52 protein-coding genes, 2 pseudogenes and 1 riboswitch (1 of these 55 running past the window's edge) are annotated in these 57,671 nt (G+C 62.3%); of the genes and pseudogenes, 23 read left to right on the top strand and 31 right to left on the bottom strand.

Features of this window, described 5'->3' with window-relative positions; translation table 11 throughout:
* Positions 1–857, bottom strand: the 5' portion of a protein-coding gene (locus GR702_RS17195) for a thiolase family protein (RefSeq protein ID WP_066861522.1). 280 nt of this gene lie to the left of the window's left edge; only the first 857 of its 1,137 coding nucleotides appear in the window; its start codon is at positions 855–857; its stop codon lies beyond the left edge, outside the window.
* Positions 858–1,139: 282 nt separating this feature from the next.
* Between GR702_RS17195 and GR702_RS17190 the strand changes: the two genes are divergently transcribed.
* From GR702_RS17190 to GR702_RS17170, 5 genes are all read left to right on the top strand, one after another.
* Positions 1,140–1,784, top strand: a complete 645-nt coding sequence (locus GR702_RS17190) for a DUF3422 family protein (protein ID WP_026109760.1) — start codon at positions 1,140–1,142, stop codon at positions 1,782–1,784.
* A 211-nt stretch (positions 1,785–1,995) separates the two neighbouring features.
* Positions 1,996–2,400, top strand: a complete 405-nt coding sequence (locus GR702_RS17185; protein ID WP_026109759.1) for a DUF2147 domain-containing protein — start codon at positions 1,996–1,998, stop codon at positions 2,398–2,400.
* A gap of 32 nt (positions 2,401–2,432) precedes the next feature.
* A complete protein-coding gene (locus GR702_RS17180; RefSeq protein WP_036526777.1) occupies positions 2,433–3,740 on the top strand; it encodes an OmpP1/FadL family transporter in 1,308 nt (435 codons plus the stop codon).
* Between the two features lie 14 nt (positions 3,741–3,754).
* Positions 3,755–5,416 carry a long-chain-fatty-acid--CoA ligase gene (locus tag GR702_RS17175; RefSeq protein WP_051035833.1) on the top strand — a complete coding sequence of 554 codons (1,662 nt, stop codon included), beginning with the start codon at positions 3,755–3,757 and terminating at the stop codon, positions 5,414–5,416.
* Positions 5,417–5,497: 81 nt separating this feature from the next.
* Positions 5,498–5,968: a MerR family transcriptional regulator gene (locus tag GR702_RS17170; RefSeq protein ID WP_017503287.1), complete on the top strand. Its 471-nt coding sequence runs from the start codon at positions 5,498–5,500 to the stop codon at positions 5,966–5,968.
* Between the two features lie 59 nt (positions 5,969–6,027).
* Here the strand turns inward: GR702_RS17170 and GR702_RS17165 are convergent, their stop codons facing one another.
* Both GR702_RS17165 and GR702_RS17160 read right to left on the bottom strand, forming a co-directional pair.
* Positions 6,028–6,234: a hypothetical protein gene (locus GR702_RS17165; protein ID WP_004206962.1), complete on the bottom strand. Its 207-nt coding sequence runs from the start codon at positions 6,232–6,234 to the stop codon at positions 6,028–6,030.
* Between the two features lie 62 nt (positions 6,235–6,296).
* Complete coding sequence (locus GR702_RS17160; protein WP_004206961.1) at positions 6,297–7,049, bottom strand: DUF6796 family protein; 753 nt, start codon at positions 7,047–7,049, stop codon at positions 6,297–6,299.
* An 86-nt stretch (positions 7,050–7,135) separates the two neighbouring features.
* Here GR702_RS17160 and GR702_RS22400 point away from each other — a divergent pair.
* A pseudogene (locus GR702_RS22400) lies at positions 7,136–7,264 on the top strand (IS110 family transposase); the annotation flags it as partial.
* A 404-nt stretch (positions 7,265–7,668) separates the two neighbouring features.
* Here the strand turns inward: GR702_RS22400 and hmpA are convergent.
* The 4 genes from hmpA to GR702_RS17135 form a co-directional block, all read right to left on the bottom strand.
* Complete coding sequence (gene hmpA, locus GR702_RS17150; RefSeq protein WP_004206960.1) at positions 7,669–8,880, bottom strand: NO-inducible flavohemoprotein; 1,212 nt, start codon at positions 8,878–8,880, stop codon at positions 7,669–7,671.
* Between the two features lie 39 nt (positions 8,881–8,919).
* On the bottom strand, positions 8,920–9,195 hold the full coding sequence (locus GR702_RS17145; protein WP_004206958.1) for a TehB family protein: 276 nt from the start codon (positions 9,193–9,195) through the stop codon (positions 8,920–8,922).
* The gene (locus GR702_RS17140) at positions 9,188–9,667 is read right to left on the bottom strand and encodes a group III truncated hemoglobin (protein ID WP_017503290.1); all 480 of its coding nucleotides are present in this window, start codon (positions 9,665–9,667) and stop codon (positions 9,188–9,190) included. Before GR702_RS17140 ends, GR702_RS17145 begins: the two co-directional genes overlap by 8 nt.
* A gap of 319 nt (positions 9,668–9,986) precedes the next feature.
* Complete coding sequence (locus GR702_RS17135; RefSeq protein ID WP_036526778.1) at positions 9,987–11,189, bottom strand: tyrosine-type recombinase/integrase; 1,203 nt, start codon at positions 11,187–11,189, stop codon at positions 9,987–9,989.
* A gap of 294 nt (positions 11,190–11,483) precedes the next feature.
* Here GR702_RS17135 and GR702_RS17130 point away from each other — a divergent pair, with 294 nt between their 5' ends.
* Positions 11,484–12,680 (top strand): hypothetical protein, encoded by a 1,197-nt coding sequence (locus tag GR702_RS17130; RefSeq protein ID WP_160986989.1) that lies wholly within the window; start codon positions 11,484–11,486, stop codon positions 12,678–12,680.
* A gap of 2,167 nt (positions 12,681–14,847) precedes the next feature.
* Here GR702_RS17130 and GR702_RS17125 read toward each other — a convergent pair.
* The 6 genes from GR702_RS17125 to GR702_RS17100 all read right to left on the bottom strand — a co-directional run bounded on the left by GR702_RS17125 (position 14,848) and on the right by GR702_RS17100 (position 21,280).
* Positions 14,848–16,155 carry a replication initiator protein A gene (locus tag GR702_RS17125; protein ID WP_021235282.1) on the bottom strand — a complete coding sequence of 436 codons (1,308 nt, stop codon included), beginning with the start codon at positions 16,153–16,155 and terminating at the stop codon, positions 14,848–14,850.
* Between the two features lie 168 nt (positions 16,156–16,323).
* Entirely contained in the window at positions 16,324–17,337 is a 1,014-nt protein-coding gene (locus tag GR702_RS17120) for a ParB/RepB/Spo0J family partition protein (protein ID WP_021235281.1), read from the bottom strand.
* A complete protein-coding gene (locus GR702_RS17115) occupies positions 17,334–18,476 on the bottom strand; it encodes an AAA family ATPase (protein ID WP_021235280.1) in 1,143 nt (380 codons plus the stop codon). Before GR702_RS17115 ends, GR702_RS17120 begins: the two co-directional genes overlap by 4 nt.
* A gap of 204 nt (positions 18,477–18,680) precedes the next feature.
* Positions 18,681–19,559 (bottom strand): 3'-5' exonuclease, encoded by an 879-nt coding sequence (locus GR702_RS17110; protein WP_160986988.1) that lies wholly within the window; start codon positions 19,557–19,559, stop codon positions 18,681–18,683.
* A gap of 183 nt (positions 19,560–19,742) precedes the next feature.
* Positions 19,743–21,059 (bottom strand): type II toxin-antitoxin system HipA family toxin, encoded by a 1,317-nt coding sequence (locus tag GR702_RS17105; RefSeq protein ID WP_160986987.1) that lies wholly within the window; start codon positions 21,057–21,059, stop codon positions 19,743–19,745.
* Positions 21,060–21,067: 8 nt separating this feature from the next.
* On the bottom strand, positions 21,068–21,280 hold the full coding sequence (locus tag GR702_RS17100; protein ID WP_160986986.1) for a helix-turn-helix domain-containing protein: 213 nt from the start codon (positions 21,278–21,280) through the stop codon (positions 21,068–21,070).
* 547 nt (positions 21,281–21,827) lie between these two features.
* Between GR702_RS17100 and rpoD the strand changes: the two genes are divergently transcribed.
* The 7 genes from rpoD (at position 21,828) to GR702_RS17070 (ending at position 27,888) form a co-directional block, all read left to right on the top strand.
* The gene (rpoD, locus tag GR702_RS17095) at positions 21,828–23,879 is read left to right on the top strand and encodes an RNA polymerase sigma factor RpoD (protein ID WP_419880309.1); all 2,052 of its coding nucleotides are present in this window, start codon (positions 21,828–21,830) and stop codon (positions 23,877–23,879) included.
* A gap of 34 nt (positions 23,880–23,913) precedes the next feature.
* Positions 23,914–24,558 carry a hypothetical protein gene (locus GR702_RS17090; protein WP_160986984.1) on the top strand — a complete coding sequence of 215 codons (645 nt, stop codon included), beginning with the start codon at positions 23,914–23,916 and terminating at the stop codon, positions 24,556–24,558.
* Positions 24,559–24,589: 31 nt separating this feature from the next.
* Positions 24,590–26,041, top strand: coding sequence for a DUF6880 family protein (locus GR702_RS17085; protein WP_160986983.1), 1,452 nt, complete (start codon positions 24,590–24,592; stop codon positions 26,039–26,041).
* A gap of 338 nt (positions 26,042–26,379) precedes the next feature.
* On the top strand, positions 26,380–26,619 hold the full coding sequence (locus GR702_RS17080; protein WP_160986982.1) for a hypothetical protein: 240 nt from the start codon (positions 26,380–26,382) through the stop codon (positions 26,617–26,619).
* Between the two features lie 156 nt (positions 26,620–26,775).
* A complete protein-coding gene (locus GR702_RS22395) occupies positions 26,776–27,069 on the top strand; it encodes a DinB/UmuC family translesion DNA polymerase (protein ID WP_237449778.1) in 294 nt (97 codons plus the stop codon).
* Positions 27,002–27,193 carry a DUF4113 domain-containing protein gene (locus tag GR702_RS22390; RefSeq protein ID WP_337192637.1) on the top strand — a complete coding sequence of 64 codons (192 nt, stop codon included), beginning with the start codon at positions 27,002–27,004 and terminating at the stop codon, positions 27,191–27,193. Before GR702_RS22395 ends, GR702_RS22390 begins: the two co-directional genes overlap by 68 nt.
* Positions 27,194–27,243: 50 nt before the next feature.
* Positions 27,244–27,888, top strand: coding sequence for an SOS response-associated peptidase family protein (locus GR702_RS17070; protein WP_160986981.1), 645 nt, complete (start codon positions 27,244–27,246; stop codon positions 27,886–27,888).
* A gap of 40 nt (positions 27,889–27,928) precedes the next feature.
* Here GR702_RS17070 and GR702_RS17065 read toward each other — a convergent pair whose 3' ends face one another.
* Positions 27,929–28,585 carry a hypothetical protein gene (locus GR702_RS17065; RefSeq protein ID WP_419880308.1) on the bottom strand — a complete coding sequence of 219 codons (657 nt, stop codon included), beginning with the start codon at positions 28,583–28,585 and terminating at the stop codon, positions 27,929–27,931.
* A 934-nt stretch (positions 28,586–29,519) separates the two neighbouring features.
* On the opposite strand from GR702_RS17065, the gene GR702_RS17060 reads away from it, so the two are divergent.
* A complete protein-coding gene (locus GR702_RS17060) occupies positions 29,520–30,437 on the top strand; it encodes a recombinase family protein (RefSeq protein ID WP_133085124.1) in 918 nt (305 codons plus the stop codon).
* A gap of 449 nt (positions 30,438–30,886) precedes the next feature.
* Here the strand turns inward: GR702_RS17060 and GR702_RS22125 are convergent, their stop codons facing one another.
* The 9 genes from GR702_RS22125 to GR702_RS17020 all read right to left on the bottom strand — a co-directional run bounded on the left by GR702_RS22125 (position 30,887) and on the right by GR702_RS17020 (position 40,952).
* Entirely contained in the window at positions 30,887–31,231 is a 345-nt protein-coding gene (locus GR702_RS22125; RefSeq protein ID WP_133085125.1) for a hypothetical protein, read from the bottom strand.
* 37 nt (positions 31,232–31,268) lie between these two features.
* Positions 31,269–32,630: a TolC family outer membrane protein gene (locus GR702_RS17055; RefSeq protein ID WP_133085126.1), complete on the bottom strand. Its 1,362-nt coding sequence runs from the start codon at positions 32,628–32,630 to the stop codon at positions 31,269–31,271.
* Entirely contained in the window at positions 32,627–35,740 is a 3,114-nt protein-coding gene (locus GR702_RS17050; RefSeq protein WP_133085127.1) for an efflux RND transporter permease subunit, read from the bottom strand. Before GR702_RS17050 ends, GR702_RS17055 begins: the two co-directional genes overlap by 4 nt.
* Complete coding sequence (locus GR702_RS17045; RefSeq protein WP_159832413.1) at positions 35,737–36,828, bottom strand: efflux RND transporter periplasmic adaptor subunit; 1,092 nt, start codon at positions 36,826–36,828, stop codon at positions 35,737–35,739. Before GR702_RS17045 ends, GR702_RS17050 begins: the two co-directional genes overlap by 4 nt.
* A gap of 121 nt (positions 36,829–36,949) precedes the next feature.
* Complete coding sequence (locus GR702_RS17040) at positions 36,950–37,723, bottom strand: hypothetical protein (RefSeq protein WP_133085129.1); 774 nt, start codon at positions 37,721–37,723, stop codon at positions 36,950–36,952.
* A gap of 124 nt (positions 37,724–37,847) precedes the next feature.
* Complete coding sequence (locus GR702_RS17035; RefSeq protein WP_133085130.1) at positions 37,848–38,399, bottom strand: RcnB family protein; 552 nt, start codon at positions 38,397–38,399, stop codon at positions 37,848–37,850.
* 104 nt (positions 38,400–38,503) lie between these two features.
* The gene (locus GR702_RS17030; protein WP_133085131.1) at positions 38,504–39,850 is read right to left on the bottom strand and encodes a HAMP domain-containing sensor histidine kinase; all 1,347 of its coding nucleotides are present in this window, start codon (positions 39,848–39,850) and stop codon (positions 38,504–38,506) included.
* Positions 39,851–39,852: 2 nt separating this feature from the next.
* Positions 39,853–40,575, bottom strand: a complete 723-nt coding sequence (locus GR702_RS17025; protein ID WP_133085132.1) for a response regulator — start codon at positions 40,573–40,575, stop codon at positions 39,853–39,855.
* A gap of 119 nt (positions 40,576–40,694) precedes the next feature.
* Positions 40,695–40,952 carry an EF-hand domain-containing protein gene (locus GR702_RS17020; protein ID WP_133085133.1) on the bottom strand — a complete coding sequence of 86 codons (258 nt, stop codon included), beginning with the start codon at positions 40,950–40,952 and terminating at the stop codon, positions 40,695–40,697.
* A gap of 797 nt (positions 40,953–41,749) precedes the next feature.
* Between GR702_RS17020 and GR702_RS17015 the strand changes: the two are divergent.
* Both GR702_RS17015 and GR702_RS17010 read left to right on the top strand, forming a co-directional pair.
* Positions 41,750–41,905, top strand: a pseudogene (locus tag GR702_RS17015) (Tn3 family transposase); the annotation flags it as partial.
* Between the two features lie 707 nt (positions 41,906–42,612).
* Complete coding sequence (locus GR702_RS17010; protein ID WP_160986979.1) at positions 42,613–43,797, top strand: serine hydrolase; 1,185 nt, start codon at positions 42,613–42,615, stop codon at positions 43,795–43,797.
* A 93-nt stretch (positions 43,798–43,890) separates the two neighbouring features.
* Here the strand turns inward: GR702_RS17010 and GR702_RS17005 are convergent, their stop codons facing one another.
* The 5 genes from GR702_RS17005 to GR702_RS16985 all read right to left on the bottom strand — a co-directional run bounded on the left by GR702_RS17005 (position 43,891) and on the right by GR702_RS16985 (position 49,557).
* Positions 43,891–44,250 (bottom strand): response regulator, encoded by a 360-nt coding sequence (locus GR702_RS17005; RefSeq protein ID WP_133085136.1) that lies wholly within the window; start codon positions 44,248–44,250, stop codon positions 43,891–43,893.
* A gap of 35 nt (positions 44,251–44,285) precedes the next feature.
* On the bottom strand, positions 44,286–45,719 hold the full coding sequence (locus GR702_RS17000) for an RAD55 family ATPase (RefSeq protein WP_133085137.1): 1,434 nt from the start codon (positions 45,717–45,719) through the stop codon (positions 44,286–44,288).
* 193 nt (positions 45,720–45,912) lie between these two features.
* A complete protein-coding gene (locus tag GR702_RS16995) occupies positions 45,913–46,197 on the bottom strand; it encodes a hypothetical protein (RefSeq protein WP_133085138.1) in 285 nt (94 codons plus the stop codon).
* A gap of 560 nt (positions 46,198–46,757) precedes the next feature.
* A complete protein-coding gene (locus GR702_RS16990; RefSeq protein ID WP_133085175.1) occupies positions 46,758–48,512 on the bottom strand; it encodes a chloride channel protein in 1,755 nt (584 codons plus the stop codon).
* A 154-nt stretch (positions 48,513–48,666) separates the two neighbouring features.
* The gene (locus GR702_RS16985; RefSeq protein ID WP_133085139.1) at positions 48,667–49,557 is read right to left on the bottom strand and encodes a hypothetical protein; all 891 of its coding nucleotides are present in this window, start codon (positions 49,555–49,557) and stop codon (positions 48,667–48,669) included.
* A gap of 108 nt (positions 49,558–49,665) precedes the next feature.
* Between GR702_RS16985 and GR702_RS16980 the strand changes: the two genes are divergently transcribed.
* The 6 genes from GR702_RS16980 to GR702_RS16955 all read left to right on the top strand — a co-directional run bounded on the left by GR702_RS16980 (position 49,666) and on the right by GR702_RS16955 (position 55,400).
* On the top strand, positions 49,666–50,979 hold the full coding sequence (locus tag GR702_RS16980) for an SLC13 family permease (protein WP_133085140.1): 1,314 nt from the start codon (positions 49,666–49,668) through the stop codon (positions 50,977–50,979).
* A gap of 95 nt (positions 50,980–51,074) precedes the next feature.
* Positions 51,075–51,248, top strand: coding sequence for a DUF1328 domain-containing protein (locus tag GR702_RS16975; protein WP_133085176.1), 174 nt, complete (start codon positions 51,075–51,077; stop codon positions 51,246–51,248).
* A gap of 11 nt (positions 51,249–51,259) precedes the next feature.
* Entirely contained in the window at positions 51,260–52,330 is a 1,071-nt protein-coding gene (locus GR702_RS16970; protein WP_133085141.1) for an AI-2E family transporter, read from the top strand.
* Positions 52,331–52,739: 409 nt separating this feature from the next.
* A riboswitch (Fluoride riboswitch) is annotated at positions 52,740–52,815 on the top strand.
* Positions 52,816–52,838: 23 nt separating this feature from the next.
* On the top strand, positions 52,839–54,236 hold the full coding sequence (locus GR702_RS16965) for a voltage-gated chloride channel family protein (protein WP_133085143.1): 1,398 nt from the start codon (positions 52,839–52,841) through the stop codon (positions 54,234–54,236).
* Positions 54,236–54,619, top strand: coding sequence for a DUF190 domain-containing protein (locus GR702_RS16960; protein ID WP_133085144.1), 384 nt, complete (start codon positions 54,236–54,238; stop codon positions 54,617–54,619). Before GR702_RS16965 ends, GR702_RS16960 begins: the two co-directional genes overlap by 1 nt.
* Positions 54,620–54,839: 220 nt before the next feature.
* On the top strand, positions 54,840–55,400 hold the full coding sequence (locus tag GR702_RS16955; RefSeq protein WP_160986978.1) for a DUF2141 domain-containing protein: 561 nt from the start codon (positions 54,840–54,842) through the stop codon (positions 55,398–55,400).
* Between the two features lie 35 nt (positions 55,401–55,435).
* On the opposite strand, the gene GR702_RS16950 is transcribed toward GR702_RS16955, so the two are convergent.
* From GR702_RS16950 to GR702_RS16940, 3 genes are all read right to left on the bottom strand, one after another.
* Positions 55,436–55,540 carry a DUF2474 family protein gene (locus tag GR702_RS16950; protein WP_133085146.1) on the bottom strand — a complete coding sequence of 35 codons (105 nt, stop codon included), beginning with the start codon at positions 55,538–55,540 and terminating at the stop codon, positions 55,436–55,438.
* The gene (gene cydB / locus GR702_RS16945) at positions 55,540–56,538 is read right to left on the bottom strand and encodes a cytochrome d ubiquinol oxidase subunit II (protein WP_133085147.1); all 999 of its coding nucleotides are present in this window, start codon (positions 56,536–56,538) and stop codon (positions 55,540–55,542) included. Before cydB ends, GR702_RS16950 begins: the two co-directional genes overlap by 1 nt.
* A 2-nt stretch (positions 56,539–56,540) precedes the next feature.
* On the bottom strand, positions 56,541–57,671 hold a 1,131-nt coding region (locus GR702_RS16940), incomplete at its 5' end, for a cytochrome ubiquinol oxidase subunit I (RefSeq protein ID WP_160986977.1).

The following is a 57,671-nucleotide window of genomic DNA, read 5'->3' as shown; positions in this document are numbered from 1 at the left end:
TGCAGCGCCTTGCGCGAGGCCTCGACCGGTCCGATGCCCATGATCTCCGGCTGGCAGCCAGAGACAGCAACCGACTTGATGCGGGCAAGGATCGGCAGTCCATGCGCGCGCGCATAATCCTCGCTCGTGACCAGGATTGCGCTTGCGCCATCGGTCAGCGGCGAGGACGTTCCCGCCGTTACCGTGCCGTCCTGGCTGAAGGCCGGCTTCAGCCCGGCGAGGGTTTCCGTCGTCGTGCCGGCACGCGGCGTGCCATCCTTGTCGACCACGCCCGCCTTGGTCGTGATCGGCACGATCTCGGCCTCGAGCTTGCCGGCCGCGATAGCCGCGGCCGCCTTGTCCTGACTGGCGACCGCAAAGGCTTCCTGCTGGGCACGGGTGATCTGATATTTGGTCGCGATATTCTCCGCCGTGTCGCCCATGCCCATATAGGCGGCGCTCTTCTTCGCGAGCTCGGGGTTCGGCAGCGGATTGAACCCCATCATCGGCACGCGGCTCATCGACTCCACGCCCGCGCAGATGAAGGCCTCGCCGGCGCCAAGCTGAATCTGGCCCGCAGCGATGTGGACCGAGCTCATCGACGATCCGCAGAAGCGATTAACGGTCATGCCGCCGACAGAGAGCGGCAGGTCGGCGAGAAGACCGATAAGGCGCGCGATGTTGAAGCCCTGCTCGCCTTCAGGAAAAGCGCAGCCCAGCACGATATCCTCGATATCTTCGGCCTTCACGCCGGTCTGCTGAATCAGTCCGCGAATGACCTGAGCGGCCAGATCGTCAGGGCGGACGCGCGCCAGCGCGCCCTTGCCTGCCAGGTGAAAGGGGGACCGGGCATAGCCCGCAACAACCACATTACGCATCGATGATAGCCTCTCCAGGGAATCGGACATCTGATTACCTAATGGTGCGTGAAATGACGTTTACGTCAACTAAAATCTTTGGCACTCTTCTCACGCCGTCGAGGGAATCGTCATGCACCGGTTCCCGGGAGGCTTGATATCGGAGGTCTTGGCCGAGGAACGTACGGATGCTCGCCAGTGAAAAACCGCGCACTCTCATCCCGGCGATGATGCTCGCGCCCGTCTTATCGACGGCTGCGCCTCTCCCCAAGCGCCACTGCACCTGTTTTCGAAGGCGCACACATGCGATTTTCTGAGCATCCCCTCCGGCGTCAGATCGTCGGCGAAATGCATCTGCGCCGTTTTCCTGCACTCGAATTGCCCGCCATGGCATTTCAGACGGTTCGCCTGGTCGATGAGAATGACCGGGAGAAGGAATGGCTGATCCTGCAGCAGCGATGTGCCTCTGGACTCGATCGCAACCTGCGCCACCTGGAAACGGAGTGGTCCGCCAACGGGCGGCTGGCCTGGGAAAGGCACAGTGAAGCGGTCACCACGACGCTAACGTCAACCTCGGTCAGCGCGGACGCGCAGTTCTGGTCTGCTCCCGACGTCGGCCCCTTCAGTGATACCTTGCAGTGGATGGAAACGCTGCCGGGCCTGGTCATCCGCGCAACCCACATCGTCGTTGTGGCGAACGATAGCTACGCCGAGCCGGTTGTCGATCGGGCCGACTTCCATCCGGGCCATCTCGTCTCCTGCATCATCGGGGATAGCGTCCGGATCTGGAGCGACTTTCGCATTCACGCCGGCGGCTACGGGCGCCTGGTCGTTGCCGCGAACGGGGCGGCTGACGGCGAAGTGTCGCGTTCCATCCAGCGCATTCAGGAACTGGGCAATTATCGCAATCTTTCCTTGCTTGAAGGCACGCACAGATCAATAGCTTGACGGCGTCACACACGAACACGCCCGAACCCTGACGACGGGGCCAGCAGCGCCTGACCCCTCCAATTCGCACACAACCTAATAGGCATTTTGATGACGCATTGAGCTATTGACTTACCTATACGTCATTGAGATGGTTATGGGACGCTGATTTGCCGCATATTGGCTCCAGACGTGAAACAGACGGTCGCCTGAAGGCGCGCGGAGAGGAACAATGTCGATCATTCTGACACTACTGGCTTCGAGCACTGCATTGCCCGCCGACACCGTTGTCGGTCGCTGGCAAACCGAGAGCCGTCATGGCGTCGTGGAAATCACCCGCTGCGGGCAATCGATCTGCGGTGCCTTGATCAGTTCCGACGGGATCAAAGCCAACCCCGAACTACGTGACGAAAAGAACAAGACCGCTGCGTTGCGCGGTCGTCCGCTTCGTGGATTGCAGATTCTGCAGGGTTTTACGTGGAAGTCGGGCAGTTGGTCGGGTGGTTCCATCTACAACGCTGAGGATGGCGGTACATACAGCGCGACGGTCACGTTAGCCGATCGGGATCATTTGCGCCTCAAGGGCTGCATCGTCTGGCCCCTGTGCAAGACGCAGACATGGACGCGCCTCCGATAAGCACGAGGAATTTGACAATCACGAAAGGGGAGATGGGCGTGGCAGGCAAAAATTGGAAAGTTGGGATCGCAACATCGGCCGTGGCGGCTGGATTGCTCGCGCCGCAAGCCGCGAGCGCGCAGGCCTTTTACCTTCAGGAACAATCGTCCAGAGGTGCCGGACGAGCCTTTTCGGGCGAGGTCGCCGACCAGGGCGTACAGTCCCTCTGGTGGAATCCGGCTGCGATCGCAGGCATGGAAGGAGTCGATGCCCACCAGGCCGTAAGCGTAATCCTTCCCAAAGGGTCGGTTGACAATGTCAACACGCTCATTGTCCGTCCCGGGCAGTCGGCTGCGGCTGTAGGCGGGAGCCAACGCTCTCGTGATCCGATCAATAATGGCGTACTACCCTCCGGCGCGATAGCCGTCGGCCTGACATCACGGCTCGCTTTGGGGCTGACCGTCGCCTCCCCTTATAGCTTCACAACCAATTATGATGCCGACAGCTGGGCACGGTATAGCGCCGACAAGACCAAGCTGCGAACATACGACATCCAGCCATCGATCGCCTACCTCGTTACGCCAAATCTCAGCATCGGCGCCGCGCTTAATATCGAATATGCCGACGCATCATTGTCCAACTATCTGCCGAACCTATCGCCTCTTCTCGCCGACGGCCACCAGGAGCTGAAAGGCAATGGTTGGGATCTTGGCTGGTCGGCCGGGCTGCAATATCGCGCCGGCCCCATGCAACTGGGCGCCAGCTACAAGTCGAGCGTGAAGCATAATCTCGACGGTTCGGTGACGACGACCGGTCTTCTTGGTCCGCTCGCCGGGCAAAACAGCGTAGTGAATGCAAACGCCACGTTCGAGACCCCCTGGCAGGCGATCTTCGGAGCGCGCGTGGCGGTGTCGCCCAAGGTCACCCTCAACGGTCAGGTGACCCGCATGGGTTGGTCGAAATTCGACGCTATCCGGCTCGGCGCGCCGCTCAACGTTTCAATCCCGGAAAATTACCGGGACACTTGGAGCTTCGCAGGCGGCATCGATTACGCGGTCACACCAGCCTGGACCGTTCGTGCCGGCGTTCAACACGCCCAGACCCCGACGCGCAACGGCAATCGGGACGCTCGAGTGCCTGACAGCAACCGTTGGAATTTCGCTGCCGGCACAAGCTATGCCGTGTCTTCCCGGTTCACGCTCGATGCGGGCGCAGCGTATATTACGTTCAAGGATACGACTATTGATCGCACGACAGCGGCCTATGCCGGCACGGCCGTGCAGACGCCGATCCTGATGGACGGCAAGCTCGAGGACGCGCACGCCGTCGTGCTGTCACTCGGCGGACGTTTCCACTTCTGATGCTGGAGATCGCCATGCCCCAGCCCGCCATCAGCGCCTTCCCGTCGATACCGGAACCGGCAATTCCGCCACGGCTCCTGACCGACCTCCTCGACAATGCGTTGAACCTCTATCCCGAACGCGTCGCCATCGACTTTCTCGGGCGAACCTGGACTTATGCGCAGGTGGGGCAACTCGTTCGCCGTGCAGCACGTGGATTGCAGGATCAGGGGCTGCGCAAGGGCGATCGGTTCGGCCTGTGCCTGCCGAACTGCCCCTATTTCGCGATATTGTACTTCGCGGCGCTGCGCGTGGGTGCGATCGTGGTCAACTTCAACCCGCTCTACACGGAGCGCGAACTGGAGCATCAGATCCGGGACTCGGGAACGCGCATGATGGCGGTACCGGACGTCCGGATAATCCACGAGAAAGTGCAAGCCGTCGCGCCACGTGCCGGGCTGGACAAGATCGTGTTGTGCGGCATGAGGGATATGCTGCCCTGGCTGCAAGGCCTGGGCTTTGCGCTATTCAAGCGAAAAGACCACGCGCGGATACTCGACGAAGGCCTTCATGTCCGGCTCAAGGCGCTTCTCGCCCATGATGCCGAACCTGACGCGGTAGAACGTCACCCTGATGATGTCGCGGTCCTTCAATATACCGGAGGCACAACCGGCGTGCCCAAGGGCGCAATGCTGACCCACGCCAACCTCACGGCGAACAGCGCCCAGATGGTGGTGCATGTGGGAGGACTTCGCCCGCAGCAGGAGAGAACTCTCGGCGTCCTGCCCATGTTTCACGTCTTCGCACTCACGACGGTGCTCAACTTCTCAGTCGAAATCGGCGCCGAAATCGTCCTGCTGCCACGGTTTGAGATGAAGCAGGTTCTCAACACGATGAAGCGCAAGCCGCCGACACAGTTCTTCGGCGTGCCTACGATCTATGTTGCCCTGAACGCGCTTCCGGACGACGAGATACCCGATCTCTCGGCCGTGCGCGCCTGTATATCCGGCGGCGCACCGCTCCCGCTCGAGGTACGCGAGGAGTTCGAGGCACGCACGCGTGCCAGGGTCGTGGAAGGATATGGGCTCTCCGAAACCGCCCCGATCATCGCCTGCAACCCGTTGTTTGGGACGGTGAAGGACAATAGCTGCGGCCCAAGTTTCCCCGGCACCATCATCGAGATCCGAGATCCGGAGAATCCCTCGCGGGTTCTTCCCCAGGGAGAACGCGGAGAAGTGTGCGCCCGCGGCCCTCAGGTGATGAAGGGCTATTGGCAGCGCCCTGCAGAAACCAGTGCTGTCTTCGTCGATGGCGCGCTACGAACCGGCGATATCGGCTATTTTGATGAGGATGGCTATCTCTTCCTCGTCGACCGCATCAAGGACATCATCTTCTGTGGCGGATATAATGTATATCCCCGGATCATCGAGGATGCGGCCTACCAGCACCCGGCGGTAAAGGAGGCGATCGCAATCGCGATTCCTGACGCCTACAGAGGTCAATCTCCCAAGTTGTTCATCGCGCTGCACGAGGGATCGAACCTGACCGTCGATGAACTCAAGGTCTTTTTGCAGGATCGCCTCAGCAAGATCGAGATGCCCAAGGCCTTCGCATTCCGGGACAGCCTGCCCAAGACGTTGATCGGCAAACTTTCGAAGAAGGATTTGATCGAGGAGGAGAACAAAAAGCTCGCCTGAGCCTCTATCCCCTGTCAAGCTACGAGGCTTATGCGCTTGAGTGGTAGGGTAGCCGTGATTGGAGGACAGGGAGTGGATGGCATGGGGAACTCGCTCCACCTCGCCGAGGACGATGAAACGCTTAAGGACGCGGATCGCGACAACCCCACGCACAAGGGGAGAACCCGCGCAAAGGATGCGGATTTACAAGTGTACGGCATCCAGGATGTCGCTCAGGAACTCGGACTGACACTTCGCACGCTACGCTTCTACGAAAAGGAGGGGCTTATCGCCCCTCAACGGGTAGGCAGTACCCGGGCATATTCCAGGCGTGAGATCGGACGCATACAGCTGATTTTGCGCGGCAAACGCCTTGGCTTCTCCATCAAGGAAATCAAGGAGTTTCTCGATCTCTACGATGCCGATCCCGAGCATAAGGAGCAAATGGAGCGATTGATTGCCCGCATCCGGGAAAGGTTGGTCGACTTGAAGACGCAGCGCTCTGCGCTCGACCTGACAATCGACGAGCTTACAACCATCGAAGTGGAAGCGATGGCAAAGTTGCAGCGATAATTTGGTCATCCCATTCTCTAACCGAGCGGTAACGCTTGATCGCGGCGCCCCCGATCCAATCAAGCCGTCAAGCGACGAGCGCCGCGCCGATCGCTAAGGCCGCCCCAGAACCGCGCCATGATCATCCAGGCGATGCCCGACGCGGTCATCGCCCCGCCGACCTGCCATGGCTCGAGGCCAAGCACGCGCGCGATGGGGCCCGCGAGCGCCACGAACGACATCATCGCCATCGAGCAGACGAAGGTCTCGAACATCAGTGGCTTCATGCTGAAAGCGCCTGATGCTTCCTCCCCCACTTGTTCGTCGCCTGTCGCTGTCGCAGCTTCGGTCATGCTGCTTCGTCCCGTGATGCGACCGGCGAACGGCCACCATTCCAGAGCAGCGCCGTCGAGACGGCATAGACAACGAGCCAGCCGAGGTTGAACGCGGCGCCGTCAAGCCAGGTGTGCGCCGGCTCGGGCAGGATGCGCGCGATCAGCATGCCGATCGCGACCAGCGAGACGGGATTGGCCAGCGCTGCGAACCAGCGTGGCCAGGCGGTGCGGCCCAGCGCGATGACGATCCCGAGGAGCAGCAGCGCCAGGCCCAGCGTCACGATCGGCATCAACCAGGCGATGAGCAGGACATGGTAGAAGTGCTGGCCGAGATCGAGCAGCGCGCCATGGGCCGCGGCCGGCGTTTCGAGGATCGTCTTGTAGGCCATGCCGACATAGTAGAAGCCCGCATGGCCGAGCGGAGACCAGGCGTTGCCGGCGACCAGCAGGACGAAGGTCAGCCAGCGCCACCAGCCCATCGCCGGACGCAGCCCTTCGAGCAGATGCCAGCAGCCCGCGAGATAGAAGACGATGCCGGCATCGGCCACCAGCGCGCCCGCGGCGAGCCGCGCCTCGGAGGATGGAAGCATCAGCGCGACACCGTCGAACTGGATGCGATCGGCATAGGTCTTCAGGATCAGCGGATAGTCGTCGGGACTTGCCCTAGCCCCGATGATCAGCGCGTCGCCAAGCGTCCAGAGGATCGCGCCGATCACGCCCGCGATACCGCAGAGACGAAGAAGCGGGAGCCGCTGGATATCCGTCATAGGCTTGTCCTTGCTTCGGCGCGGGATCGATCGACGAGACGCATGATCTCCTGGGCGATCAGCTCGGGCTCGCTGAACGGAACCATTGCCAGCGCTACCGTCGCCTGGCGGCCACGGGCAAGCCTCAGCCCAAGGTGACCACCGCGATCGCGCGTGAACTGTTCGGCTATGCCTGGGACATCGCCCGTCGGGTGTCGCCGGCGATAGCCGGCTGATCCACCCACGACATTAACGAGAGGAGGCGCCAGCGCACCAACTGCATAGCCTTGGCCGACGTGCCGCGGGCACCCGACTGTGATGGGCAATCCACGGTGTACGGTGGGGCAGGTTCGTCCGACGCCCGAACTTATACGGAGGATAGGCCCAGCGACGGATACGGATAGTGCGGTAATCAACCCGCGGATGAGAGCATGATCAATCGTCGTCGATCAGGCGCCCGCAGCACACCCGCCAAGGTCAATGCGACCGCTGGTCTCGAGGCCAGCGAAGGAGTAAACTCGGCCAGCGTCTCGGATGGCAGTCATGAGAGCGTATATCTGTGCCCGTTTTATGTGACGCCCCCGACATGGCGGTTTGAGTAGACGCGGAGAAGGGCGATGTCGCCCTTCTCCGCGCTCAGTCAGGCGGCGAGCAATTCGTCCGCCGGACCGAAGAATTCGTAATGAATGCGGTCGGATGGGACGCCAGCCAGCGACAAGGTCGAGACGGCGTGCCGCAGAAACGGGCGTGGTCCGCAGATATAGTAATCGGCCTCACCTACAGGCGTGTTGGCGACCAGCCATTCATCGGTAATGATGCCGGCGACGTCATAATCCCGTCCTGCGACTTCATCTTCGAGCGGGGTCTGATGAAAATCGGTGACGGTGATTGACTTGCCCCGCCCAGCGACAGCGCGAACATGATCACGCATTGCGTGGGTATCGCGGTCATGAGTTCCGTGGACATAGTGCACGGGGACTCCCGCCTCGCCCTCAGCAAGCGTTTCGAGCATGGCCACCATCGGGGTCAGCCCCACGCCGCCCGACAGGAGGATCACCGGGCGTTCGACATGCGCTGCCAGGAAGAATTCGCCTGCAGGCGCGGCAACTTTGAGCACCGTGCCCGGCTTGGCTTCATCATGAAGCCAGCCTGACGCAAGACCAAGCGGCTCACGCTTGACCGAAATGCGATAGGTTTCGCCGTTGGGGGCTGCTGAAATCGAATAGTTGCGCTTGACTGGCGGATGTCCCGGAATTTCAAGCCAGAAGGTCAGATATTGCCCGGGCTTGTGCCGCATGACGGCCCCGCCATCAACGGGGCGCAGAACGAAGGAATTGATGACGCTGCTCTCACGCACGACGTCCTCGACGCGAAAATCGCGCCAGCCATTCCATCCGCCGGTCGCATCCTTCTGTTCTGAGTAGACTCGCTGCTCGCGGGCGATCAGGATGTTGGCCAGGAACCAGTAGGCTTCGCCCCAGGCAGCGAGAATCTCATCGGTGGCCGCATCCCCCAGCACCGCCTTGATCGCCCCCAGGAGCGCCTCGGCAACGTGCGGATAATGTTCGGGCAGAATTTGCAGGCCAACATGCTTCTGCGCGATCCGCTCGACCGCCGGGGCAAGCGCACCGAGATTTTCGATGTTGCTCGCATAGGCGAGAATGGCGCCGGTCAGCGCCCGCGGCTGCGAACCGGCATCACCATGGTGCGATTGGTTGAAAAGGTCGCGAATGTTCGGGTTCTGGAACATCCGGGAATACATCTCGTTCACGATGTCGAGGCCATGCGCTTCGAGCGCGGGGACGGTCGCCTTGACGAGCGCAATGGTCTGATCGCTGAGGGGCTGCGTCATCAACTTCTCCTTTTTGAATGCGTTGAAAATCCCGGAATGTCAGAGCTTGGGAATGTGATCGTAAAAATCCACCTGCATCTTCATCGGCCCTGTCGGCGTTACGAAATGCGGTTGCTGAGGGAGAATCAAGCCAGGCTGGTCAGGCGTCAGGACGATCTCCGAAGGTGGCTCGAGGTAGGTTAGCCGGAGTTCGCCCTCCAAAACCCGGATCACGCCCCAAACACCAGCCTTCGTGTCATGTCGCGCGCGCAAGGCAGCCGGCAGAGTGTCCTGGTTGAACACCGGCGTGGAACGGTAAGGCAAGATTTCAGCCATGGGTTTGCCCTGGTCGCTCGATGGCATCCTTACGTTCCGCGTTGGCGACCGATGCAGCACTCCGTTCCTCCAGTTGGAAGAACATCGCCAGTTGCAGGCTCTCGGCGATGCGCCGCGCCTTCGCTTGTAGCGCCGCTGCCGCTTCGGGCGTCATCCTGTCATTGGTCGTTTGAACCCAGAGTGCGAGCCAGCGCTCGAACAGCGCGGGCGTTATCCTGGCCTTATGCTTCAAATGGGCCGGCACCGGTTGCCCCTTGTATCGGCCACTGGTGAGCATGACGGAGGACCAGAACGCAGTCAGCTTCCCAAGATGCTCCGGCCAGTCATCGATCGCATCGTTGAAAATCGGCCCAAGCGCGGGATCGGCGCGGACCCGCGCGTAAAATTCCTCCACCAAAGGAGTCAGCTCTTCTTCTCTGATTTTCGAGACACCGTCCACGACTCGCGCTCCAATCATGTATATATAATACATCGATCATGATTGCGCAAAAACGCAATGCTAGCGCATATTTCCAGGTCGTCGGTCGCGGCGATGTACACAGCCTGAGAAACTGCTCAGCCCCGCTAGTTTAGCCTTGAATCCGAAACACGAAGGCATAGCATCAGCCAGCGACCCGAAGGAGTCTCGGTAAGACGTAGACACCTTTCCTTGCCCGCCCGTCAAAAGACGGGCGGGTTTTCTTTTCCGATTCCGTAGGACATTCGCTGGAACGCTAATCCGCGTGATCTGGCGCACTCGGAATTTTCAAACACCGTCACAAATACCTAATTGTGCGCAGCTCAAGATCTAATCACCCGATTTTCGCGATCAAGCGGCCGGCGGCACCCTGCTCTGCCGCCAGATTGCGATTATAGGCGAGCGGCATCCGGGGACTCTTCCAGCGTAGCGCATCCATGATCCCCGCCAGATCCTCGCCGCTCGCAAACAGATCCTGGTTCAAGCCCACCCGCGTCGAATGCGCGCTCACGCCCTTGAGCAACTGCGCCAGATCATCGGCGGTGAGGTCGCTCAGCGCGCCCTTGTCGAAGGCGCGCCGGATCATTGCCCGCCAGATCGGCCCGATCGAACCCGGGTGCAACGCCCCCTCTCCCACATCATATTCGGTGCGCGCCGGCACCACCGACTTCGGCAATGTCTTGCGCAGATCCCAGCTTTCGCGGCCAGAAATCGTCTCGATCCGCCGCCCCTTGACCGCGGCCCGCGCCTTGTAGCGGCGCACCTGCACCCGGCGAAACAGCGGTCCCTCCTCGATGTCGGCAGCCGCAGTCCAGGCGGCGATCGCCCGCACCGAGCGCGGGCTGAGGAACGCGGTCGCGCCCTTTCCCTCCTGATCGCCCTTGCTGCGCGAAATCGTCAGCAGCCGCGCCTCGGGATCGATGGCGTCCACAATGTGCTCGACCTCGACCGCGACCAGCTCGGAGGCGCGCAAGCCCGTGTCGTAGGCGACCGACAGCAAAGCCCGATCCCTGAGCCCCGGCAAATCATCCGCGCAGGCCTCAAGCAGCCCCCGCACATTAAGCCCCCGGGGTGCGTCCCGCTCGACATTGCGCACCGGCCCCTTGAACCGCAGCGGCCGCGCCTGGGCTTGCGTGCTGCCCTTCTCCCGGCGGATCGCGCGGAGCCGCAGCTTGACCAGCTCGGCCTGGGTGGGATCCTTGATGTCGAGCAGCTGGTGGATCTTGGCGATCGACGCCTTGTAGCGACCGAGCGAGGCGGGTTTCGCCCCCTGCCCTGCCCGGGCATCGAGATAGTCGGCGACCGTCTCGGGAGTCGCCGGCGAGGTCACGCGCCCGTTTCGGCGGCACCAATGGTCGAACGCCTCGATGTCGCTGGCAAGCGCGCGCAGGGAATGCGGCGAGGATGCCGCCTGATAGGCGGCGATCAGCTCGGCGTTGATCGTGATTGGCGATCGACAGTTCAGCTTGGTCACCTCCCAGGCGAGGTCGACGGCCTGTCGGCCTCGCCGGCTGCTGATGGGCGCTGGGAGGCTCATCTGGACAGCGCGACAATCTGGTCGAAGCTGTGCGGTTCGACCCCATAGATAGCCTCACGCGTCACGCGCCCATCAAAATCGCTCTGCCATGACCAGAATATCGTCTTTTCAGTGTCCAAATGCCCTGCCCTCCGCCGGGATGCACATACCCACCTTATAGAAAGGCGTCAAATCCGCTTATATGATAACTGCAATTATCGTATGTCGGTTTACAATCACTACCACTAAGTGAATACCTATGATAGATTAGGTTTCATTTGCATAATAACCCATTGTTTAAAGACAGGATTTCAGATGCCTCTGGGTGGCCTCTCCCGCCTGCTGCACCATTCCAGGCAATCCACGCCAAGATCCGGTCTCGCAGAGATCAGCGCGGCACTCGCACTGGGCCGGCTTGACGGACGGGTCGCGAGTATGGGCCATCGCGTAGAACGCATCTTTGCCGCGCGCATTGTCAGGATGGTCCTCGTCGACGCGCTGCGAAGCGAAGGTCATGCATTTACCGATGCTCGCTTTCATAGCTGGTTTGCCGGCCTCAGCACACTGAGCGATGAGCCGTCTAGAAGCGCGCGCCCGCCTCGCACGATGTGCCTCGCGATCCTCACCGAACTAAACCACAGCGGTTGGGCACCGATGGCCGAGTTGGCGCGCGCTATGTTGCCGGCCCTGCTTGCGCCCGCCGATCATTTCGAGACGGCAACCTCGAGCGAAGATGCCCATCAGGAAGTCCACGCTGTCCTCGCGGTCGCCCGATCTCTTCTGACCAGCATTGGCGTTCGGCAAGAGCCTGACCCCAGCGCGGAACTTTGCGAACTTCACGACGCGATCGGAGCCGATGTGACCTTCACACATCAGGAACCAATCTTCTCTTCCCTGCCTCGCGGACCAATCGGAGCGAAACCGCGACACTTGGTCTCGCGTCCACCGAGACCTCCATTTTGGGCGCTCGACCTGCTCTGGGGTGAGCGCCTGTTCGCACAGGGGTTGATGTCGGTGCCCCTGCCCTTCCCCGGCCTCGTCAAGCCCATGACCGAAAACGTGGACGATTTGGATCAGCCCGATCCGGTCTCAGAGGTTGCAGCAGCGTTACGCCACAGCGCTGAGCGCCTGATCGCCGCATTGAAGGATGCCGACGTGGCCGTTCGGACCATAGTCGATGGACAGCTATGTCATCGCAACACGTCCAGAGCACCGATGATCTTTGGCATTCTTGCCGGGTTTGGACAACTGCGCGGGGCTCAGCTCGAAGCGATCATCGGCGCCTCACGGCTCGGAACCCGAAAGATGCTTTCCACGCTTGAGAAGAGTGGTTTGCTACATCAGACCAGAACGGCCGGCGCAGATCTTTTCTCCGTCCGCCTCAAAGCGGAGGCTCGCTCTGTCGTTGATCGAGGCAAGGACACCCCTGCCCTTTCTCGGGAGGCGCTCGACGATTATGATACTTCCATGGCCGCCATCGACGCCTTGCTCGCTCGCACTGGCGCTCATTGAGCATGCTCACAAACGAAGTGAACGCGCTCCAAGTGACGGGCTTCCAGAGCCTGAACCTATCCGTTATCAGGCCAAGCCGGCGACAAGCCGCAAAATATCGATCGCCGGAAAGGCCCCCTACAGCGCGCCGACGACGTCCGCCCTACCCATGGGGTGGTCCGCATGCAGGATGGTGCTCCTGAGCGCTTACAGGGCAAATCTCTCGCGATCCGAGGTCCGTTCCCGTTGGTGATGCTGAAATTCGCTGCGAACTGCGCACCCCTGCACACGAAACGAACGAGTTTCGAACTGCCGAAAAGAAACGCTGTGAAATTTGCAATGCACCGCGGCTGAGCGAGAAAGCCTGGTTGCTTCAAAACCCGGGACAATCTCGGTGAGCCATCGTCCGGCCCTCCTGATTGATGTACTCCACCATGGCGTCTTGAGTGGCACGATGGATCAGTGGAAATATTCGGCCGGGTCGCGTGCGTGAAGCCGTACTCGTTCGAGCTCCTTAGCGATGAGGTTTAAAGCCGGTCGTCCAAAAGTCGGCAACAGAGATCCTTGGTGGGTCGGTCTGCGCGCGCAGTGAGAATAAAAGCTCGGCCTCTAGCACAGCCTTCAGCTAGAATGACCTGAGCGGTTGATCTGACGATCGCTCGCCTGTCCCCTCCCCTTCTTCTTCTTCTTCTTCTCCCAATAAAATCAATCGATATCCGCCGCAGGCGTAAGAGTTAATGGGATTAGATTCTAAAGTTAAAGAAGTTAGTGCCTGTGCAAAATCGCTTAGAGCGAGAGATGAGGGCGAGTCGCGGCCTGTGGATAAAATCTGATAACACGCGAATCTGCATCTGATACCACGCACCCTTGATTCTAAAAACACGATGATCGCGATCCGATAGTACGTATCGCTTCGCATATGCCCTGTGGATAAGATTGCCGTCCACCACCATGGCTTCATCTGCAAGGCTTGGTTTTCTGCCTCTTTCTCCGGATCGAATCTTCGAAAACGCTGCCGCTAGCTGAGGCGCTAGCCCCTGGCGAACTTGGCGAATGGACGCTTCTCGAACGTGCTTTCAGTAATGTTGGCGCAGGCCGTGTCGTGTTATCGGGAAGCGCGGATGCACGGCGGGCCGAATTCATTTGTCAGCGGTGGACAGCCGTTACCCCGCGATCTCAGCCGTTCCAGCGGTAGATGGCTACTCTGTCTGACAGTCGCATGCGGTGCGAAAGTACTGGCGACCGCGATCACCGCTCAGTCTACTCCCCTGCCCCTGCCCCTGCCCCTGCCCCTGCCCCTGCCCCTGCCCCTGCCCCTTTCCCTAGCGTTGGTTGCAGGAGCGTAGGGATGCGTTGCTGAAGAACTTCGGCGCTGAGGGTTTACATCATCCTGCCCGGCACCGACCGGGATTACCGTGAGACAATGACCTCATTCGGACTGAGAAATGAGGGGGTTCCTCTGCGGAGACAGCCCAGCTGCCCAGTTCGGTGATCAGTCGGATCGACGTGCTTTTAGAATCACCGGGTCCGAGGGATTGCTACGGCGCGCTGGCTGACTTCTCTGCGAAGTTAGCGGGGTCTAGGGCCGCGCCAGCAGCTTAAAGCCGGATTTCCGAAAACACGTCGTACACGCCGTCTCGGCTCAATCAGCCTGAAAGCCGTTGTGAGGTTCGTTCATGACAATTGGCATCCAAGTCGCCACGCGATCTTACGGGCTGTCGAATTTCGGGCTCAGAGCTTTCTGATCGAATGGCGAACCCTGTTGCCGGCCTCGCGATCGAGCCGACAGGTTCACTCAGCGCAGATCTCACTCGATCGCCGAAAGCGATCACGCTGGCTGCACCAGCGGGTATTGGCCCGGTTATCGGTTGTAGATGGCGTGAAGGGCATCCTTATCGCCGCACCAGCGAGAACCAGAGTCTGGTGATAGGCTTGTCATGCATCCGAGCGGTCGATCGGCTTACCCTGGAGGCGCGCCCTTCGCGGTGGAGGTGAGCCACTGCCGGCGCGATGGCATGGTTCTGTTCAATTGCGCGGGCCGGGGGGCTACTTAAACCAGATGGGGCGGGGAAGGGGGCGCCTCGCGGTGGGGGCGCGCCCTTGCAGAAATCGGATAGGGCAGGGGTGTTGGTGCGAGCTTCGCGCCGACATGCGTCTGCTTAGCGCCCTGGTACGCAAGCCCTTGCGGTCAAAGGCCGCGCAGCTGGTACTTGTTGCGCTCGTGGTGCTTTTTCATGAAACCGTAGAAGCGCTTGGAATAGTTGCGTGGAATTTCGTTCGGGTTTCGATTGAGAAACGCATCAAAGGTTTTCATCAGGACATCGAGATCCCATCCGGGACATTCGCGCATGATGGTGGCGTACGTCTCCGGGTCGAGCACGTCGGCTGCCCGATCCCCACGGCGAGGTCTCGGCGCCTCTTCAGCGGCTCGCGCGAACTGGACATCATGCGGATCTGTATGTGGCAAACCAGCATCGGCGCCGTGGTCATACTTGAAGCGGGCGGCTGTCCGGGCAACCAGGCTGAGGGCGAGGCTGGGATCAACTAGGTCTGGCTGAGCCTGTTGCGAGCGAGTGGCGTCGCGATCGTGAGAATGCCCCGATGCCGGGGAGGGCAGGGGGGACGCTACTGGAGAGGGCTCATTTCGCTGCCCGATGCGCTTCTTAGTCGACGGCGCCGAGGTGCGATCGTCGAGAAACTTGCGCATGACCATCTTGAGCTTCGGTCGCGGGCTTTCCGCGTCGATCGCCTCGAGGTGAATTTCCGGCAGGTTGTTGGCCCGAGCGAGTTCAAGGATCTTGTTCTTGAACGAGGGGAGGGAGCTTTCGCTTCCGCTCTTTTGATGGAGCGTCTCAAAGCCGATAGTGAAGCCTTCGGCGCCGTTTCCGCCTGCGTGCTTGCGGCTTGCACGGTAGAGCCATTTCCCGAGCCCGCTTGTGATCTCGAAATAGAGCGGTGAGATCGCAAGGACGTTTCTCTTATCCATGACCCCATCGAAGAACCACCGCGATAGAGTTATCTCCATTCCAAGCGATCGCTGGGTCTTTTCGTCGACGAGATGCGTGTAACTGTCGATCCAGGAGAACGTCGTCTCGCGGGTCTTGGAGTTCGCGCGGATGTTGGTCTTGATCGTGGTTGCCTGCAGACGATCGAGGGCAGCTATGAGGCGTTCGTATGCGCGGCCGCTGACACCCCAGCATATCCGGCGAAGCAGGTCGCCGGGCTGTAGCCTAATGGTCGGTGAAAGATCATTGTCGCCGCGCTCTCGCAGCTCGTTGAGGTGCGAGGCCAGGTAGATCATGATGTCGGCATCCCAGATCGTGGCCATTCCGTACTCGGGATTGGCTGATACGTGAACACGCACGCTTTTGTCCGGGCTCGTATATTCGATTGGTTTGAGGCGCTTCTTCTTTGCGAGGCTGAAGAACGGGCGCTGCATGGTTTCCTGATAATCGCGCAGGGAGATGTCGCTGAAATCGGGCAGCGTGAAAAACATCTCAAATTGTACCTTGCGACCATTAGTGGTCGTCTGCGGCGTATCAGAGGCCACGCTTCTCACCCAACTCCGTTGCTGTGTCCCACGCGTGGGACTGTACGATTAAGATATTGATATAATTCGATAAAAGAGGTTTTTAAAGTTTGCAAAAACCTATCCGATGCTAGGTCACCGGGCCCGTCCCTTCAGAATCTTGGCGTTCTCGATCAGCGGCCGCAGAGCTTCGAGAATATCGTCGGCGGACAGGTCGGTAGGGGTGAGGGTGAAGGTCAATCCTCTGCCCTGATCACGATCGATCTGTCCTATGGTTGAGCCATTCGCCTCGATGACCAGCTTGCGAGCCCGTCCGCGCCGGGGAGAGCTGGCGGCCTTGACGAGGCGGGCGACAACCTCCGCGCCGCTGATCGGCTCTTCGTCGCCCGATTGGCGGAAACTTTGCTCGCTGGCTATATGCGCGGCTGCCTCTTCGATCTGCGGCCGGGTCGCAGCGTTGCGGATGAGGGGCAGCAGCTTGTCGCCATGGCGGACCTGAAGGTCCATCGGCGAATGAAATGCGCTGACGACTGACTTCGGGATTTCGGTAAGGCCGATATAGCGAGCGAGAGTTGAGGTCGAGAGTTTGACACGCTCCGCCATCCGGGCCTGGATGCCGTCATAGTAGGCTGCGACAGCCGCCCGGTAATTTTCGCCACGCTCGAGATCCGAAATGTCCTCCCGCTCGCGATTTTCGATATCAGCAAGACGGAAAGCGGCTTCATCGTCGATATCCTCGATGATCGCCACAAGTTCGATATCGGGGTAATGGTTGGCGTTTAGCCAGCTCACTGCCCAATGTCGGCGCGTACCAATGAGAAGTTCGTAACGCTTTTCGGCGTCTGGCGTGCGCCGAACTACGACAGGAATCCTGTTGCCGTTCTCTGCCTGAATGGAGTCGATGAGGCTGCGCAGCCGCTGCTCATTGAGCAGTTCATAGTCGCGCGCATTGCCCGACCAGATCGAGCACTCGGAAGGCTTGAGCCGGATGGAGGGCTTCTTCACCATCCGCGCCGACTCCCCGAATGCATCGAGGCGCTTCGTCGTGAACGTCGTGCGCGGTTTTGCGACAGCGACATCCTCAACGGCGATGACTGGCTCGGCCGGGGTGGAGGCTAGGGCCTCCGAAATCAGTGACCGCCGGCTCATGCTGCAGCACTCGCAGGTGCATCATGCCCAACGATGCTGGCTGATGGCCATTGCTGTCGCATCTGCTGGACGACCTCGCCGAAGACGAGATCGAGATTCTCGCGGCACCGGTTATACGTCGCGTGCGAGGCCGAGGGCTTGCTCTCGTAGACCGAGCGGAATGCTTGCGTGGCATTCTTGATTTCCTCTGAAGCCAGGATGGGCTGGCTCAGCAGGAAGTTGGCGTACGTTGCTTGCATCATCTTCCACATATCGTGCTCGCCAGGCTTGCTTGGCGTGTAGGCCGAACAGACGACGCGGATGAACCCATAGTCGACAGGCGTGCCGTTGGCTTCGAGCACTTCGATGTTCTCTGCGATCGTGTCCATGAAGTGAATCGTGGAGAGATAGTCCAACTGGCGGGCAGGTACCGGGATTAGCAGGCCGGTGGCCGACGCCATGACGTTGAGGCCGAGAAAGCCCATGGCTGGCGGAGGATCGAGTAGGATGACATCGAAGTCTTTGATGATCGTTGAAATCCCGATGCGCAGGCGCTGCAGACCTTCGCGCACCGCTTGGCCTCCCTCCCTGAGGGTGGATGTCAAATCCCACTCCGCATCCTGCAGGCCCAAACTGGACGGAATTATCTTGATCGTCGGCCAGGCGGTGTCGTGGATTGCCGCAGCGAAGTCGTCGAATGTGCTACGCGGAGACAGGAAATGCCCGAGCGTCTGCTCGTCATCAATCAGCGTTTCGGGCTGGATGTCGAACATCGTTGTGGTGGATGCCTGCGGATCGCAGTCGATCACCAGGACCTTGTAGCCGTGAAGAGCGAGATAATCCGCAAAGTGCTTGGTGATGGTCGACTTGCCAACGCCGCCCTTGAAGTTCTGAACGGCGATAACGACCGCATCTTCATCTTCGGCCTTGCCCGGGTGGATGCCGAGGGCGTCACGGATGCGGGTCAGATCTTCCAGATCGTAATACCGGCGACCATTAGCCTGCTGCTTGGGTGGTTCGAGCCGCCCGTCTTTCTCCGCCTTCGCCAACGCTTCGGGCGTCCGGCCAACCAGTTCCGCCGCTACGCCCGGGCCGAAGGTCAAGTCCAGAACCTTACGATCCTCCGGCTTGAACACGATTGATTTGACCCGGTCACGCATTTCCCCGCACGACCGCGTTATGGCTCGAAGGGTATTTACGGTATACGACATCTCTCGCCGGGCCCTTAGCTATGTCAGCGGAATCGGAGTTGGTTCGTGATTTATGAGCAGAATCGGCGCTAAAAGTCAAACCAGCCGGTTCGGCGTTGTCCGATTGCTAATGGCTACCTCGCCTATGTAACCAATTGCCAACTCGACAAGATGTCAGCGGCTGAAGCGCTCGCAGGCTGATTGGAGGTGGAATGCGGGTTCTGCGTGGCCTGTATAGATTTCCTGAAGCAACCAGTTCCGTTCGCTTTCCATGTCATCGGCAGCAATGGTCTTTGACCAGTAGCGCATGGCGGCATCCCATCGATAGCCGCGCGCCTTAAGCGCATCTTTGCCGTCGAACGGTGCATCCACGGCATTGACTTTGTAGCTTATGCGATCAGAGGCGGCGATGAGCTTTGCCAGTATCGTCTCGCCATCTGCGGCGGCGTGTCCAAGCAGATAGATGAGTGCCAGGATGTCGTTCTGGGCCCGGTGGCCTTCGAAGAACCAACCGCACTGGACGACGAGGTAGCCAAGCGCCCGGCCGTCGAAGCCTAGCTCAAGCCAATCGATTTCGGCCATCGAACATGCCCAGGGCCTGCCAGCGACGGCGGGCAGACGCCGATCGACGAATGGTCGGTCGAAGGCAGCGTTGTGGGCGACGATGATGTCGGCCGAGGACAGAAGCCCGATCGCCGCCTCGACGTCGATCGTCTGACCGCCAAGAATGTCATCGGTCAGCCCCGTCAATCGGGTGATCTGGGGGTCGAGCGGCACCCCGGGGTCTTCGCGCCATACGCGCGGTGTGCCGATCTGCACGATCCGCCCGAGCGCATCGAAGCGGAACCTCTGGATGGCCAGCTCGATGATCTTGTCGGCACTGTGATCAAGTCCGGTCGTTTCGACATCGATGGCGACGCCGACCCGCAGTGGAGGCTGCGGCTCGCCGAAGTACAATCGCTCCGCCGGCACCAGGCGGCGCAGCACCCTGAAGTCGGGATGGGCGCTAAGGAGGTCTGCCGCCTCGTGGCAAGCGGTTTGGGAGGCCGTCATGCAGCCCCCGATGAAAGGCCTGCGCGCTACAGGCAAGGCGCCCCGGGCGAGAAGCCGGGGACAGTCCTTCTCCAGAAGGCGCGTAGAACTGCTGTCGAACATCGGCAGGGCTGCGATTGCGTCCGAGGGGCAGAGGCACCGCGCACGCCGGATTCTGGGGGAGGCATTGCCGTAAGTTTGAGGCTAGCCGTGATAGGCAGTTGCATCGATCTGCTCGGCGACGTCATCGCCCGGAGCGCCGTACCCGTCATCGCCCGCCTCCTGCGCATGAGCGCGCACTTCCTCGATGCGCCGGGCAATCTCGCGCTCAAAGACCTTGAGCATAAGGCCAGAGCCCGCAGGCATGGCGGCGACCTCTTCACTGGCCCCCGGCAGTTCGCGCTGCAAACGGGCAGTCATGGCCTCCACGCGCCGGACTGTGGCCCTAGGAGAAAGGCCTGAGGCTTCGGCCATGCGCTGCCAGTGCTTTGCGTAGATGTGCCGCCCCCGACGCTGCCCGCCGATGGCCTGGGCATGGTTCTGGGTGATGTTCGCCCAGCCAAGTCCCGACATGAGATCGTAGAGCGGAGCAAAGCGGGGAGCGTGATGCGTGAGCAGGACCGAATAGTTCTTTGCGTGGGAATCTACATTGCCGATGGCGATATTGAAAATCACGGCGTCGAGCAGCTGCGTGATTTCCCGTGCAGTCATATGCGCGCGCACGGTCGCGAAAAAATCCGCGATCGAAGGGCCGCGCGTGCCCGTGCCGTTGTACTCGTACTTGGCGACGGGAGGGCGGCCCAGGGCCTGGCAAAAGTCCTCCTGATGAATTCGTCGCACCCCATCCGGCTCACCTTCACGGTCGTAGCGTGTCACCAGGAGATAGAATCGCTGACCAGCAACGCCTGTCGTTACGGGCGCTGTGAGGAGCCCAGCGCGCCGCGCCAGAACCATGCATAGCGCCTCGTTCTGGACGCTGCCCACAAGGCGCGGGTTGTCGGGTTTCAGGATATGCGTGGAGGGCGCGCCATGGACTGGCACCGCGATCGCGTCGCCGAGCTTTGCCACCGGAAGCTTGTCCTGCGCGCCGGCAAGGCTCATCGAGACGCCTTCCTCGTCGACGAGGAAGGGGCGGGCAGGCAGTTCGTTTATGATCCGCTCCAGAGCATCGCTACCCGTGATCTCACGATAGCCGGGCGTCCCGCCCGATGCATCGAGGCCAATGCTGAGCGCGCCGGCAAGATCGGTTCCGGTACGCGAGATCAGCCCGAGAACATCGTCCGCAGTCGCACCCACGACGCGGGTCATTGCGCGCAGCGGATCGCCTTCTGGAAGCAGGTTCATGAGCCAGGGAAGAACGACACCGCCTGTATAGGTGCTGCCATCGACTGGCATCCTGAGCGAAATCGGAAAACGGTCCGGGGCTGCCTGCCAGGCGGCGCTGTAGGAAAGCCGGACCTCGTCATTCGCCGCCACGAGCGTGGCAAGATGACGACCCTCGAAAGTGATGGGAAGTTCCATGTGCCGGCTCAGTCAGGCGAGCCCAAAGCCGTCAGTCGAAGTCCGACAGCCTGCGCAGCAGCAAGAGCCTTGCCCAATTGGGCAGTGGCCTTGCCCGCCTCAAGATCCACGATGAAACGCTCGCCGGTATTGATCGCAAGCGCGAGCTCGCGCTGGGTAAGGCCAAGGCCCTTGCGAGCGGCGGCAATCGCTGTGCCAAATTGTTGAGCCGTGTGTATCATGTCTTCCCGTTCGGTAAGATGGCAGCTTCATCGCCTGAACGCAAGGCCATATCTTCCCGTTCGGTAAGAATACTAGCGTTGGCTGAGGCGGAACGACGGCATCTTACCGAACGGGAAGATGAATCTCAGTCAGACGTGGGATGAGCCTGAAATGGTGCGGCGTAAGCGCGCTGCAATTCACAGTGCTGCATGTGTCGCGAGGATGGCCATGCAGTAGCGCGATATAGGGATATTTCATGCTGATGCCCGTCATTGATGCATCAGCATGAAAGCCTGGCTAGCGCGGAGTTTGAAAAGCAGGGTTACCAAACCCTTCAATCCTAAGCGAATGCTGGGCGATGCGCGGCGGGTGCAAAAAACTGCTCAAGGATCATGTTAGCTGAGCCGACCTCAGCGCCGGTAAACGCATGCATCGTGGAAAGCACGCTGGAACTGCTCGGACTTGTCCGGCAAAGGGGCGGCTACATATGCGTGCATGGTCTCGTGAACGAGACTTCAAAGACGAGTTGACGACCCAAGTATGAGCAGAAGCGAACGCGGCAAAGAAATGGAAGAGCCAATCATCGAGGCGAGCCGAGGTTCAGTCGCCAAGTTCATCGCCTATGCCAAGCGTCGCGGCACGATCACCGTCGACGAGTTGAACCTCGCGCTGCCGCAGGACCAGATGACCGCCGACCAGATTGAGGACGTCATGGCGGCGATGTCGGAGATGGGCATCAGGGTCGTCGAGAACGAGGACGATCCGTATGCCGATGACGCGCCCGCCAGCGCCGCCTCGTCGGACGACAGCGACGAGGATCGGCTGCCTGCCGACGAAGGGGCCGATGATGGCGCCGACGATGGCAGAGAGGGCGTTGACGGCGGCGCTGTCTTCGAGAGCCGTGAGCCGCGACCGAAGAAGGCCGAGAACCTCGGCAGCACGGACGATCCGGTGCGCATGTACTTGCGCGAGATGGGCGCTGCCGAAATGCTCACCCGCGAGGGCGAGGCCGCTATCGCCAAGCGGATCGAAGCCGGCCGCGACATGATGATCCAGGGCTTGTGCGAAAGCCCGCTGACGTTCCATGCGATCATCCAGTGGTCCGAGGCGCTCAACGCCGGCCACATGCAGCTGCGCGAAATTCTCGATCTCGACGCGATGCTGGCGAAGGAGCCGCAGGTCGAGACGTTAGGCGAAGACGGCGAGGCCGGGGACGGCAGCGAGATCAGCGAGAAGACCGCAGGTCCCTCGTTCAGCGATGACGAGGAGTCCGAGGAGCAGGACGCTGCGCAGGTGGACGAGGATGGTAACCCGATCGCCGGCCCGCGCCGCGAAGAGGCGGATGCGGAGGAGGGCGGCATCAGCCTGGCGCAGATGGAAGCGACGCTGATGCCCGAGGCGCTGGGGAAGTTCGCGCTCATCGCCGGGCTGTTCCACAGCTTCGAGCGCCTTCAGGCCGACCGTACGGAAGCGGCGGGGCTGGGTATCGTCTTCCCCGAAGCGCGCGAGGAACAGTACCTGCAACTGCGTGCCGAACTGACCGCCGAGGTGGAATCGGTCAAGTTCCATGCGGCCAAGATCGAGCAGTTGATCGACAACCTCTACGTGTCCAACCGTCGTCTGACGACGCTGGGCGGCCAGATGCTGAGACTAGTCGAGCGCCACAAGGTGAAGCGCGCCGATTTCCTCGAAGCCTATGTTGGCCGTGAGCTGGACGAGACCTGGGTCGCCGAGATGGCGGGCCGGGACAAGAAGTGGGCCGCGTTCGCCGCCGCCGAAGCCGGCCCTGCCGAGCGGATCCGCAACGAGGTTTCGGAAATCGCCGCGTCTATCGGCATGGCGCTCCCGGAGTTCCGCCGCATTGTCAACATGGTCCAGAAGGGCGAGCGCGAGGCGCGCATCGCCAAGAAGGAGATGGTCGAGGCGAACCTGCGTCTGGTGATCTCGATCGCCAAGAAATACATCAATCGTGGGCTGCAGTTCCTCGACCTGATCCAGGAAGGCAACATCGGCCTGATGAAGGCGGTGGACAAGTTCGAGTACCGCCGCGGCTACAAGTTCTCGACCTACGCGACCTGGTGGATACGCCAGGCGATCACGCGCTCGATCGCCGATCAGGCCCGCACCATCCGCATTCCGGTCCACATGATCGAGACGATCAACAAGCTGGTTCGCGCCAACCGCCGTTTCCTGCATGAGCATGGCCGCGAGCCTACGCCCGAGGAAATGGCTGAGCAGCTCTCGATGCCGCTCGAGAAGGTCAAGCGGGTGCTAAAGATCGCAAAGGAGCCGGTGTCGCTCGAAAGCCCGGTGGGCGACGAGGAAGACAGCTCCCTGGGTGACTTCATCCGGGACGAGAACGCGGTGATCCCGGTGGACGCGGCGATCGAGGCTAACCTCAAGGAGATGATCACGCGCAGCCTCGCTACGCTCACGCCTCGTGAGGAGCGCGTTCTGCGCATGCGCTTCGGCATCGGCATGAATACAGACCACACGCTTGAGGAAGTCGGCCAGCAGTTCTCGGTAACCCGTGAACGCATCCGGCAGATTGAGGCAAAGGCACTGCGCAAGCTAAAGCACCCTAGCCGCTCGCGCATCATGCGCGCTTTCCTCGACTGATAGCGCCGTCGGCGTTTGGTGAGTATGGGAAGAGATGACGTCAAGATTCAGAACGCCGACCGAGAAAGTCGTACGCGATGTGCTGGAGAAGCACGCCTGTCCGGTTCGTTACCATGAAGTGCGCACCCGGTTTCTCGGAGCAATCGCCTCACCACTGATGGAGACTTCGCCGCTTCCGGTGGTGAAAGGGCTGTGGGGCGGCGAATTCCCGCCGTTCGATTCCATGGATGATCTCAATCATCTGATCGATGTGCTGATCAATCAGCTTTGGAACAGCCTGACCAGGCACAATAGCCGTACAGCGTCCTTCAGGCTTTATCGCCTTGAACTCGATCCGTCGGCGGAGAATCTTGCGAGGTACGCCCGAGTGCGCCGACAGGAGCTGGAAGGCTTTGTTGAAGGTCTGTTCGGTGGTCATGAAGCCCTAGAGTTGCCGGAGCGAGCCCATATGTCCCTGGGGCACCTTGGTGAACTTCGCGCGATGATGGGCGGCATTGAGGACCTGGTTGCGCGTGACATCCAGGCGGAAAGCCGAACCCAGCTCGAAACGACGTTCAGACACGTGCGAGAACTCACCAAAATCATGGAAACCGAAATCCATGAGGCTGTGTTGTCTTGCGCCCGGGCTCGACATCAGATGCTCGAGGGATTTACGATCACAAAACCCGTCATGCACTGACCGTGCAACCAGCCCGGATCGAGTTGAGACTTTGGCTTCCAAGAAAACTCTGAACGCGAAGAACCTTGAGGACTTGGGGGCGACTCGCCTCGCCCAATTGCTGATCGAAATCAGCACGGGAAATGCCCTCGCCAAGCGTCGCCTGCGGCTGGAGCTTGCTGGCGCACAAAGCCCGGGGGAGGTGGCGCGTGAAGTGGACAAAAGGCTCAGCACGATCCGGCGATCGCGATCCTTCGTCGACTGGCAGAACCGTAAAGCCCTGATCGCGGATCTTCAGACGCAAAGGAAGGCCATTGTCGAGCAGGTCGCTCAATCGGACCCTGCCGAGGGCATGGCGTTGATGTGGCGTTTTCTCGGCCTGGCCAATTCCATCTTCGGGCGCTGTGATGACAGCAGCGGGATGGTCATTGCCATTTTCCATGAGGCTGTCGCGGATCTGGCGGAGATTGCCGTGCGGGCAAATCCCAGGCCGGAGGTGCTGGGTGACGCGGTCTATGATGCATTGACCGCCAATGAGTATGGCCAGTACGACGACCTGATCGGCACCCTTGCTCCCGTTCTGGGAGAGCGCGGGCTTACCTATCTGCGCGGCCGCATGACTGCGCTGGCGAAGACGCCTGTCAAAAGGCCGGCAGGCAAGGATCGGGTCACCGTGGGTTGGGCATCAAGCGGTGCCATCTACCAGGATGAGATTGACGAGCGTGGCCGAGATAGCACGGTGAAGCTCGCCCTCATGGAGATCGCTGACGCATTAGGCGATGTCGATGCGTTCATCGCGCAGTATGACGAACCCACCCGCAAGGTGCCCCGGATCGCGGCTGAAATCGCCAATCGCCTCGTCGCCGCAGATCGTGCTGACGATGCCCTTCAAATCCTTGATGCGGCAACGCAGAACAATCCCAGTCACTCCAGCTTCAATTGGCCGGACTTCAAATGGGTTGATGCAAGGATCGCCGTTCTGGACGCATTGGGCAGGGGGCGTGAGGCACAGGACATGCGCTGGTCCTGCTTCGAAAGTTCGCTGTCGTCCGGGCACTTGCGTGAATACCTCAAGCAGCTGGCCGATTTCGAGGACATCGATGCCGAGACGCGTGCCTTCGACCACGCGCAAGCCTGCAACAGCGTTCTTGGTGCACTGTCGTTCTTCGTGGAATGGCCGAAGCTTGACCGTGCCGCCGGCCTTGTAATCGGTCGTTTCGAGAAGATCGACGGCGACCATTACGAAATCCTAACGCCTACCGCTGACGCGCTTTCGGCGAAATATCCGTTGGCAGCAAGCCTTGTGCTGCGCGCCATGATCGATTTCACCCTGATCCATGCCCGGTCAAAGCGTTACAAGCACGCCGCTCGTCATCTCATCGAGTGCGCCAGTCTCTCGCGACAAATCTCCGATTTTGGCGCGCATGAATCTCACACCGATTATGAAGCGAGATTACGCAAGATGCACGGGCGCAAAGGTGGGTTCTGGGGCCTTGTCGATTGACATAGCCCCGCCCCCCACGACCCAATGCTCCGCTCGGTCGGCCGAATGGATTTTGCCGTGATGCCCGGACGTGGCGATGGCGCGCGCAACGGTGGTGGCCCTGATCCCCGAGATCCAACCTGGACGCCGCGCGGCCGCACGCTGGCGTCACCGCCATTCGGCACCCGCGCCGAGGAGGAAGCGATCCTGCGCATCCGCGGCCATGACTCCCACCGATCGGCAAGCTCAGGGCGCGGGAACGATCGAGCGGGCACTCAACGTCCTTCGTGAAGCGGCTGCCGAAAGGAGCAAAGCCCAGACCTGGGGCGTAGCGCTCGCGCTCTGGGTTCCGCGAGGCGTTGGCCGGGCCGCATGTCGACGCGGTGCGGGAGGCGCTCTCGAAGCTCAAGATCCGCTTCGTCCATGATGACCCCGATCAGTCATACCGAAGGGATGGCCCGGTCGCGGTCGCCCGTTTCGAGGACAACGACGCTAACGCGGATGGCAACGAGGAGGTGCGGGATCTCCGCATTCTCCGGCAGCGACGCGTGGCAGACCTGATGGCCGAGTTCCTTGCTGCTTTGGAAGTGGAAGGGTGACGGCCCCGCAACTCACCTCGTGGGAAGGGCGCTGAGCCAGTGCCGACTGCGGCCAAGGGCCGACCCCTAACCACGCTTGTCGAGCCAGCTCTTGGTTGGACATATCTTTCGCGCGAGGCACTCGCTCGGGCCAAGGCGCAGCTGGATGAAGAATCCATGGGCGTGCGCGATGAGATCAGGCTTCCTGACGATCCATCAGGGCTATGCCGATCTTTTCTTCCCCGGAACCTTGGTTCTGCACACACGTGTCCGATATCTCCCTCGACCAACGATCCGCGCGTCATCGCCAGCACCGCGGCGCGCATTGCCGAAGCAATATTCGAGCAGGGCGCGGTCTACACCAAGTGCGGCGTCATGCTGGAAGGGCTGGAGCCGGAATCCGGTGCGCAGCAGGATCTCTTTGCCGCGCTCGCCTGCCTTGCTGGCGGCGCTGGACGGCATCAACGATAGGTTCGGTCGCAACACCCTGCGCCTCGCTTCTGAAGGTATGGGCGCCAAGTCCTATGACACCAAGCGGACCTTCAAGAGCCCGTCGTGGACGACACGCATCGACCAGGTGCCGATCGCGCGCTAAAGGCGGCGCGAAGCAAGCTACCGTTCCAGTGCCACGACAAGGAACCAGCCATGTGTAATCGCGCCCGCTTGAAGAATGAGCCGGAAACACTGTTCGGCTCCGCCCCGAAGCTGTTCAGCCCTCGGCCGCGCGACAACCGCTTCAATCCGCAGGAGCTGAGACCCAAAGGCCGCTGCTATGTGATCCGCGAGCAGGCAGGCCAGCGCGCGTGGGACGTGATGACGTGGGATGTGCTTGGCGGCAAGGCACCCTGGCCAATGACCAATGTGCGCAAGCTGGGCCTGCCGCAATGGCGCCGACTCGCCGAGAATCCCAGCAATCGTTGCATCGTGCCGCTCACCGAGTTTTGCGAGTTTACGCCGGACAAGTACGACCTCAAGGACGGCAAGCCCCTGCTTAAGGGCGAAATGTGGTTTTCAGTGGCAGATCAGCCGGTGTTTGCCGTGGCGGGTTTCTGGCAGGCCAACGAAGAGGGTAGCGGCTTCGCCATGGTGACCTGTGATGCCAACGAGCTGGTCGAACCGATCCACCCCAAGGCAATGGTGATGATCCTCGACCCTGACGACGTCGATATCTGGCTCCGGGGTTCGTTCGACGAAATCCGGCTGCTTCAGCGCCCCTTTGAAGCTGAGAAAATGACAATGCACGGCCCGGTTTTCCCGACCCGAAAACCCGCGACTTCGCTGCCAAGTTAGGCAGGGGTACTATTCTTCGTCCGGCAGGGGCATCCCGAGGTCAGGTCGTAGCACGCGAAAGAGCCCGCATTACCGGTTCGGTCACGACATAGACCGCCTGTCGCTTCGCACCGCGATTGTGGTGATCAACCCGGAAGCCCTGGTAATGCCGCTTGACCAATCCGGCTCGGACCAATTCGCTCACGGCCCGACTTACGTTCGTACGACCTGAAATGCGGATACGCTCCAGGACCTTCTCATCAACCAAACGCTGCGCGTCGTCAGGATCCGCAGGTAGGGCACCCGCATCCTCGAGCATCTGGCGGACCCGACCTTCGATCGAAAGACGTCGCGGGTCGCGCTGAGCGACGGGTACTAAAGCATCGCAAAGCCAGTCGCGAACCGGCACACGCATATCACCGACGAGGACATAGGGCCCGGCAGAGCCGGTGCGCTGGCTGGCTTCGACAAGCAGGTTGAGCACCATGAACGCGTAGCGCGGACGTTTGCAGTTCGTGGAAAGGCGCTCGAGGATCGAGACCGTAGTGGTCGGCGGCGGCGCAGCGAGACGCATCGGTTCGGAAGGTCTGCTGTCGCGGAAAAGATCGGCCTGGAACATTTCATGAATCAAGCACGACCGACACCAGATGTGAATCCCTTTTCCGCGCAATAAAGCAAATAGGACAGCCGTGTCACTTTGCCGGGGGTAAAGTGACACTCGAGGTTCTTAATTCGATAGTTCAGTTGCCAGGAAGGACGCCTTCGGCTTTGACTCGAGGCCGGCACGACTAAGGAGCAACCCGCTGCATTCGCAAGGACGTGCAAGCGCGGCGGCGTCAGGCGGACGCAAAAGCAAGTTCCGCTTCGCGTCGTGAGCCTTGAACTTCTGGCGGTCTCCCCCGGCTCGCCCCCTGCGGTATGTTGCGTAAGTTTCCGGTCAGGGCGCAGGTGAAGCATATACATGGATGTTACGGTGGGACTCCCCCGGCACGTCGCCTGATGTTGCGATGGAAAAGCTCTTCAGACATACAGGAAATCGGCCGCTGCGGAGAGTGCCGTGTACCTGCCCCCTTTTCGAGTTCCGGTATCTGAGAGCGCGCTGCTGTCGTTGGATCCAATGGACGTGATCGACAGTCATTCCAGTACCGTCCGAAGGCTGATCGGCGACCATTTTTACACTATTGATGAAATTCCCCGGGCGTCCGCAATGGCGTACCTGGTAGAGACCATCGCCAAAAAGGTAAACTCTGCTTGTATGCGCTATAGACTGTCCGATAAGTGTCCTTCACGGACAGCACAAACCAGGCTATGAGGCGAGGGGTTTTTGTCGGTTTCAGGATACGACCGGACTCCCCGCCACCGCTAAATTTTCGCTACCAGCCCCGCAAGAATACGGCCGGATTCAGGGAAGAATACCGCCGGCCGCCAATGTGCTGCGCGGCAGAGTTCCGGCATTTTCAGGGGCACTTCCTGGCGGTATCCGCAGGCTACGGCCGGCCGGGGCAGGGGCCTCTCTCAAGTTCCGTACACTCGGCTAAAATGAACGGGGCGGTAGACGCCTGTCCTACTGAGGGGTGATGGTCAAAGGCAGCTTACGCGTCTACCTTACGGGGGCAACCGAACGGTTGACCTCGTTAGATGGATTGTGACAGATGCCCCTTATTGGCTACGCCCGCGTATCGACGGACGAACAGGACACGTCTGCGCAGCTCGGTGAGCTTCAGCGCGTGGGCTGCGCAACCATATTTGAGGACCGGGCCAGCGGTGGCAGCCGGAGCCGACCTAAACTAGCCAGCGCGCTCGCAGCGGTAGGGCAGGGGGACACCCTTGTGGTTGTGCGGATTGATCGCCTCGCACGATCGTTGTCGCATTTGCTCGAAATGGTTGAAGGGCTTCGTGCGAAGGGGGCGTATTTTCGCTCGATCAACGATCCGATCGACACCAGCAGCCCGCAAGGCATGCTGATGACACAGATGCTGGGCGCCTTTGCAGAGTTCGAACGCGCGCTTATTAGGGAGCGTACGCGCGCTGGCCTCAAAGCGGCAGTTGCCCGCGGCGCTAAGCCGGGAAATCCGAAAATGCGCGCCCGGGATCCGTCAGCAATCGATGCCTTGCGTCACACCCTGAGAGAAAAGCATCTCCACGATCTGATCGATGGGCGGCGGGGTTGGCTGCCGCTCGTTGAGCGCCTGCGCCCGCAGTTGCCCTGGGCGGTGGTGTTGCGGCACATTCGGTCGATCAAGCCCCCGGTGCGTTCGTTTTCTGAACGCACGCTGGTGAAGGCGTGCCGAACGCTTGTTGATGCAGGCTATGCAAATCCTGTGATCCTTGAGACGGCGCCGCGCCTTTCGAATGATAGTCGCGTTGCCCTACTCGTTGCGGACAAGCTCAGGAGCGAGCCAGACGCGACGCTGCGCGGCATTGCGGCTTGGTTAAGTAAGGATTTGCGAGAGCCAACGCCGCGAGGGGGGATGCAATGGTCACCTGAGGGCGTGAGACGAGTCATTGCGCAGGCGCAAGGCCTAGGCATTCTTCCTGATAGATCGGCGGCCCGGGGAATTCGCGAATGAGCGTAGGAGAGCGAGCACGAGATCAGAATTCCGTTAGCGGCCCGGTGCCTGCCTCGAGCGGATCAAACAGCCCGATCCTGACGTAATTTGGGACTTCACGGTCGTTCCCGAGCGCGACCGTGAATGACGCGTTTCGCCGAAACCTGACATTGGCGGATACGCACCCCAAGGTCATCCCGCGTTCGGTTATTGGTCGGCTCGCGCCGTCAAACCGCGAGACTGCATCCACTAGATTAGTTCGTCGCACTAGTGGGCGCTAGTGGTCCCCTTCGGGTTCAGATAGACCCCGTGCGAAAGCGCTCATAGATGTGAAGCTCGGCCGACGCTACTGCCTCCCGCCAAGCTTTATAGAATTGCACAGGAGTTCGCCATTTACTCGTCGTCCGCCGCCACGACAATGAACGTAGGCGGCGCATCGGCGGGAACCGGCGTGCAAAGCCCGCCATAGATCAGGCTGGCAAAGTCCGGTGATCGTGCCCTACGGCGTGGTGTAGATTTCCGTCACCACCGTCCATTTCGGCATCGGGATGAACCGGTGATGCGCTAGGTACAGCCGAGAGCATGGCGATGGGATTGTCGCTGACGGGAGCCATAGTTTCAAGCGTCATATAGGGGGCGTGCTGGACAGCCCATTCGTCACTCTGCTCCATGAGGATGGCGCCGATCAGGCCCGTGAACACTCGCTTCGGCGCCCCCCCCAAAAAAAAGGCGCCTTCCACGTCGGCCCGGATACCCCTTCGGATGCCTTCAATCCCCGGCGCAACCGCCCGCACTCGCCAGCGGGCATTTGGCATGTCCGCCTGCTTCCTATCGGTCAGGCAATCGGGTCGGTCACGGCCGCGTTTCTGGCCGGATCGAAGTCATAAGGCGATCGGCCTCGTCGAGTTCCTCGAATCCCAGATCGCCGGTGGACGCTGCCAGCTTCAGCCGGGCCAGGATATAGTCGTAGACGGCCTGCGCGCGGTCGCGGTCGGTGGCGAAGCTCTGGCTCTGTGCGTTGAGCACGTCGTTCTGGGTGCGGATGCCGACGTCGCGCCCGGTCGCAGCGGCGCTCTGCTGCAGGTCGGCGGACCTGAGCGCGGTGTTGAGCGCGGCGACCCTGCGCGCGCCGGTCGAGGCAGCCTGCCACGCCTGCTGCGCCTGAAGGCGGGCATCGCGGCGCGCGGCGTCGAGATCGCGCAAGGCCTTGGTCGCGTTCGCCTGCGCCTCGCGTTCCTTCGACTGGATGCCACCGCCTGCATAGAGCGGGACGGTCAGGCGCACGCCTGCGGAAGCGGTCTGGATGCGGTCGGGCACGATGCCGTTGCCGCCGTCGCCGCCCATCCGGAATTGTCCCTGGTAGCCTGCGACACCCTCGATCACCGGCCGGCCCGACAGGCCGTAGCGGTCGATTTCCGCCCCGGCGGCGCGCGCGCTGTGCTCGGCGGCCCTGACGGCGGGCGCGCGGGTCTCGGCGCGTTCCTGGATGTCCTGCAGCGAACCGGTCGGCACCGGCGCGACGAAGTCGGCGGCGGGACGTTCGAGCCCCTCGGCGCCGAGGCCGGTCAGTTCGGAGAAGGCGGCGCGGGCATAGGCCAGTTCCGCTTCGGCGCCGATCCGCTGCGCTTCCGCCGCGTCGCGCTGGGCTTCCGCCTCGCGCACGTCGGTGATCCGCGCGCGTCCGGCGTCGAAGCGGGCCTGCGCGCCCTTGCGCTGCTGTTCCGCCGCCTCGACCTGCCGGGTGTAGGAGGTCAGCTTGTCCTCGCCCGAAAGCACCGAGAAGTAGGCGTCCGCCACGCGCAGGATGAGCGCCTGCTGCTCGCCTTCGAACTGGACGTCGGCGATCGCGGCCTTCTCGCGCAGCTGGGTTGACTGGGCACCCTTGGCGGCGTCGTAGATCGGCTGGACGGCCTGCACCGCCACCGAGGCGCGTCCCGAGCTGCGCTGGCCGGTGAACACCGGCGTGAGGTCTTCGGGCAGCTGGGCGTTGGTTTCGGTCATGTTGTACTGGTAGCCGGCCTGGACCTGCACGCTCGGTCGCTTGAGGGCGCGGGCCTGCACGGCGGCTTCCTGCCCTGCATCGCGCTCGGCCTCGGCGCTCTGGTGGTCGGGGTCGTGCAGGGCTGCGGCGCGCCAGGCGTCGACAAGGTCCGTCGCATGGGCGGGCGTCGAGGAAAGCATGGCGGCAGTGGCGAGGAACAGGACGCGGCTCATGCCTTCGCGCCCTCGGGGGAGGTGTCGTGCATCGGGGTCTCCGGCGTGGTGTCTCGCTTGCCCGCGCGGTCGAACACGAGTTCGTAGAGCGCCGGGAGGAACACGAGGGTAAGGATCGTGGCGACCATCAGCCCGCCCATGATCGCCCAGGCCATAGGCCCCCAGAACGTGGAGCGGGTCAGCGGGATCATCGCGAGGATGGCGGCGAGCGCGGTGAGCATGATCGGGCGCAGGCGATGGACCGCCGCCTCGCGCACGGCCTCGCGCATGGAGAGGCCGTGGCCCGACAGCGCGTCGATCTGCGCGATCAGGATCACCGAATTGCGCAGCACCATGCCGAACAGCGCCAGCGAGCCCAGCATCGCCACGAAGCCGAACGGTATGCGGAACAGCGCCATGATCAGCGCCACGCCGATCAGCGCGAGCGGTCCGGTCGCCAGCACCACGAGCATCCGCTTGACGTTCTGGAGTTGCAGCATCAGCAGGACCACGATCACCATCATCGCGGCCGGCACTGCGGCCATGGTGGCGCGCTGGTTGATGCTGCTCTGCTCCTGCGAGCCGCCGTTCACCAGCGACGCGCCAGCGGGAAGGTCCCGGCGCAGCGCCTCGACCTGGGGTTCGAGGCGCTTGGTGAGGTCGGTGGCCTGCTCGCCCTCGACGTCGGCGGCGATGGTGATCGTCGCCTGCCGGTTGCGCCGGTAAAGCAGCGCGGGCTCGCTGCTCGCGGTGACCCGGCCCAGCTGCGACAGGGCGACCGGGCCGCTCTGCGTGGCGATCGGCAGGTTGGCGATGCGGCCGAGGTCGGTGCGCTCGGCCGTGTCGAGGCGCATGACGACATCGAGGGCCAGATCGCGGTCGCGGTAGGTGGTGACGCCGGCCCCGGCGATCGCGGCCTGCAGGGTCTTCTGCACCGCCTCGGTGGAGAGGCCGAGGGCACGCACCTTGTCCTGGTCGAGATCGACGCGGACCGCCTTGAGCGGTTCGCCGAGGTCGCTGTTCACGTCGCGCGAATGGCTGTCCGCGCGGACGATCGCTTCCAGCTTCTGCGCAAAGGGCGCCAGTGCATCGAGGTCCGGCCCGGCGAGGCGGTATTGCACGGGCTGGCCCACCGAAGGCCCGTTCTCCAGCCTGCTGACGCGCCCGCGCGCCTCGGGGAACTGCGCGGCGAACAGGTCCTGCACGTGCGCGATCACCTCCTCGCGGGCTTCCTCGTCCTTCGTCTGGAGGACCAGTTCGGCGAGCGTGATGTCGGGCGTCTGGACGTTCAGCGGCAGGTAGAAGCGCGGCGATCCGCCGCCGATGTAACTCGTGACCGAAGTGACGCGCTCATCCTTGGCCAGCAGCTTTTCCATGCGCGCGGCGACGGCCTGCGTCTGGGCGAAGCTGGCGTTCTGGGAAAGCTGCAGGTCGACCACCAGCTCGGGCCGGTCGGACGCCGGGAAGAACTGGCGGGGCACACCGAACTGGAACAGGAACACGGAGCCCACGAACAGTGCGGCGGCCGCGGCGACGACGGTCTTGCGGCGATCGAGGCAGCGGTCGAGCGCGCGGCGGAACCAGCTGTAGAAGCGGCCTTCGTACTGCTCCTCGGGCTCGCCCGCGTCGTCTCGCGCATCGGCACGCTGGGGCAGCAGGTGATAGGCGAGGAACGGCGTGAAGATCACCGCGACGAACCACGACAGCACCAGCGACAGCGCGATGACCTGGAACAGCGAGATCACGTATTCGCTCGCCGTCGCCTTCGACATCGCGATCGGCAGGAAGCCCGCGACGGTAATCAGCGTGCCGACCAGCATCGGGATCGCGGTGGTGGTGTAGGCGCTGATCGCGGCGCGGGTGCGGGTCCAGCCCGCCTCCAGATGGGTGCTGACCGCCTCGACCACGATGATCGCATCGTCCACCAGCAGACCCAGTGCGATGATGAGCGCGCCCAGCGAAATGCGTTGCAGGTCGATGCCCATCCAGCTCATCCCGGCGAAGGTCATCGCCAGCACCAGCGGGATGCACAGCGCGACGACGATGCCGGGCCGCCAGCCGAGCGACAGGAAGTTGACGACAAGCACGATGACCACCGCCTCGAGCAGCGAGCGGGTGAATTCGCCGACGGATTCGTCCACGACCTTCGTCTGGTCCGACACCGTGTGGATTTCGACGCCGACCGGCAGTTCGTCCTGGTACGAGGCCACGGTCTGCTTCAGGTTCTTGCCCAGCCGCGCGACATTGCCGTCGTCGCGCAGGCTGATGCCCACGCCCACCGCATCCTCGCCGCCGAACCGCATCCTGAAGGTGGCGGGGTCCTTGGTCGTGCGCTCGACTTTGGCGATCGCATCGAGGCGCACGCTCTTGCCGTTGGCGAAGATCGGCGTCGCCGCGATCGCCTCCAGCGAGCCGTAGGCGCCCGCCACCTGCAGGCGCACGCGCTCGGCGCCCGCCTCGACCGTGCCCGAGGCCGAGACGGCGTTGGTGCCGTCGAGCGCGTCGGCGATGGCCTGCGACGAGATGCCCAGCATCGCCAGTCGCGCGCTGTCGTAGGTGACGTAGACCGCCTCGTCCTGCTCGCCGATCATGTCGGTCTTGGCGACGTCGGGCAGGGCCTGGATGCGGTCGCGCAGCGTTTCGGCGTAGCGCTTGAGCGTGGGATAGGAGAAGCCGGGGCCGGTGATCGCGTAGATGTTGCCGTAAGTCGTCCCGAACTCGTCGTTGAACGCGGGGCCGACGACATCGTCGGGCAGGTCCGCGCGGTGGTCCGTCACGGTCTTGCGCACGGTGTACCAGATATCCGGCACCGCGCTGCCCTTGACGGTGGAGATCAGCGTGACGTTGAGCGTCGCCTGTCCGGGACGGGCCTTGCTCTTGACGTAGTCGATGTCGGGGATGTTCTCGGTCAGCACCGTCTCGATCGGCTTGATGACTTGTTCGGCCATCTGGTCGGCGGTCGCGCCCGGCCAGCCGACGGTGATCATCATGGTCTTGACGGTGAACTCCGGGTCTTCCTTGCGCCCGAGCGAAAGGTACGAGAGCAGCCCCGCCACCGAGGCGACGGCGAGCAGGAAACCGACGAGTTGCTGGTGGCCGAGCGCCCAGCGCGAGAGGTTGAAGCCGGTCACGAGGCAGGCACCTCGGCTATGCGGACCTTCTCGCCGGCACGCAGCAGGTGGATGCCGGCGGTGACGATCGTCTCGCCCGGGCGCAGGCCGGAGAGGACCGTCAGCTTGTCGCCGCTCGCCTGTCCCACCTTCACTGTGCGGGGTTGGACCGTCATCGTGCGCCGGTCGACGACCCAGGCCTGCGCCTTGTCGTAGCCTTGGGCGTCGTGGCCTTGGGCGATCGCGGTGAGGGGCACGAGGATGCCGCTTGCCACACGCTCGTCCTCGATGCGCAGTTCGGCGGTTTCGCCCATCCGCAGCGTCTCGCCGGGGGCGATGATGGAGAAGCGCGCGGCGAAAGTGCGGGTCGCGGGATCGGCGGCGCCCGCGATGCTGCGCAGCTTCACCGCGTACTTGCGCGAGGGATCGCTCCACAGGGTGACGCTGAGCCGCTTCGCGCGCTGGACCGGGCCGAGCCCGCCCTCGGAAAGCGAGACGGCGACTTCGGGACGCGAGGGATCGGCGAACGTCAGCACCGCCTGTCCGGCACCCACGACCTGTCCCACCTCGCCCTCCACTTGCGTGATCACGCCGCCACGCGGCGCGGTCAGGACGGTGCGGCCGACTTGCGCGGCGGCGGTGCCGCGCTGGGCACCGGCGGCGCGTAGCTGCGCCTGTGCCTGATCGGTGGCGGCCTTCTGCTGGTCGAACTCGGCCTGCGAGATGAAGCCCTGGGCGAGCAGGTCGCGCGAGCGGGCGAGATCGGCGCGTTGCGTCGCCGCCGCCGACTGGGCCGCGCCGGTCTGCGCGGCCGCGCTGTCGAGCGCGCGGGCATAGTCGCTGCCATCGAGGCGGAACAGCACCTGTCCGGCGCGCACGCTGTCACCGGCGCTGACCGCGCGCTCGACGATCCGTCCGGCCACCTGGAAGCCCAGCTGGCTCTCGAAGGCGGAACGGATCTCACCGGCATACGTGATCGCGCTTTGGCCGGAGTTTGCGGTGAGCTGCTGGACGGAGACCGCCCGCCGTTCGTCCTTGGCCGGGGGAGCCTCGTGACATGCGGAGAGCAGAAGCGCCGCCAGCGGCACAACCAGGGCAAGACGCGCCATTGTGATCCCTTGCTTGAAACCCTGTAAAGACAGGGAAATTGCCATGTGAGGCGGGGCAAATGGCGAGGGCGGGCAACAAGGCGATGAGTGCCTTGTAACAGCTTGTAACGCCCCGGAGCCGCTACCTCCCGGCGTGCTCGAACGGCGGCGGCACCTCGCCGGGGGCGAGCAGGCGGAATGCGAAAGGATAGTCGCGGCCGTTCCAGCGCACCGTGACGCGCACGTCTTGCCCTGCTGCGGAGCGCGGCAGGGCGGCGGTCACGATCCGGCCGCCGAAGCTGGCCTCGGGGTCGACCGTGGTGGTCTGCAGGATCTGTCCGTCGATCTGCTGCATCGTGTAGTCGAGCCGCTGCTGGATCGAGCCCATGGCCATTGCGCCGCCGGAGATCGCCATCGCCGCGCCCGCCTGCCCGGCGCTGTTGTCCTCCCACACGATGGTGCGCGAGACCACGCCGCGCGGGGTCGCGACATGGCCGTGATAGGCGTAGCGCTCGCCGCTCGACGAGGCAGAGACCGCAGCCAGCGTGCCTGCGACGAGCACGGTGCCGATCCGGGCGCGGCGAGCCTTGCTTTCGGCAGCCTCGGCCAGCGCATCGCGGCTCTGCACGGCGATCGGCTGGTATCCGAGCGAGACGCTGACGTTCTCGACGCCGATATTGGCGGGAGCGTTGCCCCGGTTGTAGACCGCGATGTCGAAGACGAGGGCGCCGTTCTCGATGGGGCGCGGGGTTATCTGGACCGCGCCGTCGGGGGTCTGCAGGTCTACGGTCGGCACGCCGCGCGTGAAGCGGGCGGTCTCGTGGCCTACGCTTACCGGATAGAGGCTCGGCGGCGAGGCCGCGAGGGCGGGGTTTGCGGCCAGCGTCAGGATGGCCGCGGAAACGACATGCTTCATGAGGTGACACCATTGTGAAGAGGGGGGTGTGCGGCGCGACATGCCCTGGGGGAAGGCTGCCGCGCCGCACCGGCGCGCCCGAGGCGGGGGCGGGGGGTGGAAGGCGCGCCGAAACCGAACAGGTCTACCAGACTCGCGGAACGGTTCGCACGATCACGCCGGTGGTGCGCGATGCCAGCACGATGCTGCCGTTAGCGTAGATCCAGGCGTGTCCTGCGGGCGCCACGGCCAGTCCGTAATAGGCCGGGTTGACGACGTAATAGCGCCGCAGTTCCACCGGCAGGACGGCTCCCACGACCCAGACGCGGCCATAATAGGCGCTGGCGACGGGGTAATAGCCATAGCCGGGCGCGAAATAGTATCCGCGCCGGACACCGACATAGCCGACGAAATCGGGATGCCCGTGCCACCAGCCGGGATTGCCCGGATACCAGCGCACCGGTGGAGCGGGCCGCACCACGGTCACCGGCGGGCGGACGTATACCGGCGGCGGATGGCCATGCCCGGGCGGCGGCGGATGACCGTGCCCCGGCGGCGGGGTGTGGCCGTGCGGCGGCGGGCGATGGTCATCGGCGGTGGCGGGCGAGAGGGCCAGCATCGACACTGTCAGGACGGCGAGGCTGCCTGCCCGCAACGCCGCGTGCTTCATGGCAATGGACCAGGACGATCTTGGCATCGGGACTTCTCCGGTTGGCTACCTGGAGAAGATTGCCGTCGCTGCGCAACAAGGTGATCTGCGGATGGTAACACCGTGTAACGCCCGCCGTCTCCGGGCGCCGGTCAGGCGGCGGGCAAGTCCACCGAGGCGCTGAAGCCGCCCCCGTCGCGATTGCCGAGCGTCAGCGTCCCGCCATTCTGCTGGGCGAGCGCATCGACGATCGCAAGCCCGAGCCCGGCCCCGCCGGTGTGGCGCGCGCGCGAATGGTCGAGCCGGTGGAACGGGCGGGTCAGGTCCTTGAGGTCCGCTTCGGGCACGCCCGGTCCATCGTCGTCCACGCGGATCTCGATGCGGCCCTGGCGTTCGCGGACGGACAGGCGGGCCTGCCCGCCATACCGCACCGCATTGTCGACGAGGTTCGCGAGGATGCGCTGCATCGCCAGCGGGTCGATGCGCACGGCAAGACCGGTCGGCGGCGGCGACGTGGCGGTGACGTCCTCGCCCTGGAGCGCGCGTGCTTCCAGAACCGAGCCGATCATGGCGGCGATGTCGGTCGTCTCGTGGACCGGGCGCGGCGGGGTCGCGGAAACGCGTGCGAACGTCAGGGTATCGTCGAGCAGGGCGCTCATCTCGCCGAGGTCGGCCATCGCCAGCGCGCGCTGGCGCGGGTCGCCGATGTAGTCGGCGCGAAGCTCCAACCGGGTGAGATAGGTGCGATAATCATGCGCGACCGCCGCGAGGAAGCCGGTCCGTTCTTCCACCAAGTCGCGCAGGCGGCGGCGCATGTCGTTAAAGGCGATCGAGAGTTGCTGGATTTCGTGCGCGCCGGTCACCGGAAGGTCCGGGGCGGACAGGCTGGCCTCGTCGTTCTGGAGCGCGCGGGCCAGGCGGGAGAGCGGGCGCGTGGTCAGCCCCGCGATCAGGACGACGACAAGCACGCTCGCCGCCGAGACGCCGATCAGGATGGCGTTAAGGCTCATCACGAAGCCGGCGATCGCTGGCGGCGTGGTGCGCTCGATGATAAGGACGGTGCCGTCGTTCAAGCGCACACGCAAGCGGATCGGGCTCGCGGAGTACTGGCGGCCCCGGCCCAGGTCGGTCAGCCGCGCATCGGGCGGAAAGTCGACGTGGAACGGGCGCCCCTGCAGGGCCGCGCGATAGGCGGCATTGGCTTCCCGCAGATCGGGGTGGGTGTTGTCCCCGCGCGGCAGGCCGTCACCCAGCATGACCAGCGTGGTGTTCACGCTCAGCCCGCGCAGCACCGCTTCGCGCGCGGCAGGCGGGGTCGCTTCGACGGCGAGAGCGATGGCCCGGGCGTCTTCGGCCGGCACCAGACGGAACAGCTCGGCGTCCGGCTGGTTCTGCTTGCTGGAAATGATCGTGATCGTCAGGCCGACTACGATCAGGTGGACGAGGACGATCAGGCCCACCCGTACCCGCAGGCCGTCGACCGGACGCAGCCAGCGCATCGTCAGATCTTCAGCACGCTGGGCGCGAACAGATAGCCGTCGCCACGCACGGTGCGGATCATCACGGGTTCGCGCGGATCGTCACCCAACTTGCGGCGCAACCGGCTGAGCTGCACGTCGATCGCCCGGTCGTAGGGTGTCGCCATGCGACCGCGCGTCATGTCGAGCAGCAGGTCGCGGCTCAGCACGCGGCGGGGATGCATCACGAGCGCATGGAGCAGGTCGAACTCGCCTGTGCTGAGCGTGACGGGGCGACCGTCCGGGTCGATCAGGTCGCGCGAATCCACGGCGAGAGTCCAGCCGGCGAAGCGATAGAGCTCCGCCCCGGGGCTCTCGACCGCCTGCCCGGGCGCCTTGGTCCGGCGCAGGATCGCGCGCAAGCGCGCCAGCAGTTCGCGCGAGTTGAAAGGCTTGGGCAGGTAATCGTCGGCACCGCATTCGAGGCCGATGATGCGGTCGATGTCGTCGCCCTTGGCAGTGACCATCAGGATCGGCAACTGCGGAACCTTGACGCGCAGCGTCTGGCAGATCGAAAGCCCGCTTTCGCCCGGCAGCATCAGGTCGAGGATCAGGCAGTCGAGCGAGGGCACGTCCGCCTGGCGGAAGAAGGCGGCGGCATCGCCATAGCCTTCCACCACGAAGCCGTTGGCCCTGAGGACTTCGGCGACCAGGTCGCGAATGGCGACGTCGTCCTCGATGATGGCGATCGTTCCTTCGGATTCCATGGGGTCCTGACCTTGTGGAGTTCAGCCGAGCCGGCGTCGTAAGTCCTTCATGCTAGAGCATGATCCGGTCGGTTCAACCGGATCATGCTCTGCATCTCGGTGGCGGGTGGCACGTGGGCTTATTTGCCGTACTTGGCCATGGCGGCGCGCAGTTCCTCGGGCGTGACCTTGCCGTCCTTGTTGGCGTCGATCATCGTGAAGCCCCGCTCGCGTCGTCCGGCGGCCTTCCATTCCGCGAGGTCGAGGGCGCCGTCGGAGTTGGTGTCGACCTTCATGAAGGCGTCGCGAGCCTTGTCGGCTGCAGCGGGGTCCTGCGCATGGGCGGCGGCGAACGGCAGGCTCGCTCCCAGTATCAGCAATGTCAGTTTCAGTTTCATCGTGTCACTCCAGATGAGCCCGTAATCGAGCTGAGTATCCAATAGCCGCGCGGTTCACTGCGCATTGGGCACGAATGTTCGTCCTTGTAACAGTTTGTGCAGCCGGGCGTTGAAGGCGTGTTTCGCGATCTTTGCGAAAAATTTCGCACCAGACCGACGGAAGTTCGCTCAAGCTGTATTCAAGGAAGGCGGCCCATTGATCTGCCACCCGCTGAGTGAGGTGGTCCCGGTTTTCTGGGCAGGGTGTTATGCTACTCCCGACCTGAAGGATTGGTACGTGAATGACCACGACGAGGAAGCGCTACAGCGCGGATTTCAAGGCGAAGGTGGCGGTCGAGGCGATCCGTGGCGACCTGACGCTGGCGGAACTGGCACCAAGCATGTCGGGATGATCGACGTGCTGGTGCTGCCCGCGCTCGGTATCACTCCTTGACCCCATCCTCGAGAAGGCCACGCGAGATCGCTACCATTAAACGTTGATCCCCAGCATCGTCAATGTAGCCGGTAGCAAACCCGAGATCGCAGGATTGCAGCGTTCGCCGAGCTATCAAGGAACGAGCTGGAATCTGAACATGAGGTCACGCAAATGACCGGCAGCTTTCGGCATCATCGGCCTTTCTGGGCCCGCGAACGACTAACGTTGGTCGGTAGGCGACCTGCGTTGTAAAGATGTAGCCGGCTTGACCGGTGTCTTCTTCAGGCGTCTGCACGACGTGATAGGGGCGATTGGCGAAGTAGCGCTCACCTTCGAATGAGTCGGATCAATCCAGCAGCGACGAACTCTGCAGTCAGGCGGTTACTGGAACACCTTGCACCTTGGCGATGCCGTCGACGTCCGACGCCGGAAAGGACTCGATACGCCCGCCCACCTTCTCGCTCACATTTCGCCGCTCGGATGGGCACACACCCTGCTCACCGGCGAGTACCTTTGGCCCAAGGACGCCAGTGCTTAGGGTGTCAGTCCGCCCTCAGCCGGAACCGACCCCATGTCGGGGGCGGGGCGATGACTGCATAGAAGTCAGTCGATCGTCTTGTCGGCGACGACGCGCGCGCGTTGATCCGGGAACAGATCAGCCAGCACAGCGCCGGGTTGCACGCGGCGCTGGCGAAATCCGATCAGCAATCGGCCTTCTCGAGATGGTACGAGACGATCCGCGCAATCGAGGAATTCATCAACCTGCCGCGCCTCGGCCTGATGTCGGCTGACACCATGCGGCGGATCGCCGTCTGGCGCTTGGTAAGCGCGATCAGTGAAGGGTATTGTTTCGCAGGGGCGGGGTCGATCGCCGCTGCGAGCGTGCCAAGGAAATCGCCGATGCCCTCTGGGGTGAGACCGATGAAAACGGGGCGCTCCTGCGTATTACCTTCACCATCGGCACTACGCCCTGCACGCGCCAGGGTGTGACCGGGATCTACCGGCGGATCGCACTTACGGCCGCGCGTCCCGGGCTAGGGATTGCCGCGTTATAGAGGGTGAATTTGGCCGCCGTCCTTGTAAATATCGGCGGGCCGGTGCGCTGTGCATAGCGCCTCCACACAAAATTCATAATCGGTACTGCCAATAGGGATGCTGCGTAGAGGGGCCGCGGCAGCTTTATCGCAAACGGCTTCAACGTGTCCCGGATGGCGTCCCGTCTGTCGATTTTTTCCAAGGAATTACATGACGTTTTCGCGCCCTTCAGACAGGCCACTCAAGACACCGATTTCAGAGGGGGAATGCTTGAAGAACGGAAACCTGCCCGCTATGCGGACTGGAAAGCAGGCTCTCCTGTTGGTAGTGGGAGCCAGTTTGGTGGTGGCCCAGACGGCCTGCTCCCGGGGCGCCGCGAAAGTCGATAGGACATACGCGCAGCCGCCGCTTCTCAGTTCCGATGCATCGGCTGCGCTGGGACAACAGATCACCGCTCTGGGACAAGGCTTTGACGGTGACATCGGCATTGCGGTCGAGGACGTGCAGACGGGCGCAGTCGCCGAATTTGACGGTCGCACCTTCTTTCCGCAGCAGAGCGTGAGCAAGTTTTGGGTAGCGCTTGCTGCACTCGACGCAGCTGACCGTGGCAGAATAAAGCTGGACACGCCCGTTGTGCTGACACCATCAGACCTGACCCTCTTTCATCAGCCTATAGCGAATGAGATCCGCACCGCCGGGCGATACCGCACCACTCTTGGTGCCCTTATGAGCCGTGCACTGCAGCAGAGCGACAACACCTGTAATGACTTCATATTGCGGGCAATCGGCGGGCCCGGGTCGGTGCGAGCGTTCATTGATGCCAACAACATAGCCGGTGTTCGGTTCGGCCCGGGCGAGCGACTGATGCAGAGCCGCATCGCCGGCCTGACCTGGCACCAGGAATACTCTCTCGGCGACGCATTCTTTCGCGCCCGAGCTCAGGTTCCGCTCGCGCGGCGCCGTGCGGCGTTCGACGCCTATGTCGCCGATCCCGTCGACGGCGCGCAGCCGGTTGCCGTCGTGAACGCTCTGGCTCGCTTACAACGAGGGGAACTCATTTCAGCGTCGTCGACAGCGCGGCTACTGGGCACCATGTCCCATACAAGGACCGGACCGCAGCGACTGAAGGGAGGTCTCGCACCTGGTTGGTCGCTCGCGCACAAAACAGGTACAGGACAGGAAATCGGCGCGACGCAAACGGGCTATAATGATATCGGCATACTCACCTCTCCAGGGGGCCGGTCATACGCGGTCGCCGTCATGATCCGTCGAACTGCGGCGCCGATCTGGTCGAGGATGGTCGTCATGCAAAACGTTGTCCGGGCCGTGATCGCCTACGATGCGGCGCTACCAATGCGCCCGTCACGCGGCGTAACCGCTGCATTGAAACGTTGAGGATGAGCGCGCAGTACGCGGATTTTATGAAACGACATCAATAACCTGTTAGAATGGCCCAAGGCATGCTGGCAGCGCATGCACCGGCAAAGCCTATCCGGGAAGCAGCCGTTCAACGGCTGCAATCAGGTCGGCGTGCCGGTAGGGCTTGTCCAGAACTTCAGCGAACAGGTCTCCATGCTGCCTAGCGATGTCGCCTTGCGCTCCGCTGACCAGAATGATGGGGATGTCCGAAATCTCCTGGTCGGCCTTGATCGCCTGCGCGAGCTCAAGGCCGGTCATGATAGGCATCATGAAATCCGTAATCAGTAAAGCCGGACGGCGCGTGCGGATTCGTTCCAAAGCCTCGTGGCCGTGGGACGCCAAAGTCGTCTCGTGCCCTTCATCCTCAAGGATGTCGGCGAGCATGGCCGCCAACAGAAATTCATCATCCGCAACGACTATCAGTGCCATGATTGTGTGCCTCTGCCCAGCGCTATCATGGCGGCCTAACTGGCGGCTGTGGCGGAAGCGGCGGATCCCTTAGCGTTCACCCTCTGCCCCTCGTCAATCTTAAATCCGTCCTGGGCGAAGGCGTATTGCCGCGGCGCGAAATCGAACACGCTTTCGCGCATTTTCTGGATCGAGATGGAGCGCCGTAATTCATGGTTCTCTTCAAATTGTCGCAGGAGAACAAGGTTATCGAGCACTGCAGACACTTGCCCGAACGGGGCATGCACTTCTGGCGCGAGAATCTCCCGGGTTTCCCATGTCGCCATTGTCGTAACCCCTAGCGAACGAAGTTTGTTCGTGAGGGTTGCAAAAAATTCGAGCAATCTGTCGCGATGGACCGCAGCCCGCTCAAACCCCCCGAGGCCGTCGATGAAGAGCCGCTTCACTTGCCGCTCCTGGACCTCGTCGATCAACTCGTGCGCAAGGCGGTCGATCAATTGTTCCCCGAGTGCCCGGTTGCGTATGGTCAGACTGGAGCTGTCGGGCTCCGGCAGCGCAATACCCAGACTGGCTGCCTTGGTTCGGAGCCGCTTTTCATTTTCGAAGAAACCGAAATGAAGAGCAGGTTCATCAGCCGTCCCGCGAGCGAGGAAATGCAGACCCAGCGTCGTCTTGCCACTACCTGTCGGGCCCGCAACCAGCGTGATCGACCCCGCAGGAAGCCCTCCTTCCATCAGATCGTCGAGAAGCAGCAGGCCGGTGCTCATTCGTGCGGAGGGCAACTCACAGGCTTCCGGCGCCTCGGCAAACACCGTCTCGATCCTGGGGTAGACAGTGATTCCGCGTCGATCGATTTCAAACTTGTGCAGGCCCCCCAGGGCCTTGCTGCCGCGGGACTTGCGCACCTGCAGCTGGCGGACTGTCCTGACGCCCGCCAGCATATCGCCCATCTCGATGACGCCATCGACCATCGTGTGCTCGGGGCTGGTTTCCTCCAGACTGGCACTCGTCAGGAACAGCACCGTGCAGCCCACGAATGCGGCCTGTCCCTGCACTTCGGCCACGAACGTCTTGACGTCGAAATCGGTGTCGGCGCGGTCGCGCGCGTTCAAGAGGCCGTCGAAAACCAGCAACGTGGCTTTACGACGCTTGGTTTCCCGGCGAAGCAGCTGGACCACCGCATCGAGGCCTTCCTCGCGCATGGTCTGGAACACGCTCACGTACGATATGTCATTCCCGAGCCGCTGCGCGTTGAAGAAGTCCAGCGTCCCCAATGCCTGAAACAGCCGATCATGGCTTTCCGACAGAAGCGTGACGAACAGCACGCTGCCGCCGCCCGCCGCATGATGGAACGCGATCTGGTTCGACAGGATGGTCTTGCCGGCACCGGGACGGCCCTGGACAATGTACGACGCACCTTTGATGAGCCCCCCATCGAGGATCTGGTCAAGACCCTTGATCCCGCTCGCAATCCGCGAGAACTCCTCCACTGCCAACACTCCTGCCTGAACGCTTTAATCTGATCCGCGCACGTCATATCGCGGCGCGTACGATGGGGAAGCCCAAAAACACGGCATTCGCATCAGATTACGCAGCCGAGCTGGATGGAGGGCCCACCTTTGCAATACGCATCGCGAGGCGCATGGGCTTCCTCCCGCCTCCCGCGGTTGTTTGGCCGGGACCCTATGGGCTTTCTTCACCAGAAGCAAAACGCAGCCCCTGAGCGTCACCTACCTTCGCTTCGCCGTCGAACAATCGGTCCAGACGTGCATGGACGTCGTGACGGTACTGCTGGACGGTCATCGACCTCGGCGCATTGACCTCGAGCTCATCAGCGATAGAGGCCTTGATGCGGCCAATGGCGTCGTCTGTGAGCAGGCCAGCACCGTGCAGTTCGCGACAAAGCTGGACGACGCCGACCGCAGTGGCCTGCGCGCGCAGGCCCACGTTGGTGAGGTCATCGTGCATCTTCTCTTTTCCCGATCTTGCCTTCACGGTTAGTTCTCCCAGCTGCCGGCGGCAAACAAGCGCCCTTTATGAGGCTTGGCTACGCCTTTATCGACCAAGGTTTGACGGTTCATCCAAGCGCCTTCAGCGTCGGCCGAGGACCGACGGCCTCTCATCGATCTCTACTTCGAAGCTGGCGCGGTGCGCCAGTATGAAGCTCTGATACCTGCCATTCACACCGTCGAGCCGCATACTCAGGATATCGCGGGTCCCTAACGGAACCCGGGTTTTCGGGTTGAGATCGCTGGTTTTTAAGGGTAGGCGCTCCGCCCTGGTGTTCAAATAGCCGGCGCTCGTGCTGGCGCGGGAACTTCCAGGCACCCGCTACGCGAGCGTAGGCGGAGGTGCGAACAAAGGTCCAATCGAGCCGCGGAAGGGTGACCATGTTTCGACAAATATTCAGATACCTCCGCAAGGCATTGGCCACGCCCTGGTTCTGTAACGCCAGAAACGCGGACTGCTCATTTCATCGACGGTGCCCCGACTGCCGCCGCGAGCAAGACTCGTAATCTACCGGCCCGTCAGCTCTCTCCAAACAGAGCGCGCTGTGAGGCTTCGATCTCCTCGAAATAGCGCCGGCGTGCGTGCCGTTCCGTCACTACCCCGACGACCCGCCCGACACCGTCCACGACCGCCAGCTCGTCCGCCGCAGCAAGGTCGAACGCCTTGAGGGTCGCACGGATGTCCGTTGTCGGTGTCAGCACGTTCGTGGTCAAGACTGCTAACGCGGCCACCGGGGTGTCGGGATCAAGCTGAGGGTCGTAAGCCTTTGCGGTCGCGACCACACCGGCGTAATGTCCCTGGCTATCGACCAGCACGGCTTTGGCCGTCGAACCCAGAGGAATGCTGTTTCGAAACTCCTGAACGGAAGCGTCGGCAGACACGCTCGTCCAGTCCTTGCGCATCAGACGTCCCGCCGTCAGGCTGAGCATCCATCCAATATCTCGCGGGCTACGGATTATCGAACCGCGGACGTGCAGGCGCCAGGTGGAGAAGGAATAACCGAACGTCTCGCGCGTAAAGGTGCCGGAGACAAGTGACGCGGCCAGGACGACGCCCATCAGCGCGAAATCGTGCGTCGTCTCCAGCATCAGCATCGCCAAGGTCATCGGTCCGCCAACTACCGTCACGGCAAGCGCACTCATTCCGACCAAAGCCGCATCGTTCAGATCGAGCGCAACACCAAACGGCAGCATCGCCAATCCGGTCGCATATATAAGCCCCACCAGCGATCCGAGAAAAAGCGATGCGAAGAACAGTCCGCCGCGGAATCCGAAGCTGATCGAAATCGCCGACGCCGCTATCTTCAAAACGAGGACGATGAGCAGCACATGCAAGGCAGGGGGCAGCGCGAGGTTGAGGTGCATCGCGCCGTGCCCGGACGATAGCGTCTGCGGTGAGATCATCGCCAATGGCATCAAAAGCAAACCGCCGACCACCGGCTTCCACCGCACCAATCGTTTCATGCGCTGCGCCTGCCCTTCCGCGAAGGTGACCAGGCGCATCAGTCCGATGCCGACGAGGGCGCAGATAAGGCCGAGGACGATGTAAAGAGCATAGTCGCCGACGCCTAGAACCCGGTCGGCGCTCGACGCAATCAGATAGGGCTCGATACCCAGCAATCGGGTGACGAATGCCGCACCCAGCGCCGCAGCCACGACGGGGGCGACCGATGCCGGCGTGTAGGCGCCGATGACAATCTCGAATGCGTAGAATGCGCCGGCCAATGGGGCGCCGAACGCCGCTCCCACGGCTGCGCCGGCCCCCGCACCGACCAGCGTGCGCATGTCGGCGCGGCGCAATTTGAACCATTTGCCCAGTTGAGACGCGATCCCGCCCCCCATTTGCGCATAAGCCGCTTCCAGACCCACCGACGCTCCCGCACCGTTGGATATCAACGTCTGCGCGCTGATCACAAGGTTGTCGAGAAAGGGGATACGTCCGCTATGCAGCGCATTCGCCTCGACGACGTCGATCGGTGCGCGCTGACGTTTGCGCAACAATCGGTTGAACATCACCAGGCCTAGCCCTCCCAGGGGAAGTGCGAGGAGCCGCCAGGGATGGTGAATTTCGCCAAGGGCACTCAGGCGATTGGAACTCAGCCCGTAGAAAAGGCGCTGCATCGCGTGGGCGGCGTAGCCCAGAAGATTGGTGACCGACCCGGCTGCCAAACCCGCCGCTAACGCCAGCAGGATGAAAGCGATCTCGCTTTCCCGGAGCCGCTGGCGCTGCCGGATAACGAAGGATCGCAGCGTCTGGGTCCCTAAGCGTCGCACGTCCCCGCATGCGAGGCGCCGGCCGCTACTGTCAAGAGCGAGGTGGCGGCCGGTACGCAGATACTGCAAAGTCGCCTGTTCTCACGGGGTGGTGAAGCCGGATCTGGGAGCGATGATGCAGGAAAAGACTTAGTGAGGCCCGCGAACCATCAGGTCACCTCCACTCGACCAACGGCTTGTCCCTTCCGGGCTGCTCGAACGCGACTTTATCGAACGTCACCGAAATAATGCAGCGAGGCGGAATATCCGGACTCCTCTGGAGGCAACGGACCGGCTGGCCATCGTCCAACGCGGCCAGGCGGCCGCTCAGCACCAGCGTATACCCTCTTGTCGAAGGTGCCTCATCACCCTCGAGCTTGATCGTCGAGGTATAAGGCCGGCCCCCTCGTTGGCGAGTCCGGGATGCGCCGGGTGCATAGAACATCGCGATCGCCAACTGCCGGCTAGGGACCAACCGGTCTCCGGACGCTTTTCCTTGCCCCTGTGGGCCCATGCCTGTGCCCTGCGGCGGTTCCTTGCCGATCTGCGTGCCGCAGCTCTCTGAGCTGGTCCATGGTCTGTCGATCCAGAATCCCTCTACCGCGTCATACGCCGTCGCTGCCGCCCTGTCCTGCGCCCAGTCGCCCGCTTCAAGCATTGCCGGACGAGCGGTCAGACGCAGGGCCCGGGTCTTCTCGTTGTACGTCCAACCGGCCCAGCTGTCCGTGCCATCGGTTTCAGGCCCGGCACAACCGAACGGCATCCGGATAGTGAACGAGCGGCCCACCAGGTCTCGATTGGCTAGGGGTAGCGGATTTCCGCCCGCCGCGGTGTCGGCCGCTTTCGCCGCAGTCGCCAACAGTTCTGCTCGATTTAAAGGGGGCGGCGCGATCTGCACCAACGGCGCCGGCTCGACCTCGGGAACAGGCGCGGGGGAAGGAGTAGAAGCCGGCACCGCCGCGCGCTTGTTATTTGCAGCGGTTTGAACAACCGCGGTTACCCCGGCCCCGAGGCCCAGTGCAACCACGTGGGAAAGGATGAGAAGTTTGACGCGTGGGCCGTCCATGCGTCCGGCCTAGCAGATTGTCGCTGGAAATTGACCCCCTTTTGCCACGCTTCACAGCCGGAGGCCAATTCGCCTGCGCCTGACAGCGCATTGTGCTACGCCAGGGGCATGACGCTCGATCAACTTGTCACTCTCGTCGTGCTCGTCGGCGTGATCGTCGCTCTGATCTGGGACAAGCTGCGGGCCGATGTGGTGGCGTTGACGGGGGCGGCCATCCTGTTGCTGACCGGTGCGGTCCGCCCTAGCGAAGTGCAATCCGCGTTCGGCAGTCCCGCGATCATCACGCTGGCTTGCCTGTTCGTCATCGCGCATGCGATGGAGCTCTCGGGGTTACTCGATCTTTTGATCCGCAAGGCCGTGGCGTTATGCCGCCGCATTGGCGTGGCGGGGTTATGGCTCCTGATCGCTCTTAGCGGCGGCGCATCCGGCTTCCTCAATAACACCCCGATCGTCGTTCTGACCGCGCCGGTGGTGCGCGACGTCGCCACTTCGCTCAACCTCGACCCCAAACGCTTCCTCCTGCCACTCTCCTACGTCGCAGTCCTGGGCGGCTGCTGTACGCTGATCGGGACGTCAACCAACCTCCTGGTGGATGACATGGCGCGCTCGTCAGGTCAGCCGCCGTTCTCAATTTTCGAGATCACACCTGTCGGACTGACCGTCGCGTTGGCTGGCGGCCTGTATCTCTTCCTGTTCTCGGGAAGGCTGCTTGCCCGTTCCACGAACGCACCGGCTATTGAGGCGGCATTGCCGCGCCATCTCAGCCACGTCGACATTGCGGGCGAGACGGTCGGAGATGCGCAGGATTTCGCAGTGGAGCGGCCCCTGCAGACCGGCAAGGCCATAACCGCCTCCGCCATCTTCGTCGGGGTCATCGCCTTGGCTGCGCTGAACCTCGCGCCGATCGCCGCATCGTCATTCGCTGGTGCCGTACTCCTGATCCTGCTGCGGGTCATTCGACCCGAGGAGGCATACGGCGGACTACGTCCGGATATCCTTCTTCTCGTTGTCGGTATGGTGGTTATCGGTATCGCCATGGAGCAGACCGGGCTCGCGGCATCCGCCACGGACGCGCTGATCGGCCGGATCGGCCTGTTTGGTCCTCTAGGGGCACTGATCGTCCTCTATGGAGCCACCTTGGTCCTGACGGAATTGCTGTCCAATGCCACCGTGGCGGTGCTGGTGACGCCCGTGGCGGTCGCGCTCGCGGAAAGTATGGCGGTCAGCCCGCGTCCATTCCTGGTTGCGATCATGATGGCTGGCAGCGCCGCCTTTGCGACGCCGTTTGGATACCAGACGAATGTCCTGGTCTATCAAATGGGCGGATACGCCTATCTCGACTTCACCAAGGTAGGCTTGCCGCTGAACATCATAACCTGGGCGGTGGGGGTTGCCGCAATCCACTGGTTCTTCCCGTTCTGAACCTGTCCGGGCCTGCCTGTGGAGCCAATCCGTTCCCGATGAGTTGGTTGTCAAAGGCGGCTGCGCCTTACCATCAAACCAAAAAGGACAACCTTATGCTCAAAGGCGCGGCCTTTTTCGCTGTCATAGCCCTGATCCTCGCCATTCTCGGATTTGGCGGCGTGGCAGGTTTCGCATGGGACCTGGCAAAGATCCTGTTCTGGCTGGCACTGATTATCGCGGCTGCGCTCGCGGTGCTCGGGTTTACCATTTATAAAAAAGTCAGCTGATCTGCACCCTGATGGTCGATACAAACAACGATACCGCCGCGCGTGGATCGGATGCACTTTTGCCGGCAGCGTCGCGCGTCGCGGTGATGACCGTCACAGTCATCGCAGTCCTTGCCGTGGCATGGCTATTGGTCGAGCTGTCGGGACTGCTGATGCTCGTCTTCGCATCACTCGCCCTTGCCACCGTTTTCGATGCCATGACGCGCCGCATCTGCCGATTGCTCGGCGCGCCGCGGGGATTGGCACTGGCGCTTTCAGTGCTGGCGTTCCTCGGCGTGTTCGCCGCAGCGTTTTTCCTGTTCGGCGCGCAACTGGCCCGCGAGTTCGATACCATCCGCAGCGCTCTACCTTCCGCTTTCGAGAAAATCCTCGCCTTTGTCGAACGCCTGGGGCTCGGCGAGCCGGTTCGAAAGTTGCTGGATCAGGGCGGGGGGGATGTTTCGCAGGTCGTATCGCGGGCCGGAGGCTACGTGTTAACGGCCGGAAATGTGTTGACCAACGCTGTGCTCGTCCTGGTCGGTGCCATCTTCATTGCAGGCGATCCAAGTATCTACAGACGCGGACTGCTGTTACTTATGCCGCGCCGTGCGGAGGCGCCACTGGCTGCCGCGTTGGACGACGCCGGTCGAGGCCTGCGCGGATGGATGTTTGGCCAGTTGATCTCATCGATGGTCGTGGCTGCCCTGACCTGGGGCGGCTTGGCCGCTCTGGGCGTTCCTGCCGCTGGCGGGCTTGGGGTGATCGCAGGATTGCTGGATGTCATCCCGATGGTCGGCCCCATCATTTCGGGAGTGCCCGCCGTGTTGCTCGCGTTCACGGTTTCCCCGGCTTCGGCTCTCTGGACCATAGGACTATTCCTGGCGGTGCAGCAGCTTCAGGGGAATTTCCTCCAGCCCATGATCCAGAAGCAGGCTGTCGACGTGCCTCCAGCGCTCCTCCTTTTCGCCGTAGTGGCCGCCGGCACGTTGTTCGGCTTCCTGGGCGTCCTACTGGCAGCGCCACTGACCGTGGTCTCTTTTGTGTTCGTGCAGCGAATCTACGTGCGGACCCTGCTGGGCAAGAAAATCGACGTCGCGGGCTAAAGCGCAGGAAGAAAATACTATTGCAACAATCCCTTAATCAGCTTTGCAATGAGAAATACAATACACACCATTGCGCCAAAGCATAGAATCGACGTGGCCGCATCCCCAGACTTTACCGCAATTGTGATAGCCACCAGGCCTGCCGTTACGCCAGCGGCAAGAGCGGCGAATACCATAATTTCCTTTGGAATGATCTTTCGTCCCTTCGTTTCCGGGAAGGATGTTGGCTGTCGCTCGTGGAGCTTCCTTCCGCGGTAGCAGGCGGAGCCGAATGTTGTCGTCATCGCCGGCCATCTCGCATCGACCGAGCGCGCCTTACCTAAGTCTGGTGCGAAAATCCATGCAGGCTTGCTTCTACCCGAACGGGCTATTAGGCGCGTCTTGACCCGGACCATCGCTTTCGCATAGTGCAGGCGCAGGCAATGGATTCCTGCCTGGCCTCTCGCCGAACCGCCCTCACAAGGGACGATGATTCCTACTTGGCGCCGCAAGGCAGCAAGGAGGAATAGTGCGCGCTAATTTTCGCAATCTCTATCGAACTTTGAATGTCGCAGCATTCATCCGTGACCGCCATGATCATGCGATGTCGGTGCTGCGATGGACCCTTATTCTCGTGCCTATGGCGGCGGCGGTGGGCACCTTGTGCGCGGCTTTCCTCTGGAGCTTGGACGCCGCCACGCAGGCGCGGTTCGACCATCCATGGCTGTTGTTCCTGCTCCCGGTGGGCGGTGCGGCGATCGCGCTTCTCTATCACCTTGTCGGCCGCCCGGTCGAAGCCGGCAACAACCTGATCGTCGAACAGATACATGAGCCGGGCGGGGGCGTGCCACTGCGCATGGCGCCCCTCGTATTTATCGGCACGATCGCCACACACCTGTTTGGCGGCTCGGCCGGCCGGGAGGGAACTGCGGTGCAACTCGGCGGTAGCCTTGCCAGCGCGGTTGCCGGCTTGTTCCGTCTCGATGCCTCCGGCGTTAGCATTCTGCTCATGGCAGGCGTCGCGGCGGGGTTTGGTGCCGTGTTCGGTACCCCCATCGCTGGTGCCGTGTTTGCGCTCGAGGTGCTGGCGGTTGGTAGGGTCGAATATTCCGGCCTCGTGCCCTGCCTGCTCGCCGCGGTCGTCGGGGACTGGGTTTGCCACGCCTGGGGCATCCATCACGCCGCGTACAACATTGCCAATTTGACATCGACCTCAGGGGCGCTGTTGGTCGAACCAATGCTGCTCGCAAAGGCGGCGCTCGCAGGCATCGCCTTCGGCTTGGCGGGCTTGGTCTTCGCCGAAGCCAATCACGCCTTGGGCGGCCTGCTAAAGCGGTTAATTCCTTATGGACCGCTCCGGGCAGCCGTCGGCGGAGTGGTCGTCATCGCGCTCGCCTACAGCGTTGGCACGCGCGCCTATCTGGGACTGGGCGTCTGGTCGGCGGTCCCCGGCGATCCCACGATAGCCGGCTTCTTCACCACGCCGGCGAGTCCATGGAGTTGGGCGCTCAAGCTTCTTTTCACGGTCCTCACGTTGAGTGCGGGTTACAAGGGCGGCGAGGTGACGCCGCTGTTCTTCATCGGCGCGGCGCTTGGCAACGCCCTTGCCGGCCCGCTCGATGCGCCGATCGACCTGTTCGCCGGCATTGGCTTTGTCGCGGTGTTCGCAGGCGCAGCCAATGTGCCGCTGGCCTGTACCATCATGGGCATCGAACTGTTCGGGTCAGCGTATGCCGTACCGATCGCGGTGGCGTGTTTCGTTGCCTACATCTGTTCGGGCCATAACGGCATCTACCTCTCGCAGCGAATCGCTGTGCCCAAGCGTGGCGGCGCGGGACGCCCGGGCGTCATAACGCTTCGCCATGCGCGGGCCGTCCGCCGGACTACAGACGCCCCATCCTCGATCAACACGAAGGAGCGCGATTGATGTCGGAATTGCGAAAGATCACAACAACAGAGGTCGGCATGATCCGCATCTATCTCAAGCCATCGGATAAGGTCGGCAAGCGCCCGCGTGCCTTCTGGTCCGGCAAGCCGCTTTATCGAGAGCTCGTCAGCCAAGCGAAGCGCGATCGTCTTATGAATGCCGTCGCCCACCATACCTTCTATGGCTTTAGCAACCATGGTCCCGTCATGGAGAATGGCGCAGAGCTATCCAATCCGCATCTGACAATGTGTGTCGAACTGATCGGTCGACGACGCCAACTCGAGCGTTTCTGCGAACGACATTGCGAACTGCTCGCCAACAAGGTCATAGTCTACAAGCATCTGGAGCATTGGAGCATTGGATCCCTCCCGGCTAACGCGTGAAAACTAGCGCCTGCTGATCGGGAACGAACAGCGCAACGAGGTCGCGCTCTTTCTCTAATCGGCGCGGTTCGGCAGTACCTCGGCGAGAACGCTCCTTGAGGCGATAATCTAGGAGATCGATCTGACGCTGGTGAAAGCCAATCCTGCCCCCCTTAAGCGAAAGTTCAGCCCGCTATCGGCATGATCCGACAGAGTATCGTTGACGTAGGCCTATTCGAAGATGCCAGCGCGCATTGTGGCTGAGACAGCTCTCAAGCCCGTCAGTATAACAACAAAGGAAAAGACTTTGCAGAAATGGCGTCATAGCCGGGCGACTGCTGGTGCCGTTGGTGCCGTATTTTTGGTTATCTCCGCTCAGCCAATTGAAGCTAGAGCAGGAGAAAGGATCGGTAATCACCTCGACCAATGTGATGGCCGGAAAAACGCGATTTTAGCAGTCGTTAGCGGCATCAAAGCAAGCCAGGGAACTATGCGCATCCAAAGCTATCGGGCGACAAAATCAGATTGGTTGCGAAAAGGTCAGTGGCTCAAGCGTATTGAAGTTTCAGCTCACGCACCTTCGATGAGAATTTGTATCCCGGTAGACGGGCCAGGCGATTACGCGATAGCGGTTAGGCACGATATCAATGGGAACGGCAAGACCGACATCACCAAGGATGGCGGCGGAATGTCGAAAAATCCGCCAATCACCATTTGGAACTTGGGAAAGCCAAGCTATAGAAAAGTAAGCGTCGCGGTGAGCGGATTGCGTGAAATACATACAAATATGAGGTACATGTGATGATGAGCATTACGCTGGGAGAGGTGGGGTCAGGCTTATGACAACCATCGGCGCAGGATAAGGGATAGCAACCCCAGCGCTGCAACGCTGGCCGCCCAGATCCCGAAGAACCAGCCTAATTTGGCAAGGCTCGCGCGCATCAGTGATACCCCTCACCGCTGACCTTGCCCCTGAATACCCAATAGGCCCACGCTGTATAAGCGAGGATCACTGGCACCAGCACGCCCCCGCCGACCAGCATGAACAGCTGGCTGCGATAGGGTGCCGCCGCTTCCCAGATCGTGACTCGCGCGGGGATGACATCGGGCCAGATCGAGATGCCCAGGCCGACAATGCACAGCCCGAACAGGGCCAGCGCCCAGAAGAAGGGCTGCGCATCCTTGCGGCGCGACAGGCTCCGGTAGAAAAGGGCAGTGACGATCAGTGTCGCCAGCGGCACCTGCGCCGTCGCAAGCACGCCGGGGAACGACAGCCAGCGACTTTGATAGCTGTTTTCCAGCGTCAGCGTGGCGAGGCTGACGGCGACGATCACGACCAGAAGGGCAATGCCCAGTCGCCCGGCATAAGTCACGACCTGCCGCTGCAAGCCCCCTTCGGTCTTCCAGTTCAGCCAGCACGCGCCAAGCAGTGCGTAGCCAATCATCAGGCCAAAGCCGGTGAGCAGGGAAAAAGGCGAGAGCCATTCCCACCATCCCCCGGAATAGGCCCGTCCCGAAACGCTGATGCCCTGAAGCAGCGCGCCCAGTGCAATCCCCTGCGCGAACGTCGCCACAGCCGAGCCGCCGGTGAAGGCGATGTCCCAAACGGCTCGATGTGCTGGATCGCGCCAGCGAAACTCGAACGCCACGCCGCGCAGCACCAGGCCCAGCAGCATCGCGATGAGCGGCGCATAAAGGGCCGGCAGGATGATGGCATAGGCAAGTGGGAAGGCGGCGAGCAGACCGCCGCCTCCCAGCACCAACCAGGTTTCGTTTCCGTCCCAGACCGGAGCGATGCTGTTCATCGCGGTGTCGCGATCCTTGCCCACCTTGAACAGCGGAAAGAGGATACCGATGCCAAGGTCGAACCCGTCCATTACGACATAGGCGATGATGGCGAAGCCGATGATGGCGGCCCAAACGACGGTAAGGTCGAGCATCGTCATTCTCCTCCTTCGATGGCGGGCGCAGGGGTTATGCCGGCAGTACGGATAGGCGCGCCGTCGAGCGCGCTTTCATGCGCTTGCGGCGGCTTCTTCATCAGATGCAGAAGATACCAGATGCCCATGCCAAAGACGCTGAAATAGACGATGACGAAGGCCAGCAGCGAACTGGCTACGGCGGGGGCGTCCAGCGGCGATGCACTGTGGCTGGTGCGGAGCAGGCCATAAACGGTAAAAGGCTGCCTACCCACTTCCGTCACGATCCATCCTGCCAGCACCGCCACGAAGCCGGACGGCCCCATCAGGAGCGCCGCGCGGTGCAGCCACCTCCAGTCGTGCAACCGGCCGCGCACCCGCGCCAACAGGCTCCACGCGCCAAGGCCCAGCATGGCAAAGCCCAGCCCCACCATCACGCGAAAGGCCCAGAAGACGATGCCTACAGGCGGCTCGTCCGCGTCAGGAACGCTGTCCAGACCCCGGAGCGGCGCGTTGAGTTCATGTTTGAGGATGAGAGAGGATGCCTTGGGGATGGCGATGGCACGGTCGATCCGCTTCTCCTTGCTGTTCGGGATGCCGAACAGGATCAGCGGTGCGCCGTCGGGATGACTGTCATAATGCCCTTCCATCGCCATGACCTTGGCCGGCTGATGCTCCAGCGTGTTCAGGCCGTGCATGTCGCCGGCGAATATCTGGATTGGCGCAACAATCGCGGCCATCCACATCGCCATCGAGAACATCGTGCGCGCGCCGGGATTGACGCGATCCTTCAACAGGTGCCACGCGCCGACACCGCCCACGGCGAAGGCCGTGGTGAGATAGGCGGCCAGGACGGTATGGACCAGGCGATAGGGGAAGCTTGGGTTGAAAATGATCGCTGCCCAGCTCGGCCCAGGTAGGAACTGGCCGTTCGCGCCGATCTCATAACCCGTGGGCGTCTGCATCCAGCTGTTGACCGACAGGATCCAGAAGGCGGAGATGAAAGTGCCGATCGCCACGGCGCAAGTAGCAGTAAAGTGCAGCTTGCGCCCGACCTTGTTGATGCCGAACAGCATGACGCCCAGAAACCCGGCCTCCAGGAAGAAGGCTGTCAGAACCTCATAGGCCATCAACGGGCCGATGACAGGACCGGC

Source organism: Novosphingobium silvae (assembly GCF_009856825.1).
GTDB classification, from domain to species: domain Bacteria; phylum Pseudomonadota; class Alphaproteobacteria; order Sphingomonadales; family Sphingomonadaceae; genus Novosphingobium; species Novosphingobium silvae.
The sequence above is the reverse complement of the archived record's forward strand: the minus strand, read 5'-3'. Positions and strand labels throughout refer to the sequence as shown.

Coding starts and splice junctions, on each gene's coding strand:
- GR702_RS17115 (WP_021235280.1), bottom strand. CDS start 18,476: ATGCGTGACCGGGTCAAATCAATCGTGTTCAAGCCGGAGGATCGTAAG.
- GR702_RS17130 (WP_160986989.1), top strand. CDS start 11,484: ATGCCTCTGGGTGGCCTCTCCCGCCTGCTGCACCATTCCAGGCAATCC.
- GR702_RS22125 (WP_133085125.1), bottom strand. CDS start 31,231: ATGCCAAATGCCCGCTGGCGAGTGCGGGCGGTTGCGCCGGGGATTGAA.
- GR702_RS16950 (WP_133085146.1), bottom strand. CDS start 55,540: ATGCGCGCGAGCCTTGCCAAATTAGGCTGGTTCTTCGGGATCTGGGCG.
- GR702_RS17165 (WP_004206962.1), bottom strand. CDS start 6,234: ATGAAGCCACTGATGTTCGAGACCTTCGTCTGCTCGATGGCGATGATG.
- hmpA (WP_004206960.1), bottom strand. CDS start 8,880: ATGACGCAGCCCCTCAGCGATCAGACCATTGCGCTCGTCAAGGCGACC.
- GR702_RS17145 (WP_004206958.1), bottom strand. CDS start 9,195: ATGGCTGAAATCTTGCCTTACCGTTCCACGCCGGTGTTCAACCAGGAC.
- GR702_RS16970 (WP_133085141.1), top strand. CDS start 51,260: ATGGTCGATACAAACAACGATACCGCCGCGCGTGGATCGGATGCACTT.
- GR702_RS17020 (WP_133085133.1), bottom strand. CDS start 40,952: ATGAAACTGAAACTGACATTGCTGATACTGGGAGCGAGCCTGCCGTTC.
- GR702_RS17090 (WP_160986984.1), top strand. CDS start 23,914: ATGACGTCAAGATTCAGAACGCCGACCGAGAAAGTCGTACGCGATGTG.
- GR702_RS17135 (WP_036526778.1), bottom strand. CDS start 11,189: ATGAGCCTCCCAGCGCCCATCAGCAGCCGGCGAGGCCGACAGGCCGTC.
- GR702_RS17025 (WP_133085132.1), bottom strand. CDS start 40,575: ATGGAATCCGAAGGAACGATCGCCATCATCGAGGACGACGTCGCCATT.
- GR702_RS17105 (WP_160986987.1), bottom strand. CDS start 21,059: ATGGAACTTCCCATCACTTTCGAGGGTCGTCATCTTGCCACGCTCGTG.
- GR702_RS16980 (WP_133085140.1), top strand. CDS start 49,666: ATGACGCTCGATCAACTTGTCACTCTCGTCGTGCTCGTCGGCGTGATC.
- GR702_RS17125 (WP_021235282.1), bottom strand. CDS start 16,155: ATGTTTTTCACGCTGCCCGATTTCAGCGACATCTCCCTGCGCGATTAT.
- GR702_RS17140 (WP_017503290.1), bottom strand. CDS start 9,667: ATGTATTATATATACATGATTGGAGCGCGAGTCGTGGACGGTGTCTCG.
- GR702_RS17170 (WP_017503287.1), top strand. CDS start 5,498: ATGGGGAACTCGCTCCACCTCGCCGAGGACGATGAAACGCTTAAGGAC.
- GR702_RS17055 (WP_133085126.1), bottom strand. CDS start 32,630: ATGAGCCGCGTCCTGTTCCTCGCCACTGCCGCCATGCTTTCCTCGACG.
- GR702_RS17120 (WP_021235281.1), bottom strand. CDS start 17,337: ATGAGCCGGCGGTCACTGATTTCGGAGGCCCTAGCCTCCACCCCGGCC.
- GR702_RS17045 (WP_159832413.1), bottom strand. CDS start 36,828: ATGGCGCGTCTTGCCCTGGTTGTGCCGCTGGCGGCGCTTCTGCTCTCC.
- GR702_RS16960 (WP_133085144.1), top strand. CDS start 54,236: ATGTCGGAATTGCGAAAGATCACAACAACAGAGGTCGGCATGATCCGC.
- rpoD (WP_419880309.1), top strand. CDS start 21,828: ATGGAAGAGCCAATCATCGAGGCGAGCCGAGGTTCAGTCGCCAAGTTC.
- GR702_RS17180 (WP_036526777.1), top strand. CDS start 2,433: ATGGGCGTGGCAGGCAAAAATTGGAAAGTTGGGATCGCAACATCGGCC.
- GR702_RS22395 (WP_237449778.1), top strand. CDS start 26,776: ATGGGCGTGCGCGATGAGATCAGGCTTCCTGACGATCCATCAGGGCTA.
- GR702_RS17100 (WP_160986986.1), bottom strand. CDS start 21,280: ATGATACACACGGCTCAACAATTTGGCACAGCGATTGCCGCCGCTCGC.
- GR702_RS17190 (WP_026109760.1), top strand. CDS start 1,140: ATGCGATTTTCTGAGCATCCCCTCCGGCGTCAGATCGTCGGCGAAATG.
- GR702_RS17175 (WP_051035833.1), top strand. CDS start 3,755: ATGCCCCAGCCCGCCATCAGCGCCTTCCCGTCGATACCGGAACCGGCA.
- GR702_RS17110 (WP_160986988.1), bottom strand. CDS start 19,559: ATGACGGCCTCCCAAACCGCTTGCCACGAGGCGGCAGACCTCCTTAGC.
- GR702_RS16975 (WP_133085176.1), top strand. CDS start 51,075: ATGCTCAAAGGCGCGGCCTTTTTCGCTGTCATAGCCCTGATCCTCGCC.
- GR702_RS17060 (WP_133085124.1), top strand. CDS start 29,520: ATGCCCCTTATTGGCTACGCCCGCGTATCGACGGACGAACAGGACACG.
- GR702_RS16955 (WP_160986978.1), top strand. CDS start 54,840: ATGCCAGCGCGCATTGTGGCTGAGACAGCTCTCAAGCCCGTCAGTATA.
- GR702_RS17070 (WP_160986981.1), top strand. CDS start 27,244: ATGTGTAATCGCGCCCGCTTGAAGAATGAGCCGGAAACACTGTTCGGC.
- GR702_RS17005 (WP_133085136.1), bottom strand. CDS start 44,250: ATGGCACTGATAGTCGTTGCGGATGATGAATTTCTGTTGGCGGCCATG.
- GR702_RS17010 (WP_160986979.1), top strand. CDS start 42,613: ATGACGTTTTCGCGCCCTTCAGACAGGCCACTCAAGACACCGATTTCA.
- GR702_RS17040 (WP_133085129.1), bottom strand. CDS start 37,723: ATGAAGCATGTCGTTTCCGCGGCCATCCTGACGCTGGCCGCAAACCCC.
- GR702_RS17030 (WP_133085131.1), bottom strand. CDS start 39,850: ATGCGCTGGCTGCGTCCGGTCGACGGCCTGCGGGTACGGGTGGGCCTG.
- GR702_RS17035 (WP_133085130.1), bottom strand. CDS start 38,399: ATGCCAAGATCGTCCTGGTCCATTGCCATGAAGCACGCGGCGTTGCGG.
- GR702_RS17160 (WP_004206961.1), bottom strand. CDS start 7,049: ATGACGGATATCCAGCGGCTCCCGCTTCTTCGTCTCTGCGGTATCGCG.
- GR702_RS16985 (WP_133085139.1), bottom strand. CDS start 49,557: ATGGACGGCCCACGCGTCAAACTTCTCATCCTTTCCCACGTGGTTGCA.
- cydB (WP_133085147.1), bottom strand. CDS start 56,538: ATGCTCGACCTTACCGTCGTTTGGGCCGCCATCATCGGCTTCGCCATC.
- GR702_RS16995 (WP_133085138.1), bottom strand. CDS start 46,197: ATGCACGATGACCTCACCAACGTGGGCCTGCGCGCGCAGGCCACTGCG.
- GR702_RS17185 (WP_026109759.1), top strand. CDS start 1,996: ATGTCGATCATTCTGACACTACTGGCTTCGAGCACTGCATTGCCCGCC.